Origin of the sequence: Aquitalea pelogenes (assembly GCF_041914625.1) — a bacterium.
In the GTDB taxonomy this organism is placed as follows: domain Bacteria; phylum Pseudomonadota; class Gammaproteobacteria; order Burkholderiales; family Chromobacteriaceae; genus Aquitalea; species Aquitalea pelogenes.
On record NZ_JAYSDA010000008.1, the window covers coordinates 111,796 to 167,773 of the forward strand.

Consider the following 55,978-nt stretch of genomic DNA (forward strand, 5'->3'; position numbering starts at 1 on the left):
CCTCGCCTAGCCGGATCGGCAGATCGAGGCGGGTCAGGGTATCGGCTAGCGGTCCACTTACGAGCACCCGGCCACTGTCCATGACCACAAGGTGGTCGGCTAGTTTGGCTACTTCGTCCGGAGAGTGGCTGACATAGAGCACGGGAATGTCCAGCTCGTCATGCAGACGCTCAAGATAAGGCAGGATCTCCTGCTTGCGTTTCAGGTCCAGTGCCGCCAGCGGCTCATCCATCAGCAGCAGACGCGGGCTTACGGCTAGCGCCCGCGCAATGCTCACTCGTTGACGCTCACCACCAGACAGGTGATCTGCTTTTCGGTTGAGCAGATGGCCAATACCCAGTAGCTCGATGGCTTGGTCCAGGCTTACCTGCTGCTCACCTGAGAGGCGCTTGAGCCCATAACGCAGGTTGCCCATCACTGTCAGATGTGCAAACAGGCTGGCTTCCTGGAACACGTAGCCTATTGGCCGCTTGTAGGTCGGTAGCCAGTGTCCGGCATCCTGCCAGACTTCTCCCCCGACCGTGAGTCGTCCTTGTGATGCTCGCTCCAGACCCGCGATGCAGCGCAACAGCGTCGTTTTACCCGAGCCGGATGGCCCAAATAGTGCTGTGACACCCCGTGTCGGCAAAGTGAGATCGACATCAAGAACGAATTCCGACCAGTCAAGCCGGAAACGTGCCTCTATTGCGGTCATTTCAAGCTCCATTCTTCGGGGCTGGCCGCCAGGCGTATAGAGCTAACAGCACCAGGAAGGAAAAGGTCAGCAGCACCGCTGCAAGGTTGTGCGCCTGGGCGTATTCGAATGCCTCAACATGATCGTAGATTTGTACTGAGGCCACACGGGTAACGCCGGGCAGGTTGCCGCCGATCATCAGCACCACCCCAAACTCGCCCACGGTATGGGCGAAGGTCAGGATCGAGGCCGTCAAAAAACCCGGTACGGCCAACGGCACAACTACGGTAAAGAAGGCATCCAGTGGCGAAGCCCGCAGGGTAGCGGCCACTTCCAGTGGACGGTCGCCGACGGCCTCGAAGGCGGTTTGTAGCGGCTGTACCATGAAGGGCAGCGAGTAAAACACCGAGGCAAAGACCAAGCCCCAGAAAGTGAAAGGCAACGGTCCGATGCCCAATGCTTGGGTCAGCTGGCCGATCAAACCGTGTGGTCCCATTGCTAACAACAGATAGAAGCCAAGCACTGAAGGCGGCAGCACCAAGGGCAATGCCACCACAGCACCGATTGGCCGCTTCAACCAGGTCGTCGTGCGAGCCAGCCACCAAGCAATGGGCGTACCTACCAGCAGCAGGATTAGGGTCACGGTACCCGCCAAGCGCACAGTCAGCCAGATCGCCTGCAGGTCACTATCAGACAGCATTACCTCTCCTCTGGTTAGTGTGTGTGCTGGAAGGTCTTGATGGCAGAAACCAGCAGGACGACACCGAGCAAGCCCATCAGCAGACCTGTTGGCACCAAACCTAGCAGCATGCCCCCCACTGCCGCACCGAGGATCGAACCTGCTACCATCCAACGCATCAACTGACTTTCCTGCCGCAGTACAGAGAAAGCATTAGCACGGCTGTAGCGGGCGAAACCAACGACCATCGTCGGAAAGCTGACCATCAGCGACAGACTGCCGGCGAGCTTGATATCCAGGCCGTAGAGCAACACGATGGTAGGAATCAGCAACTCGCCACCGGCTACGCCCAGCAGGGCGGCCACGATACCAATACCTAAACCGGCCACCAAGCCGGCCACGAAGCGCGACGGTCCTGCCTCGAACAGTGGCGTCGCGCCAGCATGCATACCAGCCCACGCCTCCGACAGCATGACCAGCGAGAGGCCGACCAACAGCACCATGATGATGCGGTTGAGCCAGTGCCGGGGCAAAGTGATGGCATGGCCTGCCGCCCACCACGCGCCAACTAAACTACCCGCCAGCAGGTTCAACACAACATCAAGATGCGCCATGAGAATGCCAGGCGAGATGGTACCGCCGCGAAACAGTAATGCGGCGGTCACCACCACCAGACTCATTGCCTTGTTGAGAATGACAGCTTCAAGCGTACCCAAGCGGAACAAGCCGACCAGAACCGGTAAGCGGAATTCTGCGCCACCCAAGCCGATCAAACCGCCCAGTGTGCCAATCAGTGATCCGGCAATGAAGCCTTGGCCATTACGGGAATTAATACTCATGATAGGGCTACTTGCCAGCGACTTCGCCCGGCAGGACAAAGCCATACTTGGTCATCACGGCACGGGCCGGCTTGCTATCCATGTAGTTAGCAAATCGTTTGGCCAAGGCATTGCCTTCTGCACGTTTGGTGATGATGTAGCCTTGCTCCAATGGCGTATGCAATTTATCTGGAACTAGCCAATATCCCCCTTTGCTTGCCAGCTCAGGGTTGACCGCCAGAGACAAGGCAATGATGCCGACTTGAGCGTTACCAGTTTGTACGAGCTGTGCGGTGTGGGCGATGTTCTCGCCATAAACCAGCTTCGGCTCGACCTTTGCCCAGAGGCCGGCTGCTTGCAGGGCCTCAACTGCCCGCTTGCCATATGGGGCGTGCTTGGGATTGGCGATGGCAATATGGGTGATTTTTGAATCGGCTAGGCTGGCGAGCGTCATCTTGCGGGCATCCATGTCTGCACTCCACAGCACAATACTGCCAACAGCGTAAGCCTTGACCTCCGATGCGGCAAAGCCAGCCTTGGCTAGCTCACGTGGAAACGTAATGTCTGCGGAGAAAAATAAATCATAAGGCGCACCCTGCTGAATCTGGGTCTGGAATTTTCCCGAGGAGCCATAGACCACGTCCACATCATCAGCTGGAGTGGCCTTTTTGAAGGTGGCGACAATCTCGTCCATTGCGAACTTGAGGTCGGCAGCAGCGGCAATCGTGACTTTCTCGGCATGCGCCGATAGGGAGAATAGCAATGTGCAGACTGACAGCAGGTACTTGGCTGATTTCATGGGGCACCAAATCGTTAGGTCAAAAAAGACATAACGAATAGCATAATGAAATTGGGCATGGCCAGCCATAGTCAATCGGACGTAGGCTGATCGACCAAACGCTGCAGAGCAGCTAATTCATCCTTAGCTTCGAGGTTCAGTCGCGTTTCCAATGCATCATAGGCCGTGACAAGTTGCTGTCCAAGCGCTGTCAGCCGCGCACCACCACCGCCTTTTCCGCCTTTTGCGGTTTCTACTACCGGGGTGACAAAGCCTTGGTTCAGCGAGTCGATCAGTAGCCATGCCCGCTTGTACGGCACGCCGAGCGCTCTGGCCGCTGCCGAGATAGAGTGGGTTTCTCCGATTTTGCGTAGCAAGTCGATTTTGCCTGGGCCAACCGAGATACCGTCACCGATGTAAACTCGGGGGCGCACCAGGATGGCGGATGGTTGTTGTGAAAATAAGTGCATAGAGATCAGGACCGCTCAGAGTCATTTGCTGATCATGAATTCAGCTTTTGGGAGCATAAAGAAGAGCTGCACTTATATAAAGCAGTATGCGTGCAGGGTGCGATGTTGCCTGGCACGTCGCACCCGCCGATAACAATGTTTATTTAGCCATCATCATGTTGTTGAGGATGTTTTTTACCCCCGGCACATTCTGAGCAATCTCACCGGCACGCGCCATTTGCTGGTCGTCTGTCATGGTGCCTTCAATCGTGATATCCCCTTTCTGGTTGGTTACCACTAGGTTGAGCTTCGCCAAGTCCGGATCTTGATCCAGTGCGGCTTTGACCTGGTTAGCCAGCGCCATGTCTACAGCCTCCATCGTAGGTTGTTCAGCATAGGCCGGCAAAGCCGACATGGCAGGAGCTAGCAGGGCAGCCAGAACTGCGGCACGAGTGATGATCGACTTCATTCGGATTTTCCTTTCGTAGGGATGAACAACATTTCCCCTCAGCAAGAGAGGTGGCCTTATCGCATCTGCCAGGCTGACCGGCCTGTCATTTCGACATTTTTGGAATTATACTTGACCAATTGCTACGATTCGATGAATATAGAAACATGGAAACGAAAAACGCTGTCACCCTACTCGCTGCTCTGGCGCAGGAAACCCGCTTGTCGATCTACCGCTTGCTGGTGCAACAAGGACCGGAAGGCTTGGCTGTTGGTCAGATCGGAGAGCGCTTAAGCGTAGCCAATGCCACGCTGTCCTTCCACCTGAAGGAATTGAGCCGTGCCGGCTTGCTGAATGCGCGCCAGGAAGGACGATTCATTTACTACTCGGCCAACTACGACCAGATGACTGACTTGTTGGGCTATCTGACCGAGAACTGCTGTCGTGGCGAGCCATGTGAAGCGGGTGCGGCACTGCCCGATTGTGACGGTACTTGTCAGTAAGGTAACGAGGAGTCTTGCCATGAAGCGCTTTCACCTCCACGTAGCTGTCAACAATCTAGAAGACAGCATCCGGTTCTACTCGGCACTGTTCCATGCTGCGCCATCCGTGCAGAAGGACGATTACGCGAAGTGGATGCTGGAAGATCCGCGCATTAACTTCGCCATTTCACAGCGGGGTGCTGAGCCAGGATTGGATCATCTGGGCATCCAGGTGGAGAGCGAAGAAGAATTGGCACAACTGCAAAGCCAACTACAGCAGGCAGATATCAGCATGGTGACCCAGACGCAGACCGGCTGTTGTTACGCCAGGTCGAATAAGCACTGGGTGACCGACCCATCTGGCATTGCTTGGGAAAGCTATCACTCGTTGGCGTCCATTCCAACCTTCCATGGCGAGCCGGAAGCATCCACTGACGCGGCTATCGCATGCTGCGCTCCCAAGTCAGCCCTTGCACAGCCCGCACCGCAAGCCTGCTGCACGCCAGGTGGCAGCTGCTGCTAACGCATCCCGCATTTCCACTCATCGAAGAGAACACCACTATGAGCAATCAACCGGTTAACGTCCTGTTCCTGTGCACGGGCAATTCTTGTCGCTCCATCCTTGGCGAGGCCACTTTCAACCACTTGGCCCCTGCAGGCTGGAAAGCCATGAGCGCCGGCAGTCAGCCGACAGGCCAAGTGCATCCGCGCTCGCTGGCATTGCTGGCACGCGAAGGCATTGCGACCGAAGGCTATGTCAGCAAGTCCTGGGACAATCTGCCGGCCACGCCCGATATCGTCATTACCGTGTGTGCCAGTGCCGCTGGTGAAACCTGCCCGGCCTACCTCGGCCCTGTTCTGCGTACCCACTGGGGAGTGGAAGACCCTGCCCATGTCACTGGTACCGATGCAGAAATCGATGCTGCCTTCATGACGGCCTACCGCATTCTGCGTACCCGCATTGAAGCCTTGTTGGCCTTGCCGCTGGCTGAGCTGCAGCAGGATCGCGCTCGCTTCAAAGCCGAACTGGATCGCATCGGCACCCTGCTGCCGTAAGGATGACAGCCATGAACGAAAACAAAAGCTATCACCAACTGATTGCCGACCATGTCTTCCTCGGTGGCGCAAGCGATGTCGCGGCCATGGTAGAACAGGACGGTGTGCAAGTGATTGTGGATCTGCGCGAAGAGTCCACTGGCTGCGCGACCGCCGCACCAGGTGTGATCTGGACCAAGATTCCCTTAGGCGATGATGCGGCACAGGATCAGGTTGCCCTGTTCAAGAATGCCATCGATGCGGTGGTTGCTGCCTATCGCGCAGGCCAGAAAGTGGGCTTCCATTGTGGTGGCGGTAAAGGCCGTACCGGTACCGTCGCCGTGGGCGTCCTGCTGGAGCTTGGCCTGTGCCAGACCCAGGAAGAAGCCGAGGCGAAAGCCAAGACCATTCGTCCAGTCATCAGCCTGAAGCCGGCACAACGCGCAGCCCTGATGCAGCTCTACCCACAGACACAAGAAAGAACAGCCATGAAAACCATCCAGATTTTTGATCCGGCATTGTGCTGCAGTACCGGTGTATGTGGCGTGGACGTTGACCAGGCGCTGGTGAGCTTCTCCGCTGACGTAGATTGGGCCAAACAGAACGGTGCCCAGATCGAGCGTTTTAACCTCGCGCAGCAGCCGCTGGCCTTTGCCGAGAATGCCACTGTCAAAGCCTTCCTGGAGCGTAGCGGACAAGAAGGGCTGCCGCTGATCCTGGTTGATGGCGAATTGGCGATGGCAGGTCGTTACCCGCGCCGTGCCGAACTGGCACGCTGGGCCGGCATCAGCCAACTTGCAGTCGAAGCGAAACCGGCATCTGGCTGCTGCTCCGGCAGTAGCTGCTGCTAAGCGGGAGAGTGGCGATGCGCTTCCTTGATCAAGCTCCGCGCTTTCTGTTTTTTACCGGCAAGGGCGGAGTCGGAAAAACCTCCATTGCCTGCGCCACAGCAGTGCAGCTGGCTTCCTCTGGCAAACAGGTGTTGCTGGTCAGTACTGATCCGGCTTCCAATGTGGGACAGGTGTTTGGTATCAGCATCGGCAATCACATCACGGCAATCCCTGCCGTGGTGAATTTGTCAGCACTGGAAATTGATCCGCAAGAGGCGGCGCAAGCCTACCGCGATCGCATTGTGGGACCGGTACGTGGCGTATTGCCGGATGCCGTGGTGCGGGGCATTGAAGAGCAGCTGTCAGGGGCCTGTACCACTGAGATTGCCGCCTTTGATGAGTTCACCGCCTTGTTGGTGGACTCCGCTTTGACCGCAGCTTTTGACCACATCATCTTCGATACCGCCCCTACCGGTCACACCATCCGCCTGCTGCAACTGCCGGGAGCCTGGAGTGGCTTTCTGGAAGAAGGTAAAGGCGATGCCTCCTGCCTTGGCCCGCTGGCTGGCCTGGAGAAACAGCGGACGCAGTACAAGGCAGCCGTTGAGGCGCTGGCCGATCCACAGCGTACCCGGCTGGTTCTGGTGGCCCGTGCACAGCGCGCCACGCTGCGCGAAGTGGCAAGAACGCATGAAGAGTTAGCTGCAATCGGCCTGTCACAACAATATCTGGTGATCAATGGTCTGCTCCCCGCGTCAGCCATTGAACAGGATGCGCTGGCCGCTGCAATCGCCACCCGCGAGCAACAAGCACGCGCTGAAATGCCGGCAGTATTGCAAGGTCTACCAACCGACACCATCGCACTGAAGCCATTTAACCTGGTTGGGCTGGATGCATTGCGTGGTTTATTGGTCGATGACCATGCAGCGACTGCGCAAGTGGCGCTTCCGCCGGTCACACTGCTGAATGCGCCAAGTCTGTCCACGCTGGTTGATGAGATTGCTGCAGATGGCCACGGGCTGGTGATGCTGATGGGGAAAGGCGGTGTAGGGAAGACCACGCTAGCCGCTGCCGTCGCCGTCGAGTTGGCACAACGTGGTCTCCCCGTGCATCTGACGACCTCGGACCCGGCCGCCCATCTGGCGGAGACACTGGAGGGTTCACTGCCCCACCTGACTGTCAGCCGTATTGATCCGCATGGCGAAACCGAGCGCTACCGCCAGCAAGTGCTTGCCAGCAAGGGAGCCAAACTGGATGCAGAAGGCCGCGCCCTGCTGGAAGAGGATCTGCGCTCACCCTGCACGGAAGAGATTGCTGTGTTTCAGGCCTTCTCTCGCATCATCCGCGAAGCCGGCAAGAAGTTTGTGGTGATGGATACGGCACCGACAGGCCACACCTTGCTGCTTCTGGATGCTACCGGAGCTTACCATCGTGAAGTCTCCCGCCAGATGGGTAACAAGGGTCTGCATTTCACCACGCCGATGATGCAGTTGCAGGACCCCAAACAGACCAAGGTACTGATTGCCACACTGGCGGAAACCACTCCGGTGCTGGAGGCAGCCAATCTGCAGCAAGATTTGCGCCGTGCCGGCATTGAGCCTTGGGCCTGGGTGATCAACAACAGTGTGGCGGCCAGTCAACCCAGCGCTGCCTTGCTGCGGCAGCGTGCGCTAAACGAGTTGAAGGAAGTGGATGCAGTGGCAACGCATCATGCCAAGCGTTATGCCGTGGTGCCACTGCTGAAGCAGGAGCCTGTCGGTGTGGAGCGACTGTTACAACTGGCCCATCTGGCCAAGCAGGGAGACTGACATGAGCGACAAGATCTATAACGTCCTGTTCATCTGCACTGGCAATTCCGCACGCAGCATCATGGCTGAAGTCATCATGAACCAGCTGGGGCGGGAGCGCTTTCATGCTTATAGTGCCGGCAGTCACCCACGTGGTGAAATTCACCCTATGACACGGGAAATCCTGTCCGAGCAGCGTTACAACCTGGGAGAGCTGCGCAGCAAAAGTTGGGACGAATTTGCCCAGCCGGATGCACCGCTGATGGATTTCATCTTCACCGTTTGCGATAACGCTGCAGGAGAGGCTTGCCCGGCCTGGCCGGGGCAGCCGATCACTGCGCACTGGGGATTTGCCGATCCGGCCACTGTTCAAGGCAATCATGACAAGCAGCACAAAGCATTCATGACTGCCCAAATGCAAATCGCCAATCGCATTCGCTTATTCCTGAGCCTACCCATCGACAAAATCGATCGTATGTCCTTGCAAGCCAAGCTGCGCACGCTTGGTCAACAACAAGAAACTTGATACTAAGGAGTTCAAATTGTCAGCACAGTGCGAAGTAACGGCCAAGAAGGCTGCCGCCCTCCCGATGAGCGTGTTTGAACGCTATCTCACGCTGTGGGTATTTACCTGCATTGTGATCGGGATTGGGCTGGGGCAATTTCTGCCCGGCGTTTTTCAGGCTATCGGCAAGATGGAAGTGGCCCAGGTTAACCTGCCAGTCGGTTTGCTGATTTGGGTGATGATCATCCCCATGCTAGTAAAGGTGGATTTTGCTGCCTTGCACGAGGTACGCCAGCATGTACGCGGTATTGGCGTGACCTTGTTCGTGAATTGGCTGGTCAAACCTTTCTCCATGGCATTCCTCGGCTGGCTATTCATCCGCCACCTGTTCGCCCCGATGCTGCCGGCAGAGCAACTGGACAGCTATATCGCCGGTCTGATTCTGCTGGCTGCTGCGCCGTGTACCGCCATGGTCTTCGTGTGGAGCCGACTGACTAACGGCGACCCCTTGTTTACCCTGTCGCAAGTAGCACTGAACGACAGCATCATGGTAGTGGCCTTCGCGCCGCTGGTTGGCTTCCTGCTAGGGATTTCAGCCATTACCGTGCCTTGGGATACCTTGCTGGTCTCGGTTGGGCTTTACATCGTGATTCCGGTGATTCTGGCCCAACTGTGGCGCAAAGCACTGCTGAGCAAGGGGCAGGCGGCATTCGATGCTGCCATGGCCAAGATCGGCCCTTGGTCGATTTCAGCCCTGCTGGCAACGCTGGTGCTGTTGTTTGCCTTCCAGGGTGAGGCCATTCTGCAGCAGCCGCTGGTGATTGCCTTGCTGGCCGTGCCTATCCTGATCCAGGTGTTTTTTAACTCGGCACTGGCCTACTGGCTGAACCGTGCAGTCGGCGAAAAACACAATGTGGCCTGCCCATCCGCACTGATTGGTGCATCGAACTTCTTCGAGCTGGCCGTGGCTGCTGCCATCAGCCTGTTTGGTTTCCACTCGGGTGCAGCTCTGGCTACGGTAGTGGGGGTACTGATTGAAGTGCCGGTGATGCTGCTGGTGGTCAAGGTTGTGAATCAGAGCAAGGGTTGGTACGAGCGAGCATAAGCAACGCGGGAACTGCTTAAAGCGACGAAATGGCTGCTTTCCATTGGAAGGCGGCCATTTTTATTTCCGAGGGGTGAATCTGCTATGGCCGACGACCAGCCGCTGTTCCAGGCGGAAAGGCAGTTCGTCGGCCAAAGCCGCCCCTCGTTATCCAGAAGAAAGATGGCGGCTTCCTCTTTGAAAGCCGCCATTAATGTATCTAGCAAACGAAGGGCGATTCAACCAACAACTGCGCCTGCTTGCCTAACTGTCGCTCAGGAATTAGCAGTTCATTCGAGAAGATCATCACTTCTTCCCCAACTTTCTTCTGCTGTGCGGTGTACTGCAACGAGTACTCGATCATCCGGAAATCCTTATAGATTTCGCGTATTTGATCAGCATTGTCATACGAAACAATCCAGTTCCGAATTTCAGACCCACGCAACGCTTCCATGATCTCAACATGGTCATCGTGCGAGTAGAAGTTCCGGTACAAGTCCTGCCCTTTCACGTAATACGGAGGGTCAAGATAAACGAGAGCATTCTCATGTATATCAGTAGGCAAACTACGAATCAGGTCTGCCGTATCACGGTTATGCAGCACAATCCGTGACTCATACCCAGCAATATTGTTGATACGTCCCAACAAATCGGCTTTCTGATAGCGCACATCCAACTTCCACTTACCGGCCTGTCCTTTGCCACCAATCACACCGGCCTTCAGGATACCGGACCGATTTGTTCGATTCAGGAAAAACGTCGCAAAACCCAACTCCAGCAAGCTATGGTTCACAGGGTCGGCGATGATCGCTTTTTGCTCATGCCAAGTCGCCATATCCACCGGCGTATCATTGATAAGTGCGCACAAAGCATCGGTCTCGTACAGCACAGAGTGCCAGAAGCCATGCACGGCTGGATCGATATCGTTGATATGAATCTTGCGTACGTACTCCTGCATCAGCAGCTCGATAGCCACACCTGCCCCGCCTGCGTAAGGCTCGACATAGTGGCCATCATGAAGATTATTCTCTTCAATCAAGGCCTTAACGTAATAAGCCAGCTTACCCTTACCACCCGGATAGCGTAGCGGCGTATAAAAGGCCATTCCAATCCCATCATCTACAACGACTCAACAGCGCGGAGAATACCACGCAAGCAGCAAGTCTGGGCAGCTTTCACTTTGCGTGGTAAGCATCCCCTCACTTCTGCATCTCTGGTGACCAAAGTGCTTCAAACAATGGTTGGAAGTTGTCCCACTCCCCGTTAACGATGTCGCGCGTCGGAATCTGATGTTGGTTGTGCACGTACTGATGAATTGTCCCTTTTGCGTTCAATTTATCCTTTGAAACCGCACAAATTGAAGATACCTGAGCACCAGTCAGCCGCTTCTGCTCCTTCAGAAAATCACAACACATGACAACTTTGTCATGCAAACCAGGTGTTCGCGTAGGATCCTTGCTCTTCAGTCCCTGTTTTTCAATCAAGGTTGAGACAGATGAATCCAAGAATACTCGCAGCATCACAGCAATCGAAAACGGTGCATCGTCGTGGCTCATCTTGCTCTTCAGTTCACGGAAGATCTGAGCACATTTCTTATCATTCGCACCAAAATGCAGCTTGACACTAGCCGGAATTAAAACGCTACGATTCAACTTAGGAACAGGAGCTGAGGTAACACCACTACCTGATACAACTTCTGTTTTAACCGGAGAAGCTGGCTCCCGGTTTTTGCCATCAGTTTTATCGCTTTCTTCTTCTGGGGTATTAAGAACCGACTCAGGATTATTCACTACTCCTGGGTTAACTGGTTTTGGATCAGTAAGCAACCATGCCTGACTCTGCAATTCAGGCTCAATCTCTATCCCAAGGTCAGTAAGATAATCAGAACGATTGTCTACCGTGTAAATTCGTTTCACATTGAACTCGGGTTTATTCTTTCCCGGTTCAATTTCAGTCATATTTTCCAGAACCTTTTTAAAATTATTTAAAAAAACTTGATAAGGCAACTTGCTATAAAGTTTCCCATCCACAGCTACCAACCCAAAGCGCCCCCGAGCGCTTTTATCACCAAAAAGACGACCCAAGTTAGTTGCATAAATAAACTTCTTACGCGAAAGAATATCTTCATACTCTTTTTCATGTATCAATATAAAATCATACAACTGATTTTGGTATGAGCTCTTTCCATGCTTTGCCTGATAACGATCAGCCTCAGGAGTTGTCCAACGTTCACGACCAACGCCCTTGTTGTCTCCTGTATGCTTTAAGCTGACCCAATGCTCATAACTTTCATCATCAAAAATTACACAATTAACTCTTGTTACATCATGGATCGCTGCATCTTTTATTTTGATAAAAATCTTTCTAATGCGATCTTTTTCAGCTAGCTCTGGGCGCGCCAACAACTTCAGAGCTGTAGTGCGACGATTCCCCTCCGCCACAACAAAAAAACCAGCCTCTTCTGAGCTTTTATAAACCATCAAATTCTCTGATGGGTCCATGCCCTTGGCTGCGATATCTTTTGCAAGCCTAATTATTTTCTCTTCTTGAAGCTCCAACATAAGATTGATAGCAGCACGCTGCCCAACAACCTCTTCTGGAAAACGTGGGTTTTCCAAATCCAGAAGCAACTTACTGACAGCCAGTGATTTAATTTCAGACATAACCTCTCCAACCAATATCAAATATAGCCGTTAATTTTTTCACTGCCCACACCATAACCTCGCATGAGAACATGTTTTATGGCCGTCTCAAATTCCTTCCTAAATTTCTCCACTTCATCTTTTCTACTTGCCTGCCAAATCCTAAACGGATTACGAGCTACCTTCCCGTGTATCACACCTTGTATATTTTTATCATTATAAAACTTCTTAAAAAGATCTCTAATTGGTTCATCGCCAGGTGATTTTTCTTTGGAGTCTTTCACGATAGCCGCCTGCAAATCAAACCCATCTAGATCATCTAATTCAATTCCCAATCTTGTAATTATTTTGTTTGCACACCTAACAAATACAGACTTTGTAAAGCCAATTTCACTCCCTTTCCAGTAGTCATCACCTGGCGGCAGTCTCACAAGGCAGTCAAATACAAGCTGATCAGGCGGGACCCCGCCTGGCAACTTGACGACATTATTTATATTGCCAACACCAGAAACATCTGCATCAAAAACAATGACACTCCTAGCGTGAAACTCAGGTATTTTCTTCTTTATTAATTCCAAGTAATTTTTACACCCAATCTTCACGCCTTTCATCAGGTTAATTTTCTGACGAACAGTAGGTCTTATCAGGGAACAGAAAAAATCAAAGGCCTCATCATCCTCAAAATAAATATTTGGTTTTGGCAATGAAAACTCATTCGACAAAACCAAAGTTTTAACCATTAGGTCGGCATATATTTCTGGCCAAGAAAAATTCTCTTTAGCCTCAACCTTTCCATAGCTATCAGTCAGATAAATAGTCTTATAATCTCCAGGTGCCTTTCCAGCAAGAGCTAACGTCTCTTCAATCATAAGTGGAGAATGCGTTGTCATAACCACCTGCAAAGACAAGTCTTTAGCTATTTTTGACAAAACCTTAATAAATTCCACTTGCGCACCCGGGAAAAGCCCTGCATCCGCTTCATCTATGAGTAAAATACCACCATGATAGTCATCATACTCATCCTTCAGTTTCTTGAATGAAAACAATGCCTGAAGCATTTGACCAACATTATCCTCGCCAGAGGAAACACATTCATGATTGTAACTTTTACCATGAGCAACCACTGACTTGATACTACCCTTCGTTGCCGTTATTTTTGAACTTTTTACAGTGGTAAGAATTTGATTATTCAACTTCATAAACTCACCTGAAATACTGTCAAAATAAGCAACATCCTCTGCAGAATAATCAGTCCTATCAGCAATCGGCATGAGTCTGTTCAATCCTAAATAAATAACAGGATGAGTGATATTCCTACTGGAATTTGCATCATTAGTGACCGTATTCCCACGAACAACCGGCCTTGGCGCACGTCTATCAGTCGAATTAACAAGAGTTAATTTGACATTTAATTCTTTATTTTCACCACCATCAAAGACGTTAATTTCTACATCCATAGAGCCACTTGGGTCGCTATCTTTAGATATTTTAAAATGCTCTCTCGGATTCGACTTAAACGATTTATTACGTATCGTTTTAAAAGAAGACAAATCTCTATGTGGTGACTTTGTAACATCCTTATCAAAACTAAACGCCTGCGCAATAATACCTAGTATTGTAGATTTCGATGTTCCATTTTTGCCGCAAATAACAGTCAACCGCTTACCAAATTTAATATCAACATTCTGCAGCCCGCGGAAATTGTTGACACAAACAGAATTAAGAACAGTTATATTTTTTAACACAAATTCATCCATCAATTAAGTTGTTTGGCATTAAATGCAAATTCTTAACCACTCGGCGGAAAGCATCTATGAAGCACTCATTCTGTCAATGGAATCATAGTGACTGCTCAATCCCTTGGTTTTCGGAATATCACATTCAACGTCACCGGACATTGTGCTCCCCCCTTGATCAAGAGGGGGCAAGTACCTTGGGCGACGGAGACCCTGCAGCAGACATCCAAAACCTGTATGCCCGAAACGGAGACAAGTTCAATGGCGATATATCCGCGCTGGTTGGGCTGGATACGGCCAGCGGCAAACAGTCGGTACGGATCTTCTCGCTGCGAGGCGCTCACCTTCTCGGCATACTGGCCAAAACCGATCAAGCAAAGGCATTCCGTCACAGAGAACTCAATGTACTAACGCAAAAGGATAATTCCATTGATTATATTGCCCCGTCATCGCAAATGTCTTGCGAGATGCCGAAATTTAACGTCCAGTCGCCACGGCAACATCCAGTCCGAGCCGGTACCGCTGGACGCCGTCGTCGTCCGCCGCGAAGAGCTGGCCGCCATCCTCACCGCCGCGGCGCATCGCCTGGCAGGCTGACCCATCGCGCCAGACGCAAAAAGCCGGACAGTGTGGGCTGTCCGGCTTTGTCTGAATCGCCACGACTCTTGTAGGCAGGCCCTGACCTAGGAAAAATGGCAATGGCCGGTCTGTAAACAGAACCGGCCATATTTCTTTGAAGGACTCACCGACCGCTTTGGCCGACAACCCGCCTCCTTGTGGAGCAACAAGCAGATCAGTCAGTAGAGCGGCCCGCCGTTTGTAGGGGGCACCGTGTTGATGGATGTGCTGGTGCTAATTGATCCAAGCACGTTCATGCTGGTGGGGGTGATTTATGTGCGTTTCGCCAATGAGATCGCTGGGGCAGAGCACTCATGCGCACTGATATCAGATGATGCCTGTGTGCTCAAACACTGGTTTGGTTACCAGTAGCCGGGATTAGCAGTTGAAGCTATGTCTCATCATCTAGCCAAAATGGTGCAATGTTGTGCCGAGAAAGCAAATGGTTAATGGCATACCTGATGGCATACTGACTGAAGTAAAAAACAAAAAAGCCCTTGATTTCTCAAGGGCTTAGCTGTTTGGTCTGGCGGAGAGGGAGGGATTCGAACCCTCGGTACGCTCGCACGTACGCCTGATTTCGAGTCAGGTACATTCGACCACTCTGCCACCTCTCCGACTCAGAGATGCGCAGTGTATTGGTGGAGGTGCTTCCTGTCAATAGCATCTGCATGAAAGCGCTGTTTTCGGGGCCGGAAGTGGGTCTGGCGAGAGTAGTCAGGCCTCTTGGTGGTGGGCTTGCAATGGGCTTGCTACACTCAGCGGCTTATCAGGCAGCTGCCGCATGCAGGCTGTAGCACAGGGGATTGCAGTGAAACTATCAAGCAGGATGGATGGCGTGGCGCCATTTCAGGTGATGGCCATTCTGGAGCGGGCGCGGGCCTTGCAGGCAGAGGGCCGTGATGTGATTCATCTGGAAGTGGGCGAGCCGGATTTTGCCACCCCACACGCCATTGTAGAGGCGGGACGGCAGGCGCTGGCGGATGGTCATACTTTCTATACTGCGGCGCAGGGCCTGCCGCAATTGCGCGAAGCCATCGCCGGTTTTTATCAGCAGCGCTATGGCGTGACGGTGGATGCGCGTCGCATTATCGTGACGCCGGGTGCGTCGGGCGCCTTGCAGATTGCCTTGTCCTTGCTGGTCAATCAGGATGATCAGGTGCTGATGGCCGACCCTACCTATCCCTGCAACCGGCATTTTGTCAGCCTGCTGGGTGGTGAGCCGGTTTGCCTGCCGGTGGGGCCGGATACCCGCTATCAGTTGCTGGCTGATGGTGTGGATGCCGCCTGGGGCGAGCGAACGGTGGCGGCCATGGTGGCCAGCCCGGCCAACCCGACCGGGACATTGCTGAGCGCAGACGAGCTGGCGGCACTGAGTGCCAGCTGCAAGCAGCATGGCGGCAGCCTGATTGTGGACGAAATCTATCATGGCCTGACTTATGGCTGTGATGCGGCAACTGCGCTGGCAGTGGACCCGGATGTATTTGTGATCAACAGCTTTTCCAAGTATTTCCAGATGACGGGCTGGCGGCTGGGCTGGCTGGTGGTGCCGGATGATTATGTTGAACCGGCATTGCGCCTGGCACAGAACCTGTTCCTGTGCCCGCCGGCGATGGCGCAATATGCGGCGCTGGCGGCTTTCCAGCCGCAGGTGATTGCCGAGCTGGAACAGCGCCGTGCCGAGTTTGGTCGGCGTCGGGATTTCCTGTTGCAGGCGCTGCCGCAACTGGGATGGCAGCTGCCGGTGCAGCCTGAAGGCGCGTTTTATCTGTATGCCGATGTCAGCGCGGTAACGGATGACAGCTTTGCCTACTGTGCGCGTTTGCTGGAGGAGGTGAACGTGGCCATCACGCCCGGAGCGGACTTTGGCCAGTTTGGCGCGGCCCGCCATGTGCGCGTGGCTTACACCACTGGCATCGACCGGCTGGCTGAGGCGGTGGCGCGGATTGCCAGCCTGGGCTGATGGGGCCGGTGACGGGTGATCAACAAAAAGGCTGCCGGAAAGGCAGCCTTTTTGCTGGAGTGCGAGCGACAACGTTCAGTGGTGAATGTCCAGCGTCACATCGCCACGTTCTTCCGCTACCGATTGCAGGATTTCCAGCAGTGTGGCGTAGACATCGGCTCCCAGTTTGCTGCGGGATAGCTCGGTGTCGCGCCAGACAATTTCAAACGGGCCGCTGACATCGCCGCTCAGGCTGTCGTACAGGGCATCCAGATTGCGGCCGAAGTGGGCCGGCAAGTGCAGCTGGCGGCTGATTTCATCGTAAAACTGTTCCAGTGACGTGATCTGTTGCAACTGGCAGATGGTTACTGACATGCAGGCACCTCGATAAAGCGCTGGTAGTGATCGACAGAAACAAAGCGCTGGCCGGCACGGGAAAATACCAAGCGATTGGCACCACGCTTGCCACCTTTATAGTTCAAATCCGCTTCCTGCCATTGCCCCTTCGGCAGCTGCTTTTCGTAATTGCCAAACCGGTCTCCACCAATGGATTTGCCTTGCAGGGCGGGCACGCTCCACAGGCTGCGGCCCGGTTGCCAGCCTGCGGCTTGCGCCTGACGCTTGGGAATGAACTGATCCGGCAGGCGGCCGGTTTGTTTCAGTGCCTGCAATACGTTGCCAAGTTCGGCTGTGTCCAGCCGGTTGCCGGTTTGCTGGTTCACCATGCCGGCCACATCGCTGCACCGGGGCAAGGCCCAGGCTGCGGGGGCGAGTAGGGTGGTGAGCAGCAGTGCTTGCAAGACGTGACGTAGCCGCATGTTTTACTCCAGATTCAGGGATTCGACAGCATGGCCGTGACCGATCAGCAATGGCAGCATGCTGGCCATGGGCTGGGTGTCCGGCGCGGTGGTGATGAAACGGTAGCAGCGATCGCCAATACTGTCGCTGCCATGTTGTTGCAGCAGCGAGTCCACGCGCCGGGCAATGGCCTCGGCCGGGTCGTACAGCGCAATCTGCTCGCCGGTCAGCTCGCGGATCAGCGGTGACAGAAAGGGATAGTGCGTGCAACCCAGAGCGATGTGGTCGATGTTTTCCTGTAGCAGCGGCTGCACCACGGCGGCAACCCGGGCGCGGGTGAGAGCGCTGTCGAGCTCTCCCGCTTCCACCTGTTCCACCCAGCCCACACCGGGGCGACGCAGTACTTCCACCTCCCCGGCATGTTTGTCCAGCAGTGCCTGTACCCGTTCGCTGGCCAGCGTGGCCTGGGTGGCTAGCACGGCAATGCGGCCGGTCCGGCTGGCTGCCGCAGCCGGCTTGATGGCCGGTTCCACGCCGACGATGGGAATGGGCAGGTGCTGGCGCAGCGCGGCCACGGCGGCGGTGGTGGCGGTATTGCAGGCCACCACCAGCAAGCTGGCACCCTGGCTGTGCAGGTAGCGGCCGACTTTCAGGCTGCGCTCGATGATTTCGGCCTTGCTGCGTCCGCCATAGGGGCAGTAAGCCTGATCAGCCAGGTAGGTAATGGGCCAGTCAGGCAGGGTAGCCTGAACGGCACGCCAGATGGATAGCCCACCCAGCCCGGAGTCGAACATCGCAATCATGCTGTGCGGCTTAGTTGTTCTGGATGACGATCTTGGGGAACTTGCCGGAGAAGTCCTGGGCCTTTTCGCCCACCTTCACCGCCAGTTTGCGGGCAATGTCCTTGTACAGGGCGGCCACGTTGCCATCCGGGTCGGCAGCGACGGTGGGTTTGCCCTGGTCTACCGCCAGGCGGATACCCATGTCCAGCGGCAGTGAGCCCAACACCTCCACGCCAAAGTCGGCTGCCATGCGCGCAGCACCGCCTTCGCCGAAAATGTGTTCGGCATGACCGCAGTTGCTGCAAACATGGATGGCCATGTTTTCCACCATGCCCAGAATGGGTACACCCACTTTCTGGAACATGGTGACGCCCTTGCGGGCATCCAGCAGGGCAATGTCTTGCGGCGTGGTGACAATCAAGGCACCCGTCACCGGTACTTTTTGCGACAGGGTGAGCTGGATGTCACCGGTACCCGGCGGCATGTCGATGACCAGATAATCCAGATTGTCCCAGCGGGTGTCATTCAGCAGTTGTTGCAAGGCCTGGCTCACCATCGGGCCGCGCCACACCATGGCCTGGTCGGCATCTACCAGATAGCCGATGGACATGGTCTGGATGCCGTAATTGATGATGGGTTGCAGGCTCTTGCCATCCGGCGTTTCCGGGCGTTGGCCTTGCAGGCCCAGCATCAGTGGTTGCGACGGACCGTAGATGTCGGCATCCAGAATCCCTACGCGTGCCCCTTCGGCTTGCAAGGCCAGCGCAAGGTTGACCGCCGTGGTGGATTTGCCCACCCCGCCCTTGCCGGATGCCACGGCAATCACGTTTTTCACGCCAGGCAACAGGGGAACGCCGCGCTGGGCTGCGTGGCTGGTAATCTGGCTTCTCACGCTTACATTCAATGCACGGCCTGCCGCGACGGATTGCAAGGCAGTGCGGAATTCTTCGGCCACCCGTGCAAACTGGCTGGCGGCCGGATAGGCCAGTACCACGTCCAGCGACAGCTGATCAGCGCTGATCTTGATGTTCTTCACTGCCTTGGCGGCAACATAGGTTTTACCGGTATTGCTGTCGGTCAGGCCGGCAACGGCCTCCAGCACTTGGGCGTCGGTCAGGGTCATGGTATCGGCTGCGCTATCTGCGTCCGGCTTGTTGCCGAACAGCTTGGTCAGTTTGGAGAGCATGGGGGCGATGGAAGTGGGTGAATACCCGACAATTTTACTATGTTTTTGGGACAGCGGTGTTGTCCCTTCTGTAAGTGGGCATGTTACTCCCGCGCGCCTGTGCTGGCTATGGGTTTGGCCTTGGGCAAGTTGTGTCTGCAATTATTGCTTCATCTTGAATTAATTTGCCGCAAGCACTTGATCTGTGTAGAATTCCCGGCTTTTTTTCGTGCGCTGGCTGCTGTTTTCTGCCACGCCCGGGTTCGGCCCTGTCAGGCCGTGGCCATGATCTTTGTTGCCAAGAAAGGTTGTTGTCTTGCAGTCCAAACATGTTTCCCTCAGCGCGGCGAATCTGCTGTTTCCGCTGGCGCTGGTTTTGTTCGAATTTGCCGTTTATATCGCCAATGACATGGTGCAACCCGCCATGTTGCAGGTTACCCGCGAGTTTCTGGTGGGCAGCAGCTGGGTGCCCACTTCCATGACGGCTTTTCTGGTTGGCGGTGCCTTGTTGCCCTGGCTGACCGGCCCCCTGTCGGACCGTATCGGTCGTCGCCCGGTACTGTTGTTCGGCGTGGCCTTTTTCATGCTGTCCTGCCTTGCCACTTATCTGGTTCATTCCATCGAAGCTTTCATTGCGCTGCGCGTGGTGCAGGGCATGGGCTTGTGCTTTATCAATGCGGTGGGCTATGCCGCAGTACAAGAGGCATTTGAGGAAACCACGGCAGTCAAGGTAACCGCGCTGATGGCCAATGTGGCGCTGATTGCACCACTGGTCGGCCCGCTGGCTGGTGCCGCGCTGGTGGAAATCGCCCCCTGGCGCAGTTGCTTCCTGGTGATTGCCGCGCTGGCTGGTCTTGCCCTGCTGGGGCTGGTGTGGAAGATGCCGGAAACCGTGGTGCCGGGTCAGAACCGCCAGCCCTTGACGCAGATGGGGGCCGATTACCTGCGCTTGCTGAAACAGTCGCGCTTTGTGCTGTCTGCGCTGTGCATTCCACTGCTGGCCCTGCCGCTGATGGGCTGGATTGCCTTGTCGCCGGTACTGCTGGTGCGTGACCTTGGCATGAGTACTGTGGAATACGGCCTGATGCAGCTGCCGGTATTTGGCGGGCTGATTGCCGGCAACTTTGCGCTGGCCATGGTGGCGGATCGCTGGCCGCTCGGTCGTTCGGTCTTTGTCGGCATGGGCCCGATTGTTGGCGGCCTGCTCTTGATGCTGGCTGGTGTGCTGTTCACCGCCGAGCCGGTGTGGCTGATGGTGGCCGGCATGAGCCTGATGAGTTTTGGCGAAGGACTGAGCTTTGGTGTGTTGTACCGCTTTGCCCTGATGTCATCCCCGGTGGCCAAGGGCACGGTATCGGCCGCCATGAGCATGTTGTCGATGGCTGGCTATGCACTGGGTATCGAGCTGTTCCGTCTGGCTTATATGGCTGGTGGTATGGCCGGCTTTGCCGCTTGCTCGGTACTGACTGCCGTGTTGTTCGTTCTGCTGGCGCGCCGCACCGTGCCGCAGGCCATGGCCGAGCGCGCCGCACCGGCCGATTACCTGCCGCTGGAGCTGCAGGGCCAGAACAGCTGAACCACGATTTTCCCTGCACCAGGCACCCGGTATGATGGCTTTTATCGCCCATCCACCGGGTTTTTGCCGAACAGTGCCGTGACCGGTAAGGCGATACGGCTCTATAATCGACGGCTTGAGATCGCTTACCATCAGGAACACCCACAATGAGCAAACGCAAGATTCTGGTAACCAGTGCACTGCCTTACGCCAACGCGGGGCTGCATCTGGGCCACATGCTGGAACAGATCCAGACCGACGTCTGGGTGCGTTTCCAGAAAATGCGCGGGCACGAATGCTATTACGTGTGCGCGGACGACACCCACGGTGCCCCCATCATGCTGGCCGCCGAAAAGCAGGGCATCACCCCGACCCAGCTGGTGGATGCAGTACGCGAGCTGCATCTGGCTGATTCGCAGGGCTTCCTGATTGGCCACGACAACTACTACAGCACCAACAGTCCGGAAAACAAGGCATTCGCCGAGCAGGTGTACAAGGCCCTGCGTGCGGATGACAAGATTTCCAGCCGTACCATCGAGCAACTGTTCGACCCGGAAAAACAGATGTTCCTGCCGGACCGCTTCGTCAAGGGCGAATGCCCCAAGTGTGCCGCCAAGGACCAGTACGGTGACAACTGCGAAGTGTGCGGTGCCACTTACAACCCGACCGAACTGAAGAACCCGTACTCGGCGGTATCCGGTGCCAAGCCGATACTGAAAACCTCCGAACACTATTTCTTCCGCCTGGGCGAGTGTGCCGACTTCCTCAAGGGCTGGACCAGCGGCAGCAGCACCCGTGTCGATGGCGTGAGCCAGCCGCACCTGCAGCCCGAGTCGCTCAACAAGATGAACGAGTGGATCGAAGGCGGCCTGCAGGACTGGGACATCAGCCGCGATGCACCGTATTTCGGTTTTGAGATTCCGGATGCGCCGGGCAAGTACTTCTATGTGTGGCTGGATGCGCCGATCGGCTACATGGCCAGCTTCAAGAACCTGTGCGACAGCAAGGGCATCGATTTTGACGCCTGGTTCAAACCGGATTCGGACGCCGAGATGTATCACTTCATCGGCAAGGACATCCTGTACTTCCACGCACTGTTCTGGCCGGCCATGCTGCATTACTCCGGTCTGCGTGCGCCCACCGGCGTGTTTGCCCACGGCTTCCTCACTGTGGATGGGCAGAAGATGTCCAAGTCGCGTGGCACCTTCATTCAGGCCAAGAGCTATCTGGACTGCGGCCTGAACCCGGAATGGATGCGCTACTACATGGCCGCCAAACTGAATGGCCGCATCGAAGACATCGACCTCAACCTCAATGACTTCGTGGCCCGCGTGAATTCCGACCTGGTGGGCAAGTATGTCAACATCGCCAGCCGCTCCGCCGGTTTCATCAGCAAGCGCTTTGGCGGCAAGCTGGCCGACAGCGTGGCCGATACCGCCATCCTGCACAAGCTGCAAGCTGCTGCGCCGGAACTGGCTGCCGCCTTTGAGGCACGTGAATACGCCAAGGCACTGCGCGACGTGATGACACTGGCCGATGAGGTGAATGCCTACGTCGACGCCAACAAGCCGTGGGAACTGGCCAAGCAGGAAGGGCAGGACGCACGCCTGCAGGAAGTCTGCACCGTGCTGATCAACGCCTTCCGCCTGCTCACCATCTACCTGAAGCCGGTACTGCCCAAGCTGGCCGAAGGCGTGGAAGCCTTCCTTGGCGTGGCGCCGCTGGCCTGGTCCGATGCCGACAGCCTGCTGTTGGGCAATACCATCAATACTTATCAGCACCTGATGCAGCGCATCGACCCGGCGCTGATCGACAAACTGATCGAAGCAAACAAACAGAATATGCAAGCCACCAGCAATGCCCCGGCTGCCACTGCTTACGAGCCGCTGGCCGATACCATCAAGATCGACGACTTTGCCAAGGTAGACCTGCGCATCGGTAAAGTACTGGCCTGCAACTTTGTTGAAGGTTCGGACAAGCTGCTGCAGTTCACTGTGGACCTGGGCTTTGAACAGCGCAATATCTTCTCCGGCATCCGTTCTGCCTATCAGGAACCGGAAAAGCTGGTGGGCCGCAATGTGGTGGTGGTGGCCAACCTGGCCGAGCGCAAGATGCGCTTTGGCGTGTCGCAAGGCATGATCGTCTGCGCCTCCGGTGCTGACGACAATTCCGGCCTGTTCCTGCTGGACGTGGATCAGGGCGCGGCACCAGGCATGCGTATCGGTTAAGCGGACTGCGTTTCGCACCCATACAGCCCTGCCCTTGATGTGGCAGGGCTTTTTCTTTGTTGTGCCAGAAAAACGTCATGAATGTGTCATTTGGGGCTGTTAGAGTCATTCCCCATAAAGATGTGGAACTATATTGTTGGCTTATTTGTCAATAACGTGTTAAACCTTTAGATCAAACTAAAATTTTGTCGCAATGATAAAAAAAACAAGGAAATATAAAAATGCAAATCTCTCAATTGAAACCGGGTTACACCGTACTTGAGCATAAAGACAGTGGCGATATCGTCCACTACACCGTCGTCAGCATCCGCCAGGTAGGCAAGATGTTTGAAGTGACATTCCAGTCGGTACTTGGCCTCGCCAGTGCCTTCTACCCGGCCAACGGCTTCATCCACGCAGCCGCCTGAGCCCGCACACCGACCCGACGAACCCGGGTCGATATCAAGCAAAGCACCCCGCCGTTGGCGGGGTTTTTGTTTTCCGGTGCGCGTGACTTGGATTCTGCCGTATCATGACTGTCTGCGTGTTTCCCAGCCCTTTTCTCCATGACCCGCCTGTATCAACTGCTTCCCGAACTGCTTGCCAACTTTGTGTTGCCCTGGCTGTGTTATCGCTGGGCACAGCCGCAATGGGGCGAAACTGCCGGGCTGATTGCATCTTCCTTGCCGCCCATTGCCTGGAGCGTGGTCGAGTTGCTGCGCTTTCGCCGTATTGATGCGCTCAGTCTGCTGGTACTGGGCGGCATTGCCTTGTCCTTGCTGGCCATCTTGCTCGGTGGCAGTCCGCGGGTATTGCTGATGCGCGAATCCTTGCTGTCCGGTTTGATTGGCCTGGCATTCCTGCTCTCATTGTTGCTGCCCAAGCCGCTGCTGTTCTATCTGGCGCGTGCAACGGTGGCGCGTGAATCAGCCGAAGGGGAGTGGCGGTTTGATGTGCGCTGGCAGGAAGCAGCCTTTAGGCGCGGCATTCGCCAGCTCACCTTGCTCTGGGGCGGGGGATTGTGTGCTGAAACGCTGTTGCGTGCCTTGCTGATCTGGCAGTTGCCAGTGGAGCGTTTCCTGATTGTGTCGCCCTTTGTCAGCTACGGCATCATGGGCTTGCTGCTGGCCGGTACCTGGCTGGGCCGGCGCCGTTTGCGGGCCAGCAGCCCCCTGTCTGTTTCCTGAGGGCAAAAAAAGAGGCCGCCTGGGGAGGCGGCCTTGAATTTCCGTGATGAACACTTAGGAGAATACGTGCTGCACACCTGAGGGGGTGGCGCAGAACGATTCGAACTGCACTGGCTACCTGTCTGTCGCACGTTCACCGCAAGAACGGTGACGGGATGTGCGGCGGGCTGCCAAGCACTCTTGGGGCAGAAGTGATTGGCGGTAACACAGGTATAACTTTAGGCCAGCAATGTTGAGAAGATGTGTCATGCAAAGCGGCAAATGTTAATAAGTTTTACAAATAAGCTGGCTGTCATATTAAAAAAATTTTAAGAAACTGTTGACAGACGAATGCCTTGCTTGTACTATGCACTCCTCTTCTGAAGAAACACAGCAGAAGACAGCGACAGAACACTGACGCGGGATGGAGCAGTCTGGTAGCTCGTCGGGCTCATAACCCGAAGGTCGTAGGTTCGAATCCTGCTCCCGCAACCAAAAATAGTCCCGGCCTGATGGCCGGCACTAGTCAGGAAACCCCGATAGAACATCGTTTCTACGGGGTTTTTTGTTATTCCCGCTGCCCTGCCGTGCAGGCAGCAGTTGCTCGGGTGGACAGCTTATACTGAAAGCTCATCCATCGCCGTCAGAGAGCCAACATGCGCATTGCTGTTTTCGATACCAAAAACTACGACCGCCAAAGCCTGGATGGTGCCAATCAGCAGTTCAGTCATCAACTGAGCTACTTCGAACCACGACTCAACCGTGACACGCTGGAACTGGTGCACGATGTCGATGCGGTCTGTCCCTTTGTCAATGACCGGCTGGATGCCGAGGTGATTGCCAGTCTGGCGGCGCGTGGCGTGCGCCTGATTACCTTGCGCTGTGCCGGTTTCAATGGCGTGGATCTGGCAGCCTGCCGCCAGTACGGCATTGCCGTGACGCGCGTACCTGCCTATTCGCCCCATGCGGTGGCCGAACATGCATTTGCCTTGTTGCTGGCCGTGGTGCGGCGTATTCACAAATCCTATGTCCGGGTGCGCGAAATGGATTTCTCGCTGGACGGGCTGGTAGGTTTCGATCTGTATCGCAAGACCATCGGCGTGGTAGGTACCGGGCGCATTGGCCAGGCAACCATTTCCATTGCCAAGGGCTTTGGCATGCAGGTGTTGGCGTTTGATGTGTTCCCGCAGGCCGGGCTGGATGAAAAGCTGGGTTTTGAATATGTCACGCTGCCGCAGTTACTGGCGGAATGCGATGTGGTCAGCCTGCATCTGCCACTGACGGCAGAGACGCAGCACATGATCAATGCCAGCTCACTGGCCGGTATGAAGCCTGGTGCAGTATTGATCAATACCAGTCGCGGCGGGCTGATTGAAACAGCGGCGCTGATTTCTGCATTGAAGGATGGCCGGCTGGCTGGCGTGGGCCTTGATGTGTACGAGATGGAAGAGGGCGTGTTTTTTGAAAACCACTCGGAACTCGGCTTGCAGGATGACCAGCTGGCCCGCCTGCTGACCTTCCCCAATGTGCTGGTGACAGCACATCAGGGTTTCCTTACGCGCGAGGCGCTGGACAATATTGCCGAAACCACGCTGGCCAATGCCACGGCATTCGAGCAGGGCCGGCTGCTGGACAACAAGGTGTGAGGCGACCAGCCTCAGCCATGCTGACGGCGGAACACCCAGCGCCGGGTGTCTGACTCGCTGCTGTCAAAACGGTAACCGCCCAGATTGAAGTCCTGCAACGCTTCCGGGATGTCCACCTTGTGCAGTGCCGCCCAGCGCGCCATCAAGCCACGTGCCTGCTTGGCGTAGAAACTGATGATTTTGTACTGGCCGTTCTTGTAGTCCTGGAATACCGGCGTAATCAGCCGGCCATGCAGTTTGGCCGGTTTTACCGATTTGAAGTATTCGTCGGATGCCAGATTCACCAGCACCGGGTTGTCCGACTCGTCCAGTAGTGTGTTCAGCGCATCGGTAATGCGCTCGCCCCAGAATGCATACAGGTTGGTCCCGCGTGGATTGGGCAGTTTGGTTCCCATTTCCAGGCGGTAAGGCTGCATCAGGTCCAGCGGTCGCAACAGGCCGTACAGGCCGGACAGAATGCGCAGGTGATTTTGCAGGTAGTCCAGTTGATCTTCGTTCAGGCTGGCCGCGTCCAGTCCTTCATAGACATCCCCCAGGAAGGCCAGTACTGCCTGTTTGGCGTTGGCCGGAGTGAAGTCGGGGTGCCAGTCGTGATAGCGGCCAACATTCAGCGTGGCCAGGGCGTCGCTGATGTCCATCAGCTTGGCAATGTCTGCCGGGCTTTTCTCGCGCAGCACCTGAATCAGCTGCTGGCTGTCGGCCAGGAAGTCGGGCTGAGTATGGCGCGTGGTGTGGGGCGGTGTGGTGTAGTCCAGCGTCTTGGCCGGGGAAAGTACCATCAACATGGGGCGATGTCCTTGCAGCAGAATGGGGTGAATTGTAACGGAGCCGATGGATTAGCGTGCGGGGCCATGAGCCTGGCCTTGCCGGAAACGCGAATTGAACTGCCTATTTCAGTCGGGATCGTGGCCTGCAAGCAAGAGCGCTGGCCCATATCCTCACCTTGTACCACCTCGATATGGCCGCCATGCTCCCAGCCAATATCTCGCAGATAACCGGCCAGGGCGGCCGTGGCCGCTCCGGTGGCCGGGTCTTCATAGACGCCACCCACGGCGAAGGCATTACGGCTGTGAAAGCGTTGCTGGTCCTCTGCCCACAGCAGCAGGATGGTGGTCAGGCCGGCACGGCGCATCAAGTCGCGGCCAGCTTCCAGCGAGTAGCGCATAGAGGATAGGGTGGAACGCTCTTGTACGGCGAGCAGCAGGTGGTCGGCTCCAGCATGGATCAGGGCAGGAGGCAGCTTTGGGCAGAGCTGGTCGGCACTTAGTCCGAACAAGTCGAGTGCTTCTTGCAGTAAGGCTGACGGTGCCGCAGTACTGCGTGTCGGTGGCGATTGCAGGGCGGCACTAAGCTGTCCCGCTTGGTATTGGCCACTGACGCTGATGTTGGCCTGATTCAGTTGGAGGGGGAAATCCCCATTGCCATATTGCATCGCCAGAGCCGCTCCCAATGCAATGGTGGCATGGCCGCAAAATGGAACCTCTGCTTCTGGTGAGAAATAGCGCACTCGCCAGCCCTGGTCCTGTGGCATGGCAAATACGGTTTCGGAGAAGCCTAACCGGGCGGCAATGGTTTGCATTTCGCTGTCACTGGGCAGGCTGGGCTGGATGACTACACCGGCAGGATTGCCGCCGCTGTCGCCATCGGAAAATGCAGCAATCTTCAGAATATTCATTACAAGCTCCTACCGGGTAAAATGACATGTCGAATTCTAGGAGATGCGGGCATGCGGGTGGTTGTTCAACGGGTGAGTGAAGCGAAGGTAGCAGTGGCAGAGGAAACCTGCGGGCAGATTGCTGCCGGTTTGCTGTTGCTGGTGGGTGTGGAGGAGGTGGATACACAGCAGGATATCGACTGGCTGGTACGCAAGATCAGCCAGCTACGCATTTTCAGCGATGCTGACGGGGTGATGAACCTTTCCCTGCTGGACTGTGGTGCAGAGGCGCTGGCGGTCAGCCAGTTCACCTTGTTTGCCTCCACCCGCAAGGGCAATCGTCCGTCCTACAGCCGTGCTGCGAGGGGGGATATCTCACGTCCGCTGTTCGAACAGTTTGTGTCCAGCCTTGCGCAGGTTCTGGGTAAAGCAGTCCCGACAGGGGTGTTCGGTGCCGACATGCAGGTGAGTCTGGTGAATGACGGCCCGGTCACCATCTTGCTGGACAGCCGGAATCCGGAATGAGTGCCTGAGTGCAGTACTGGCTGAACGGAAATAAAAAAACCCGCCAAGGCGGGTTTTTTCATGGATGGTCTGCAAGGGATTACAGGCCCTGGGTCTCGATACGGACGCGTTGTCCCGGCTGCAGGCGGGTGAGCTGGTTGGCATCGTTCCAGCGCTGGATGTCGGCATGGTTCACGCCAAAGCGACGGGCAATGCTGTACACGGTGTCACCACGTTGCACCACATATTCAGCCGGAACCGCACCGGTGGCCGGTGTTGTACCACTGCTGATCTTGACCAGTGCCTCATCTTGCGCGGAGGGGGCGGGTACGGCTTCAGCCAGCATGGTGTTGCTGGCCAGCGGATTCGGTTTCACCCGGATGACCTGGCCCAGCTTGACGGTGTTGTCACTGAGGTTGTTATAGGCCTTGAGGTCGGCCACGCTCACGTTATAGCGACGCGAGATGTTGAACAGGGTATCGCCACCCACCACGGTGTGCTGGCTGGCTGCCGGGTTGACGCTGGCGAGCCGGGCTTCCAGCGGCTTGGGCGGCGGCGTATTGCCAGAAGGCAGGCTGGGGGCTTCGGCCTTGGCCAGTACCAGCGGCTTGCTGGCAGGTTTTACTGCCGGGGCCTCAGCCACATCAGTCACATTGGCCGATGCCGTGGCGACGGTATTGACTGCCGGAGTGGCGCTTGTAGTGGCAGCGCCTGCAATTGAGGTGCTCGGCGTCACGCTCTTGTCAGCTGTTGCCACAGTAATGGCCGGGCTCGTGGTTTCTGCTGCCGGACGAATGCTGGCTACCAGCGGCTGCGGTTTTGTTATTGCCGGGGTACTCAGGGCAACTGTAACAGGCTTGGCTTGCACGGCCACAGTCGTCACCGGCTGCGGTTTGGCGCTGGCAATCAGGCTGTCGCTGGCGGCAATGCTGTTGTCTGTGCCATCAAGCGGGGTGGCGCCATCGCTCTTGCCGCGCAGTGCAACCAGCAGCGGGCGGCCTGCGGTGAGATTGCGTGAACCGAGTTTGTTGACGTTTTGCAGTTCACCCGGGCTCATGCCATAGCGTTCGGCCACGCTGGCCACGTTTTCATCCGCCGTCGGGGTATAAACCTGCCAGCTGAGCAAGGGTTTGTCCCAGTGCGACAGGTTGTAATCGAACTTGTCGGCCTTGGCCAGCGGAATCAGCATCTGGCGACCGGGTTTGTGTGCATATACCGGCAGATTGAACGCCGGGTTCAGTTCCTTGAATTCGGCGACCGACATGCCTGCCATCTTGGCCGCTACTTCGATATCCATGTGGCGTCCGGTGGATACCGCAATGAAGTAGGGCTTGTTGGGGAATTTGTCCAGGCGGATGCCGTACTTATCAGGCTGGCTGAGAATGTTGCGCACCGCAATCAGCTTGGGAGCGTAATTGCGGGTTTCATTCGGCATCTTGATGTTTTCGTAGGTGGGCTCAAGGCCTGCGGCCTGGGCGCGGGCAATGGCGCGTGCCAGATTGCCTTCACCCCAGTTGTAGGCGGCCAGTGCCAGGTTCCAGTCGCCAAACTGTGCATACAGGTTTTGCAGATAGTCCAGCGCGGCGCGGGTAGCTTCCATGATGTCGCGACGGCCGTCATACCACCAGGTTTGTTCCAGGCCGTAATGGCGACCGGTTGCGGGCATGAACTGCCACAGGCCAGCCGCGCCCACCGGAGAGTTGGCGGTGGGGACAAAAGCACTTTCCACCACGGGCAGGAAAGCAATTTCGGTGGGCATGCCACGACGTTCCACTTCATTCATGATGTGGAACAGGTATTTGTGGCCGCGATCGAGAATGCGTTTGAAGTATTCGGGCTTGCTGCTGTACAGGCGTTCCTGCTTGCGGACGATGTCGGCGTTGACTTCCGGCAGCTGGAAACCTTCGCGTGCGCGCTCCCAGACATTGTCGCCGTTACGCAGCAGGCTGGAGTTCAGCAACATCATGTCCAGGCCGGCTGCCTGTGCTTCATCGACACCTACCGACTGACGGAATGCGCCTGAATCGGCATGCGCCAGCGAGGGGAGGGAAAATGCAAATGACAGCGAAAGTGCCAATGGGGTGATTCTTTTCATTGGGCCAGCCCGGAATTCTGATCTCGGCCGATGCTAAACACCACCCATGGGTGTGTCAATCGAAAAAGGCAAATCATTTCATGAGCTTTGCGCAAAATGGTCATGGAAAAGCAATCAATTCCGGCAAGCAGCCTTTTAACAAGAATGATCTACCCGGAATGAATTTCAACTGAAGGTGTTTTTCCATTCACGCAACACCGTAAACACTTCCAGTCGGGTTTCCAATGCTTTTCCGGCATGACGGCTGGCTTGCTGTCTTACCGCCGCCACCTGGCTGCGCATGAAGGGGTTGGTGGTTTTTTCCAGACCCAGTTCGGTGGGCAGGGTGGGCAGCCCCATGGCAATCTGTTTTTGATCCAGCAATTGTCGCAGCTGGATTTCGTCATTGTCCGGCTCTACGGCCAGGGCAAACTTGAGGTTGGACAAGGTGTATTCATGTGCCGGATAAAAACGGGTGGTGTCCGGCAGGGCGGCCAGCTTGTCCAGTGAGGCCAGCATCTGTGCCGGGCTGCCTTCGAACAGGCGGCCACAACCGGCACCAAACAGGGTGTCGCCACAAAACAGCTGCCCATGACCGTAATAGGCCAGGTGGTCCAGTGTATGGCCAGGCAGGGCCAGTACATCAAAGGCATATTCATGCCAGTGCACGCTGGCGCCTTCCATGACCGGCTGATTGACGCCGGCGATGCTGGCCGGGCCATATACCTGCGCCTGTGGCCAGCGTTGCAACAGTTCGGTCAGTCCGCCGCAATGATCGGCGTGATGATGGGTGATCAGGACAGCCTGCAAGGCCAGTCCGCGCTGCTCCAGATGGGCAATCAGCGGAGCGGCTTCACCGGGGTCCACTGCAAGAGCACCGGTGCCCTGTTGCAAAACCCAGATATAATTGTCGGCAAATGCCCGAACGGGGGTAACGGTAAACATGGTCGGATCGGACTCCTTCAATGATGCAAGCGTTTTCCACGTGGCTGACCACGACCGAACTGGGCCTTTACCTGCTGCAGTGTGAGCAGGCGTTTTTCGATCGGGCGGTCGCCGATATTTTCGGTTTTCATGCTGTGCAGATAGGTCTGCCCCAGGTGGACTTCCTGAGTGCCAACCGCATTCCCTGGCAATGCCGGGCAGCAGAGGGCGGGGAGGCGGCGCAAATCATCTGCCACCCTGAACAACTACCGTTTGAAACCCGCAGCCTGGACTTGCTGGTGATGCCGCATTTGCTGGATTTTACCACCGAGCCGCATCAGGTTCTGCGTGAGGTGGAACGGGTGCTGGTGCCTGAGGGCAGATTGCTGATGACCGGCTTCAATCCGGTTTCATTATGGGGAGTACGCCGGCTGATTCAGGGACGGGCGGCCATTCCGTGGCGTGGCAATTTTTTCCCGCTGATCCGTATCCGCGACTGGCTGAAGCTGCTTGACCTGGAGCCGGTGGCGGGCTGTTTCATGGCCTACGCCCCCCCCTTGTCTCAGCAGGGCTGGCTGGAGCGCTTTGGCTTCATGGAGCGCGCGGGCGACAAATGGTGGCCGCTGGCAGCTGGTGTTTACGGCATCGAAGCAGTCAAGCGCCAGCGGGGCATGCGTCTGATCACCCCGGCGTGGAAGGCCGCCAAACCGGCCAAGGGCCTGGTGGTGGCCGGCGGCAACGAACGTCACCCCTCACACCGCGAGATGCCGCCAACGGTAAGTCAGTTGCGCGATCCGCAAGAATAAACCTGCTTCGTTGCCATCAACGAAGCCAACAGAACCGAGAACATGACAAGCGAAGATTGTGTCGAAATTTACACCGATGGTGCCTGCAAGGGTAATCCTGGCCCGGGCGGATGGGGAGCCTTGTTGCGCTTCAAGGGCAAGGAGAAGGAGCTGTTTGGCGGCGAGCATGGCACCACCAACAACCGCATGGAGCTGCTGGCCGTCATCCGTGGCCTTGCCGCACTGAACCGGCCCTGTCATGTAGTGGTCTACACCGACTCGCAATATGTGCAAAAGGGCATTTCCGAGTGGATTCACGGCTGGAAGGCGCGTGGCTGGAAGACCGCCGCCAAGGAGCCGGTCAAGAACGCCGACCTGTGGCAAATGCTGGATGCCGAGCGCAATCGCCATCTGCATGTCGACTGGCGCTGGGTGAAAGGCCATGCCGGCCACGAATTCAACGAACGGGCCGACCAGCTGGCCAACCGGGGCGTTGAGTCCCTGTAAACGCATTGTCCTCTTATTGAATATGGCCGGATCCACGTGTCCGGCCTGAAAGCAGCAGCATGAGACAGATAATTCTCGATACCGAAACCACCGGCCTCGACCCGGATCAAGGCCACCGCATCATTGAGTTTGCCGGTCTGGAAATGATCAACCGCAAGCTCACCGGCCAGCATCTGCACCTGTACATTCATCCCGAGCGCGATATCGACCCGGATGCCGAGCGGGTGCATGGCATCTCGCTGGCCTCGCTGGAAGGCAAACCGCGCTTTGCCCAGGTGGCCGAGCAACTGGCCGACTTCATGCGCGGTGCCGAGCTGATCATCCACAACGCGCCGTTTGATGTGAAGTTCCTCAATGCCGAATTCGACCGCCTTGGTCTGCCGCGCATCAACAAGCTGGCCGCCCAGGTGACCGACACCCTGGCCATGGCGCGCGACCAGTTCCCCGGCAAGCGTAACAGCCTGGATGCACTGTGCGACCGCTTTGACATCGACCGTTCCAACCGTACCCTGCACGGCGCACTGATCGACTGTGAACTGCTGTCCGAGGTGTACCTGTGGATGACCCGTGGCCAGGAAAGCCTGGTGATGGACATCGACGTGGATGCCGGCAACAGCCAGGGTGGTGATATCCAGTTCGAACGCAAACCCTTGCTGGTAAAGCGGGCCAGTGAGGAAGAGCTGGCCGCGCACGCCAGTTATCTGGGCGAGCTGGACAAGGCGGTAAAAGGCAGCTGTCTGTGGCGCACACTGGAAGCACCGCCCGCCGGAGATGCCACATGAGCCGCTATCTTGCACTGGTTCCGGCCGCCGGTTCCGGCAGCCGCTTTGGCGGTCCCAGCCCCAAGCAGTATTTGCAGCTGAACAATCGCCCGCTGATGTGGCACACCTTGCAGGTATTGAGCCAGGTGGCAGCCATCAGCGAAGTGGCGGTGGTGATTTCTCCGGCAGATGAATGGTTTGATGATTTTGACTGGGATCTGCCCAAACTGCGGGTATACCGCGTTGGCGGCGCCAGCCGGGCCGAAAGCGTGCGCAATGGCCTGCAAGCCATGTCGGCAGATGCGCAAGACTGGGTGCTGGTGCACGATGCCGCCCGCTGTTGCCTGTCGGTGACGGCGGTGGAACGGCTGATTGCCACCCTGGCCGACGACCCGGTGGGCGGCATTCTGGCGCTCCCGGTGGCCGATACCGTCAAACGGGCAGATGCCGAAGAACGCATCAGCGCCACGGTGCCGCGTCAGGGCCTGTGGCTGGCGCAAACGCCACAGATGTTCCGTGCCGGCTTGCTCGGTAGTGCCTTGCAGGCTGCTGAAGCCGCTGATGTCACTGACGAAGCCTCGGCCATCGAGCACTACGGCCACAAGCCCCGCCTGGTGGATGGGGATGCCCAGAACTTCAAGGTGACTTACCCGCGCGACCTGGCATTGGCCCGGGCGATTCTGGCTTCACGAAAGGACTGAACCCCATGTTCCGAGTCGGACAAGGTTACGATGTACACCAACTGGTGGAAGGCCGCCCGCTGATTCTGGGTGGCGTCACCATTCCGCATACACACGGCCTGCTGGGCCATTCCGATGCCGACGCGCTGTTGCACGCCATCACCGATGCGCTGCTGGGCGCTGCCGCCCTCGGCGATATCGGCCGCCACTTCCCGGATACCGACGAGCGGTTCAAAGGGGCTGACAGCCGCGTGCTGCTGCGCGAAGCAGTGGCACGCGTGCGTGCTGCGGGCTGGCAGGTGGTGAATGTGGATGCCACCCTGATTGCCCAGCGTCCCAAGCTCGCGCCCCATATCGACGCCATGTGCGCGACGATTGCCGCCGACCTGGGCATTGCCGTGAACGCGGTCAATGTGAAGGGCAAGACCAACGAAAAACTGGGCTATCTGGGCCGTGCCGAGGCGATCGAAGCCCAGGCCATCTGCCTGCTGATGCCGCAGCAATGAGCCTGCTCGCACCGACAGATGGCTGTCGTTGTGGGATAATCGGCGCCGGACATGCAATCGAACTCACCTGATGGAGCAAATACTATGCTGACCCAAGACCAACTCAAGCTGGCCGTTGCCCGTAAAGCGCTGGAATTCGTGCCGGAAGACTGCATTATCGGCGTGGGCACCGGTAGTACCGTCAATCTGTTCATCCAGGAACTGGCTACCATCAAGGGCCGACTCAAAGGCGCTGTTTCCAGTTCTGAGGCATCCACCGCCCGTCTGAAGGCCCTGCACATTCCGGTGTTCGAACTCAACGATGTGGAAAAGCTCGAGGTGTATATCGACGGTGCCGATGAAATCAACCATCACCTGCACATGATCAAGGGTGGCGGCGCCGCCCTGACCCGTGAAAAGATCGTGGCCAGCGTCGCCGAACAGTTTGTCTGCATTGCAGATGAAACCAAGTATGTCACCAAGCTGGGTACCTTCCCGCTGCCGATCGAAGTCATCCCGATGGCGCGCAGCTCGGTTGCCCGTCAGCTGGTGGCGCTGGGTGGCCACCCGGAACTGCGCCAGGGCGTGGTGACCGATAACGGCAACCTGATCCTGGATGTGCATGGCCTCACCATCAACACCCCGGTGGAGCTGGAAGAAACCATCAATCACATTGCCGGCGTGGTGACTTGCGGCCTGTTTGCCCGTCGCCGTGCCGACGTGCTGGTGCTGGGCCGTCAGGATGGCGTGGAAGTCATCCGCTAAGCTTTTATCCCTGTCAACGGGCCTGGTTGCACGGGCCCGTTCCGATTAAATGTCATCAGCCTGTCATCTGGCTGGCTTACTATTACCCTTTACCCGAATTCCGGATTCGTTCAAGAGGCAGACATGGCAGAACACATCTCCAAGCAGTTCGACATGGAACTGGAAACCATCCGTACCCGCGTGCTGCAAATGGGTGGCCTGGTGGAACAGCAGATTCTCTCTGCCATCGATGCGCTCATGTCCGGAGATATCGCCAAGTTCGACAAGGTGATTACCGAAGATGCACTGGTCAACTCCATGGAAGTCACCATTGATGACGACTGCCAGCACATCATTGCCCGTCGCCAGCCGGCGGCCAGTGACCTGCGCATCATCATCACCGTGATCAAGACCATCACCGACCTGGAACGCATCGGCGACGAAGCCCAGAAAATTGCCCGCATGGGCAAGACCATCTATCAGTCCGAGCGCTACCAGATGCCGCGCTTTCGCGAAATCCGCAAGATGGCGGAAGTGGCCTTGGGCATGCTGCGCCGCGCGCTGGATGCCTTTGCCCGGCTGGATGCCACGGCTGCGCTGGAGCTGGCCGAAGAAGACATGCGGCTGGATGACGACTTTGCTGCCGAACTGCGCCAGCTGATTACTTTCATGATGGAAGACCCGCGCACCATCAGCATGTCCATTGATACCCTGTTCATTTCCAAGGCCATTGAACGTATTGGCGATCATGCCAAGAACATCTCCGAATACGTGGTTTATCTGGTGAAGGGCAAGGACATCCGCCATACCTCGCTGGAAACCATCAAGCGGGAAACACTGGGCGGCTGATCAAGCGCAATGACGTAACGGTATAAATGGCGGTAACATCCTCGGTGTTACTGCCATTTTTTATTGAATAATCGATGACGGAGTCAGGTGCCATCCTTGCCATTGGCCCGGACTTCGCAGCAAACCCTCATGCAAAAGGCTTGCCTTTGACCTCCACCCTGCCTACTCCGGATGTGCTGGCGACTGTTGACCTGGGGTCCAACACCTTCCGCCTGCAAGTCTCCCGTGTCGTTGAAGATCAGCTTTATCCGCTGGATGCGATGAAAGAAACCGTTCGTCTGGGTGCCGGCCTGACTGCGGACAAATACCTGGACGAAGTCACGCAAGAGAAAGCGCTGGCCTGCATGGCACGCTTTGGTGAACGTCTGCGGGGTTTCAATCCCCGCCAGGTGCGCATTGTGGGCACCAATACACTGCGCGTGGCGAAGAACTCAGCCGAATTCATCCAGCGTGCCGAAGCATTGCTGGGCTTTCCGATTGAAATCATTGCCGGGCGGGAAGAAGCGCGGCTGGTGTATATCGGTGCTGCACATTCGCTGCCTGCCACCAAGGAGAAGCGCCTGGTGGTGGATATTGGCGGCGGCTCCACCGAATTTGTCATCGGCAGCCAGTTCAAGGCCCATGTGACCGAAAGCCTGCCGCTGGGTTGTGTCAGTTACAGCCTGCGCTATTTTGCCGATGGCAAGCTCAGCCGCAGCAACTTTGCCGATGCCACGCTGGCAGCGCGTAACGAGATCCAGCGAATCACTGCCGAATATCGTCCCGAGGAATGGCAGCTGGCCGTCGGCACTTCCGGCACCGCCCGCTCCTTGCGCGATATCCTGGAAATCAATGATTGGTCTGCGTCCGACATCACGCTGGATGGCATGCTCAAGCTGCGTGCCGAGCTGATCCGGCGGGAAAACCTGAAAAATGTCAGCCTCAACGGCCTGAAGGCAGACCGGCTGCCGGTATTGCCTGGTGGCCTTGCCATCATGATTGCCATTTTCGAAGAACTTGGCGTCAACAAGATGATCGTGGCGGAAGGCGCGCTGCGCGACGGGGTGTTGTACGACCTGCTGGGGCGCCAGCGCGAAAAGGACATGCGCGAGAGCACGGTGCAGCTGTTCAAGCGGCGCTATCACGTGGATGTGGCGCAAAGCGAGCGCGTGCAGGCACTGGCCGAGCGCCTGTACCGCATGGTGGCCGGCGAGGACCTGGACCAGGACATGCTCAAGCGGCTGATCTGGGCGGCGCGGCTGCATGAAATCGGCCTCACCATCGCTCATACGGCCTATCACAAGCACTCGGCCTATATTCTGCAAAACGCCGACATGCCGGGTTTCTCCAAGCGTGAGCAGGCCATGCTGGCCACCATCGTGCTGGGGCATCGTGGCGATATGGGCAAGATGCTGCAAGTGGTTAACGATCCGGCCTTGTGGCAAGCGGTGGTAGCCCTGCGTCTGGCTGTCCTGTTCTATCGCAGCCGCAATACCATTGTTTTACCTGCCGAGCTGGACCTGAAACCGGATGCCAAAGGGTTTGTTCTGACCGTCAGCCAGAACTGGCTGAAAGACAATCCACTGACCACCAGTGCCTTCCGTCAGGAAGTGTCGCAGTGGAAAAATGTCGGTTTTGAACTCGACATCAGTCAACGCTGAACCATGCGCCATGCTCAGGTAAAACAACGGGTGCCCACCTTGGGGGAAGCACCCGGCACGCTGCTGCCGGTGGGCGAGCAGAAAGTGGCCAGCAGCAGCATCACCTTGCTGGAATACGGCCCGCAGCAACTGCACGAAACCCGCTTCGAGACCGTGGCCGACGGTCTGTCCTATCAGCCCAGCCAGCCCGTGCTGTGGCTGAATGTGTACGGCCTGCACGACCCGGCCGTCATGCAGGCCATCGGCGATCGCTTCGGACTGCACCCGCTGGTGCAGGAAGACATTCTCAATAATCGTCAGCGTCCCAAGCTGGAGGACTACGGCGATTATCTGTTCATCGCCACCCGTGTTTTTGATTTCCCGCCACATGGTGGTCGCCTGGGCTACAACCAGATGTATCTGGTGATTGGCAAAGACTTTGTCCTGTCGTTTCAGGAAAAGCCCACCGGGGTGTTCGAGCCGGTGCGCGAACGCTTGCGTGGCGGGCGCGCGGCCTTGCGCAACAAGGGGGCGGACTACCTGGCTTACGGCCTGATTGACGCCATCATCGATGACTATTTCGGCGTGCTCAGCCAGTTTACCGAGCATGTCGAGCGCACCGACCAGATGCTGCTGCACGGGCGCGAACAAGGCGTGCTGCACAAGGTGCAGCGCCTGAAGCACGATTGCCTCAAGCTGCGCCGTTCCATCCTGCCCTTGCGCGAAATCCTGCTGAACCTGATGCGCGGGGAGCACCAGTTGATCCAGCCGGATACCCAGGTGTATCTGCGCGATGCCTACGACCACACCATGCATGTGGTGGAGTCGCTGGAAATGTCGCGCGAAATGGTGGCGGACATGCTGGACTTGTACCTTTCCACCCAGTCGCACCGGCTGAACCTGCAAATGCGGGTGCTGACCGTATTCAGCATGATCTTCATGCCGCTCACCCTGATTGCCGGTATTTACGGCATGAACTTTGAAAACATGCCGGAGTTGCACTGGCACTATGGCTATTTTGGAGTGTTGGGTTTGATGGCGGCGATTGCCATCGGGCTGATCTGGCTGTTTTCACGGCGCAACTGGATCTGAATCCGGACTTCCCGACACACACCGCAGCGGCCCAGGCCCTGCGGTTTTTTATTACTTCACTTGCAGAAACGCATGGTGCAAATATACCCCTTGGGGGTATATACTGCTGGCAAGGAGTCCATCATGAGCGAGATTACCGTTACCCTGCCCATCGCCGGCATGCATTGCGCCGCCTGCGCGGCACGGCTGGAAAAAGTACTGGGCAAGCTGGAAGGCGTCAGTGCCAGCGTCAACTTTGCCAGCGAGCAGGCACAAGTGCGTTATCAGGGTGGGCAAGACCAGCTGCAGCAAATACAGGCGGCCATCAGCAAGGCCGGTTTCTCGGTGCCGCAACAGCAATTGCAGCTGGATATCCACGGCATGACTTGTGCTGCCTGCGCGGTACGGCTGGAAAAAGTGCTGAACAAGCTGCCCGGCATGACGGCACAGGTCAATTTCGCCACCAGTACCGCCAGCATGCAGTTTCCCACCGGCATGCTGGCCCTGGCCGATGCACAGGAGGCGGTACGCAAGGCCGGTTTCACCGCCACGCCACAGGCAGATGCCGCAGACAGTACCAGCCCGGAACAGACAGCCGCTCAGGATGGCAAGGAGCTGGCCTGGTTTGCCGCATCCTTGCTGCTCACCCTGCCATTCCTGTTCGACATGCTGGCCATGATGTTCGGCTGGCATGGCTTGATGCTGTCACGCGGCTGGCAACTGGCGCTGGCCACTCCGGTGCAGTTCATTGTCGGCTGGCGCTTTTATCGTGGTGCCTGGCATGCCTTGCGCAGTGGCGGTGCCAATATGGATGTGCTGGTGGCGCTGGGTACCAGCATGGCCTGGCTGCTCTCCACCGTGGTGACCCTGTCTGGGGCATCACAACAGCATGTGTATTTTGAAGCCAGCGCCGCTGTCATCACCCTGGTATTGCTAGGCAAGCTGCTGGAAGCCCGTGCGCGTGGCAAGACTTCGGCCGCCATCGCCAGCCTGGTGCGGCTGGCACCGCGTCAGGCGCGTATCGAGCGGGATGGCCAGCTACAGGACATCGCGGTTGAACAGTTGCAAGTGGGCGACGTGGTGGTGGTACGCCACGGCGAAAGCCTGCCGGTGGATGGCGTGGTGCTGGAAGGCGAGGCCACCGTGGATGAAAGCATGCTGACCGGTGAGAGCATGCCTGTCAGCAAGGGCCGTGGTGACAAGGTGTTTGCCGCCACGCGCAACCAGCAAGGCATGCTCAAGGTACGCGCCAGCAGTGTGGGCCGTCATACCCAGCTGGCGGAAATCATCCGCCTGGTGGGGCTGGCACAGGGGTCGAAAGCACCCATCCAGCGACTGGCAGACCAGATCGCCGGCATCTTCGTGCCGGTGGTGGTGGGCATTGCCCTGCTCACCTTGCTGGGCAATGGCTGGTGGCTGGGCGACTGGAGCCAGGCCATGATCCGCGCGGTGGCCGTACTGGTGATTGCCTGCCCCTGCGCGCTGGGGCTGGCGACCCCGACGGCCATCATGATGGGGGTGGGCAAGGGCGCCGCCCGCGGCGTGTTGTTTCGAAATGCAACGGCCCTGGAAACCGCAGGCCGCATCGATACCTTGCTGGTGGACAAGACTGGCACCCTGACCCGCGGCAAGCCCGAACTCACCACCATCTGGGCTGCTGATGGTGATGAAAACCGCGTCTTGCAACTGGCGGCCAGTGTGGAGAGCGGGTCGGAACATCCACTCGCGCACGCCATCCTGCAACAGGCTGCACAGCGTGGCCTGGCCTTGCTGCCCTTGGCGGCTTTTCAGGTCGAGGTTGGCCAGGGAGTGATGGCCAGCATCGAAGGACATGGCCACCTGCGGGTAGGGCGGCCGGACTGGGCCTGCAATACTGCCTTGCCTGCGGGCTGGCCGCTGGCCGGTCAAAGCATGATTGCCGTGGCAAACGATGACGGCTTGCTGGGCTTGCTGGCCATTGCCGATACCCTGCGCCCGGAAGCCGGACCAGCGGTGAAAGCCTTGCAGCAAAAAGGGGTGCAGGTCATCATGCTGACCGGCGACAACCCGTCAACGGCAGCGGCCATTGCTGCGCAGGCTGGTATTGCCGATTACCGCGCGGGTTTGCGGCCGCAAGACAAGGCCACGGTGGTGCGCGAGCTGCAGCAGCAGGGCCGCAAGGTGGCCATGCTGGGCGATGGTGTCAACGATGCCCCGGCGCTGGCGGCGGCTGATGTCAGTTTTGCCATGGGTGCGGGTTCGGATGTGGCCATCGAAACTGCCGACATCACTCTGATGCAGGGCGATGTCACCCAGGTGGCAGCTGCCATCCGCTTGTCGCGCAGCACGCTGGCAAAAATCCGGCAAAACCTGTTTTTTGCCTTTTTCTACAATGTTATGGGCATTCCGCTGGCGGCGCTGGGTTTGTTGAACCCGGTAGTGGCCGGCGCAGCCATGGCCCTGAGTTCGGTGTCGGTGGTCAGCAATTCGCTATTGCTGCGCCGCTGGAAATAAACGGAAAGGAAGCAGCATGAGTGAATTGAAACTGAAAATCGAAGGCATGACCTGCGGCGGCTGCGCCAACAGCATCAGCAAGGTGCTGTCTACCATGGCCGGAGTCAGCAGCGCGGAAGTCAGCCTGCAGGACAAGCAGGCCAGCATTGTTTACGACGCCGCGACGGTGTCGCCGGAAGAATTGGCCGCCGCGGTGGAAGATGCCGGTTTTGATGTGGTGGCCGCCGAGTAAGGGAATAAATACCCCAAGTCCGTAGAAACACTTATACTCCTGTCATTACAGATGCCGGTCCCGGGGCCGGCATCATTCATAGACACAGCAACGGCGCAAAGCCGTGACATGAAACGATGATGGGTATCTGGATCCGTAAGCTGACGGTCTTCTGCCTGCTGGCGCTGGCTGGTCATGCAGCACAAGGTGCGCCTCTGTCAGTGCTGGCAGAGGAAAACTTGCCGTTTTCCTATCGGCAAGGGGGCACGATACAGGGCTACTGCACGGCAGTGGTACGCAATGCGCTGGAGGCTGCGCATCTGCCCTACCAGATGGATATCCAGCCCTGGGCTCGCATCTATACCACCACACTGGCCAAGCCCGGCACGCTGATGTATCCGGTGGCCAGAACGGCAGAGCGGGAAGACAAGTTCCATTGGATCGGCCCGCTGGTTGCCAACCGCATTGCCCTGTTCCGCAAGAAAGGGCGTCGCGATGTGGTGGTGCACAGTCTGGATGATGCCCGGCGTTACCGTATCGGTGTGGTGAACATGGATTTCCGCGAGGAATACCTGCGGCGCAAGGGCTTTGGGGAAGCTGGCAGCCAGCCCTTGGTGGTGGTGAACTCCAGTGAGCTGCTGCTACCCATGCTGCAAGCCGGCCGCATCGACCTGATTCCACTTGGCCTGGCCAAATGCGCGCCGCACGGGCTGGATTGCAATGCCATGGAGCCGGTTTATGTGCTGAGCGAGCTGGAGTCCGCGCTCTACATGGTATTCAGCCGCGATACCAGCGACGCGCTGGTGCAGCAGGTGCGCGAGGGCTTTGAACAAGCCCGGCGCAATGGCAGCGTGGCGCGCACCATGGCACCACTGAACCGCATTTATGGCCGTGGCGAATGACACGGCATGGCGCTACAGTTCGATGCTGATGCTCTGATCCAGCGGATGCAGGTGCAATAGCGAAGGCAGCTCCTTGCGCACCTGTTCCAGCAGCTGCGCACGCTGCGCATGGTCGGTATGGGTCAGCCAGACATGGACATTGGGCGGCAGGATTTCCAGCATCGGAACCAGCAGGGCCGGGGACATATGGCCTGCCGCCAGGGCATTGGCGGATTTCTCGTTCAGAAAACTCAGTTCGCAAATCACGTCGGTCAGCGACGGTACATGGCTGATCCAGTGCCAGAAGGCGAGACAAGGCCCGGAGTCTCCGGTGAAGGCCAGCGCACGCCATGGGCCTTCCAGCAGCCAGCCCAGTGCCGGTACGCTGTGCTCGGCAGGCAGGGCGGTGGCAATGCCGTCGGGCAAGGTGACGGCATCGCCCACTTCCAGCGGGTGCAGTCGCAGCCAGGGCACATTGCCCGGTGCCGCCCGGGTGTAGTCCGGCCAGTCTGTGCTGTTGAACATCTGCTGCTTCAGCGCGCTGATGGTTTCCTGCTGGGTATAGACATCCACTCCGCGGCCACCGTGGGTGATATGTGCGTCGGCCAGCAAGGGCAGACCGCAGCAATGATCCAGATGACTGTGCGTTAGCAGCACGGTATCAATCTGCAACATGGCGGCGGTATCCAGCTCGCTGATGCCGCTGCCGCAATCGAGCAGGCAGTTATCGTCCACCTTGAAACAGGTGGTACGCGCTGCCTGATCGTTGCCGGATGATGAACCCAGAACCTTGACGTGCATGTGCATCCCCTTGCGTGAAGCGCTGCATGAAGCCCTTAGCAGTGTAGCTGATGCCATGACATTGCGCCGCTGTCATGCTCCGGGTTGCGCTTGCCGTGCTATCCGCTACCTGCATTGTCGGGGGCGGATGTTGATGCAGGATTGTAGGTGGATCACTGTCGGGCGGGTGCAGGCTGAGGGTAAATCCTTGCAAATCAGCGGCTATTGCCCGCCAGTCGTCGCCCACTCCATTCCAGGCCGGAACACAGCAGCAGATAGGCAATGGCTACAATGCCGAATACCTGCAAGGGGTAAACCTGCTCGCGATTGTTGATCTGGGTGGCGACAAAAGTGAACTCCGCCACACCCACCACATAAGCCAGCGAGCTGTCCTTGAGCAGGGTGATCCACTGGTTGATGAAGGACGGCAGCATGTGGCGCAGGGCCGGAGGCAGGATGACGTAGCGCAGCGTTTGCCAGCGCGTCATGCCCAGGGCCGCGCCAGCCATCCACTGGCCCTTGCCGATAGCTGCGATGCCTGCCTGAACCGACTGGCTCAGATAAGCTGCGTTGATCAGCGCCAGCGCGGCAATCACCGTCAGCACACCGGGGATGTCGATGCCGAACAGAATGGGCAGCAGGAAGTAACACCAGAAAATCAGCATCAGCACCGGGATGGCACGCAGCACCTGCACCAGCAGGGTCAGGCTGCGCTTGAGGCGCGGACTGCCCATGGTGAGGGCAATGCCGCCGGCCAGCCCGCCCAGGGTGGCCAGCACGCCAGCGGCCAGGCTGATGCCGACGGTAAGCAGCAGCCCGCCCGGCTGCCCCTGTGCCAGATTGCCCCACAGCAGATAGTCCAGATTGTCTTGCAACAGGGTCAGCATCATGCGTCAGGTGCTCCGTTGGCTTGGCGGCTGCCTGCCAGCTGGGTGCCGATCACCAGCAGCAGGTATAGCAGGGTGGCGACGGCAAAGCCCTGAAAGGCCAGCAGGGTTTCGCTTTCCACCTGGCGCGAGGTATAGGACAGTTCGGCCACGCCAATGGCCATGGTCAGCGAAGTATTCTTGATCACGGCCGTGTACTGCCCCAGCAGCGGCTGGCGGATGACCCGCAAGGCTTGCGGCAGCACGATGAAACGGAAAATCTGCCATTCATTCATGCCCAGCGCCCGTGCCGCCAGCTTTTGCCCGCGTGCCACGGTATTCAGCCCGGCGGCCAGTTCGGCACTGATGAAGCTGGCCGAATACAACGTTAGTGCCAGCCAGGCGGCCAGCCATTCAAAGGACGGCCAGCCCAGGCTGAAGCCCAGCGGCAATGTCCATTGATGCGGGGTGTTCAGCCATTGCATGGCAGCATCCGGCAGCAAGCCACCGGCACCGAAATACCATAGCAACACCTGTACCAGCAGCGGCGTATTGCGATGCAGGCTGCAAAACAGTCGGGCCGGCCAGTGCAGCGCCCGCAGCGGGCTATCCTGTGCTGCGCACAGCAAGATGCCCAGCAAGGTGGCCGCCAGGCTGACACACAGTGCCAGTGCGGCAGTCATGGCTGCGCCATGCAGCAGCCAGCCCAGATAATGCGGCGCCAGCCAGCCCTGTCCCAGCCAGGAAGGCGGTGTCATCGGCTTCTTCTTTCAACAAGTGGAGTTTGACAATGCAGAAAACCGGCCTGTGCGGATGAGGCGCAGGCCGGTTGAGGTAGCCATCAAGAATCAGACGGCGTCGCCGATCTTGAAATCACGCGGCAGCGGGGCCTTGGTGCTGGGGCCGAACCAGCGGTCGTAAATCTTGCGGGCCTGGCCGGATTTCTCCAGTTCCAGCAGCGTTTCGTTTACCACCTTGGTCAGGCGCGCCTCGCCCTTGGGCAGGCCGATGGCCTGGTATTCGCGGGTGAGGGTGAACGGAGCCAGCTCGTACTTGGCCTTGTCCGGGGCATTGGCCAGCAGGGCGGCCAGCTTGGAGCCATCTTGCGAAATGGCCTGCACATTGCCATTGCGCAGTGCAGTGAAGGCCAGCGGGGTGTCATCGTAGGCCACCACGGTGGTCTTGCTGTATTTCTCACGCAGGTAGATTTCCTGGGTGGTGCCCTTGTCCACGCCCACACGCAGGCCTGCCAGCTGTTCCGGCTTGCTCAGGCTGCCTTTGCGGGCAATGAACTGCTGACCGGAAGCAAAGTAGGGCAGGCTGAAGTCCACCTGCTTCTTGCGTTCTTCGGTCACGGTGAAGTTGGCGGCAACCAGGTCGGCCTTGCCAGCCACCAACAGCGGAATGCGGTTGGCCGGATTGGTGGGCACCAGTTCCAGTTTTACTTTCAGTTTGCTGGCAATGGCCTGGGCCACTTCAACATCCAGCCCGCTGATCTGGTGGGTTTTGGCATCCAGAAAACCAAACGGCGGGTTGCTGTCGAAGGCGGCCACGCGCAGTACGCCAGCTTTCTTGATATCGTCCAGACGGTCGGCCAGGGCATGGCCGGCAGTGCCCAGCAGGGTGAGCGCCAGTAGCAGGGAAGGGGTTTTCATGGCTAAGCCTCTTGTGGAGTGAGATGACAATGACAGTCAGTACCGGTAGGTGCTGCTGTGAATGGCCTCCATGCTAGGCTGGACTGTTAAGAAGGTAAAACGATTAAAAACGAATTTTTTATCATAATTTGGAATAATTAGAGTGGGGCAGGTAGCGGCCAGTTGTTCACGCCATATGCTGTCGCCAGGCCCGGCTTAGCTGCTCCACCAGCCAGGACAACAGCAGCATGGCAATGATCAGGCTGGCTGCCTTGTGCTGTTGGAACAGCGACAAGGCCAGATAAAGCTGCTGCCCCAGTCCGCCGGCACCGACGATGCCCAGCACCGTGGCGATGCGGATATTGTTTTCCCAGCGGTACAGGGTATAGGCCACCCATTGGCTGAATACTGTCGGTAGCAGGCCGTAGGCAAAGGCCAGTACTTGGCTGACACCCGACTGGCGCAGGGCGAGTTCTGGCGTGTGATCCGCATTTTCCAGCGTCTCGGCAAACAGCCGCCCCAGCACGCCAGCGGTGTGCAAGGCCAGTGCCAGCACCCCGGCGGCTGGGCCCAGCCCGACAGCCAGTACGGCTATCGACGCCCACAGCAAATCCGGCACCCCGCGCAGCAGGTTAAGCAACAGGCGGCTGGCCAGTTTGAGCAGACTGCCAAAGCGCCCGGCGGCCGGCATCGCCAGCACCGCTGCGACGACAAAAGCCAGCACCGTGCCCAGTGCCGACATGGCCAGTGTTTCCAGCGTGCCGTGTACCAGCTCGGCCAGCATGTCGCTATCCGGCGGGAAAAAGTCATGGATGAAACGCGGGATGGCGGAAAGATCGAAGCCACTGTCGCGCCAGCCCGGCAGCAGCCACAGCACGCTGGCCACTACGGCCAGCACGCCGCCGCCCAGCAGGTAAAGCCCACCACGCGCACGTTCCAGCGCATGACGTGAGCACAGGCTGATGCCTTCGCTCAGGCCCACCAGCAGCAGGAACACCAGTAACAGGGTGCTGACCTCGCCGCCATTGAGCATTTTCAGGCTGGTGTCCAGCAACTGGCCCACCCCGCCGGCACCGACAAAACCCATTACCGCCGAGGCGCGTATCGCGCATTCCCAGCGGTAGACGCTATAGCTCACCAGCTCGGGCAGGGCTTGCGGCCACAAGCCGTACAGCAGGCATTGCCAGCGGCTTGCGCCTTGCAAGTGCAGGGCAGTGGCCAGCTCGCGCGGCTGGGATTCCAGAATCTCGGCATACACCTTGCCCAGCATGCCGCCGTAGGCCAGGCCGATGGCCAGCACCGCCGGCAGGCTGCCCAAGCCCGCAGCCCGGACAAACAGCAGTGCCCAGACGATTTCCGGAATACCGCGCAGGATGACCATGACACCGCGCACTGCGGATTTGAACAGCAGCATGCTGGCAGAAGCTGTTTCAGCCGCCAGCACATGGCGCTCCAGTGCCCGTGTGGTGACAAACGCCAGCGGTGCGCCCAGCAGCATTGCCAAGGCAATACCGGCCGTGGCACTGGCCAGCGTGGTGATGGTTTCGCGTGCCACATCCAGCAGAAAACTGCCCTGGGTGGATAGCGGAAAGAAACCGGCAACAAAACCGGCCATGGTGTGCCAGCTATCCGGGTTGGCCAGCGTGGCCGGATTGAACTGGGTCAGGCTGAAGCTGGGTGCCAGCAAGGCCAGGCACAGCAGCAGGGTGAACAGCCGCGGCCAGCGTGCCGGGTCGCGCGGGTGGGGTTTCAGCATCGTAGTCCGGGGGGGAGGGTTTCTGCCGGGCTGTCAGCCACCTGTTCACGCATTCTTTCTCCGGCATACAGAGCGCTGACCACGCCGGGATGTACCTGCTCGCGTGGTAGGTCGAACATGATCTGGCCATCACGCACACCGATGATGCGCGGGAAATAGGCCAGTGCCAGCTCTACCGAATGCAGGCTCACCAGCAGGCTTGCCCCACTGGCGGAGGCGGAGCTTTGCAGCAGGCGGATGGTGTCTTCGGCCAGCCTGGGGTCCAGTGCCGAAACCGGTTCGTCAGCCAGCAGCAGCCGGGGTTGTTGATACAACACGCGGGCAATGCCGACCCGCTGGCGCTGGCCGCCGGAAAGCTGGTCGCAGCGTTGCCACAGTTTGTCGGCCAGATCGACCTGTTGCAGGCAATCCTGAATGGCGGCGCCATCATCAGGCCACAACAGGCGGCGCAGCCCGGTCAGTGCGCCGGATTGCCCCAGCCGTCCGGCTGCCACCGCGTGGATCACCCTTTGCCGGGCGGGGAGCGGCGGCGACTGGTAAACCATGCCGATGCGGCTGCGCAAACGGCGCAGCCAGCGTGCCGACAAATGCCAGGGGTTGTCGCCCAGCACTGTCATGCTGCCGCTGCTTGGGCGGTAGCGGGTGGCTGCCAGCAGCAACAGCGAGGTTTTGCCCGCCCCGGAAGGGCCGATCAAGGCCGCCTGTTCGCCGCTGGCCAGCTCCAGCCGGATGTCACGCAGAATGTTGCTGCCAGCCAGTTCCAGGCTGGCGTTGTCAAACAGCAGGCTCACTTGAGCAGGCCTGCCGCTTCAGCTGCGGACTCGATGCCCTTGTAGTTATCCGCCTTGGTGGGAATGAAACGGCTGGCGCGTTGCAAGTCCAGAATGGCCTTGTCCTGCGGATTTTTCGGGTCCAGCTTGAGGAAGGCGGCGCTGATGCGTTCTTGCAGTTTCTTGTCCAGATTGCCGCGCACTGTCCAGTTGTAGTCGTAGAAGGCCGGGCTGGTGGCCAGCAGTTTCACCTTGCTGCTGTCCACTTTGCCGCTTTCCACCAGCTTGTCCCATACCGAGGCATTGAGCGCACCGGCGTCCACCTTGCCGGAAGCCACCCAGGCCACGGTGGCGTCATGCGCGCCGGAATAAGCCACATTCTTGAAGAAGGTTTCCGGTTTGATGCCTTCCTTTTGCAGGAAGTAGCGCGGCATCAGGTGGCCGGAGGTGGAAGAGGCCGAGCCGAAGGCAAAGCTCTTGCCTTTCAGGTCTTTCAGCGACTTGGCGCCCACGGCGGCATTGACGATGAATTTGGAGGTAAACCTGCTGTCCTCCTCACGCTGTACCAGCGGCACCACCTTGCCATGCAGGCTGGCCTGCACAAAGGTAAAGCCGCCCAGCCAGGCCATGTCGATCTTGTCGCTATTGAGCGCGGTCACCACGGCGGCATAGTCGGTCACCGGCACAAACTGCACCTTCATTCCCAGCTGCTTTTCCAGATACTGGCCTAGCGGGGCAAACTTGCGCTGCAACTCGGTCGGGGCTTCATCCGGAATGGCGGAGACTTTCAGTACCGCCTCTTCGGCCGAGGCCAGTGCAGAGATGGCCAGCAAGGCGGTGGCCAGCGAGAGCTTGAGGGTTTTCATGCCTGGTATTCCTTATCTGTGCGGGCAAAAGGCCGCAGGACAAATAAAAGCCAGTCGATGATTGGCTTCATGACTGGCTTTATTGATAAACCGCAGTGGCAGGCAAAAGGCTGCCAGAGCCAAGTATAGCCTAGCGCTGCTGGCGTTTGCCGAACAAGACCAGCAACACCACGCCAATGACAATCATCGGCAGGCTCAGCCACTGACCCATGCTGATGATGTAGGAGTGGCCGAAGATGCCGGCATCCGGATTGCGGAAAAACTCGCTGATGAAGCGCGCCAGACCATAACCGATCAGGAATACCGCCGACACCTGCCCGCGCGCGCGCGGCTTGCTGCTGTAAATCCACAGCACGGCAAACAGGGCGATGCCTTCCAGCAAAAATTCATACAGCTGGGAAGGGTGACGCGGCAGTGCCCCGTACTGCATCAGCATGTTCAGCAGGTCGGACGAAGTCTGACCTTCGACCAGATCATTGGCCCGCGCCTGGGGGAACAGCATGGCCCATGGCAGATCGGGACTGGCTACCCGGCCCCACAGCTCGCCATTGATGAAGTTGCCGATACGCCCGGCGGCCAGACCAAGCGGCACCAGCGGGGCGATGAAGTCGGTCAGCTCCCAGAAGCTACGCTGCTGCTTGCGGGCAAACAAGGCCATGCCTACCAGCACACCCAGGAAACCGCCATGGAAGGACATGCCACCCTTCCATACCATGAAGATTTCCGCCGGATGGCTGAAGTAGTAGCCGGGCTCGTAAAACAGCACTTCCCCCAGGCGTCCGCCAATCACCACGCCAAGCACGCCATACATCAGCAAGTCGTCCAGCAGCTTGGAAGTAAGGAAAGCATGGCCCTGGCGGATACGGACATTGCCCAGAAGCAGGAACAGGCCAAAGCCCAGCAGGTACATCAGGCCATACCAGTGAATGGCCAGCGGGCCCAGGTGAATGGCAACGGGGTCGAACTGCGGATGAACGATCATTTGTCAGGTGGGTGCGTTTGCGGTAAAAGAATATGGACGAAATTATACGGAATGCGTTCCGCCGCGTCCTGTCATTACCATGACAGATTGCGGCCAGCCCGATCCCGCGGCACCCCGGAGAGGGCAGACCTGCCTGCAACACAGGCGCGGTCAGTGGCAATGCGCTCTGCAAGCATCTGATCATCAAGGAAACAAGACATGCCCCAATACCGTTCCAAAACCTCCACCGCCGGTCGCAACATGGCGGGTGCCCGTGCCCTGTGGCGTGCTACCGGCATGAAAGACGAGGATTTTGGCAAGCCCATCATCGCCATTGCCAACAGCTTTACCCAGTTCGTGCCCGGCCATGTCCACCTGCACAATATGGGGCAGCTGGTTGCACGTGAAATCGAACGCGCCGGCGGTGTGGCCAAGGAATTCAACACCATCGCCATCGACGACGGCATCGCCATGGGCCACGGCGGCATGCTGTACAGCCTGCCCAGCCGCGACCTGATTGCCGACAGCGTGGAATACATGGTGAATGCCCACTGTGCCGACGCACTGGTGTGCATCTCCAACTGCGACAAGATTACTCCCGGCATGCTGATGGCCGCGATGCGCCTGAACATTCCGGTGATTTTTGTTTCCGGTGGCCCGATGGAAGCGGGCAAGGTGCAATGGGGCAACGACATCCGCAAGCTCGACCTGGTGGACGCCATGGTGGAAGCCGCCAACAGCGCCATTTCCAATGAAGACGTGGAGCGCGTTGAGCGTTCGGCCTGTCCGACTTGCGGCTCTTGCTCCGGCATGTTCACCGCCAATTCGATGAACTGTCTGACCGAGGCACTGGGCCTGTCGCTGCCGGGCAACGGCAGTCTGGTGGCTACCCATGCCGACCGCAAGGAACTGTTCCTGCGTGCCGGTCGCCTGATCGTTGACATTACCAAGCGTTATTACGAACAGGACGACGCCAGCGTGCTGCCGCGTGCCATCGGCACCAAGCAGGCTTTTGAAAACGCCATGAGCCTGGACGTGGCCATGGGCGGCTCCACCAATACCGTGCTGCACCTGCTGGCTGCTGCCAGCGAAGCTGGTGTCGACTTCAAGATGGCCGACATCGACCGCATCTCGCGTTCGGTTCCCTGCCTGTCCAAGGTGGCCCCGGCCACGCAGAAATATCATATGGAAGACGTGCACCGCGCTGGTGGCGTGGTGGCCATCCTGTCCGAACTGGACCGTGCCGGCCTGATCCACCGCGATGTGCCGACCATCCACAGCAAGACGCTGGCCGAGGGTCTGGAAGCCTGGGACATCATGCGCCATGGTGAAGACAGCGAAGCCCGCCGATTCTACCGCGCTGCACCGGGCGGCGTGCCCACCACCATCGCTTTCTCGCAATCCATGCGCTATCCGAATGTGGATGACGACCGTGCCGGTGGCTGCATCCGCGACAAGGCCAATGCCTACTCGCAGGATGGTGGCCTGGCCGTGCTGTACGGCAATATCGCCGAGCGTGGCTGCATCGTGAAAACCGCTGGTGTGGATGATTCCATCCTCAAGTTCACCGGCCGCGCCCGTATCTTTGAAAGTCAGGACGACGCTGTTGCTGCCATCCTGGACGACAAGATTGTGGCTGGCGACGTGGTGGTCATCCGCTACGAAGGCCCCAAGGGCGGCCCCGGCATGCAGGAAATGCTTTACCCCACCAGCTATCTCAAGTCCAAGGGCTTGGGCAAGGCTTGCGCGCTGCTGACCGATGGCCGTTTCTCCGGTGGTACTTCCGGCCTGTCCATCGGCCACGTATCGCCAGAAGCAGCCGAAGGCGGTGCAATTGGTCTGGTGGAAGAGGGTGACACCATCGAGATCGACATCCCCAACCGCGGTATTCGTCTGGCCATCAGCGACGAGGCACTGGCTGCCCGACGCGCCGCCATGGAAGCACGCGGCCGTGACGCCTGGAAACCGGTGGATCGCCAGCGCCCGGTCAGCGCCGCCCTGCGTGCCTACGCGGCCATGACCACCAGCGCCGATACCGGTGCGGTGCGTGATGTGACCCAGGTGGAAAAATAAGCGGGCTGCCCGCTGAATCGGTAACAACGGCAGCTGCGGCTGCCGTTTTTTTTGCTTGTCCCTGCCTGCGTAATCAAGGGCAACCCTGACTGATTGAACCGTAGAAAGTGAGTCACTGATGACCTGTACGACCAAACTGCACCTGACCGTCGACGCCCAGTATTGCAGTCCCTATGCCATGTCGGTGTATGTGGCGTTGCAGGAGAAGCAGTTGCCCTTCACCCTGTCGACACTGGATCTGAACAGCGGGGCCAATCATGCACCGGCTTATGCGCTCAGTTCGCTGACTGCACGTGTGCCTGCCTTGCAGCATGGCGATTTCGTGCTGAGCGAGTCCTCGGCCATTACCGAATATCTGGAAGAGTTGTTTCCCGACCCTGCGCTCTATCCCCAGTCAGCACAGGACCGGGCGCGGGCGCGGCAAATCCAGGCCTGGCTGCGCAGCGATCTGCTGCCTCTGCGTGAGGAGCGTGACACGCTGGTGGTGTTCTACCGGCCAATCGCACGCCCCTTGTCGGACGCTGCGCAGCGCGCGGCGCACAAATTGCTACGCGTGGCCGAGCAGATCCTGCCGCCGGGTTCGGACTGCCTGTTTGGAGAGTGGAGCATTGTCGATGTCGATCTGGCACTGATGCTCAACCGTTTGCGCCTGAATGGCGACCCCATGCCGCAGCGACTGGCGGATTACGCTGCCTTGCAATGGCAACGGCCATCCGTGCAGGCCTGGCTGGGTCTGTCACGGCCTGCCTTGTCATGAGTGGTGAAGACCAAGTAAAACTGTCGGGTATTTGCCACAACCCTGTTTGATCCAGGATAAGATTTTTCTTGGGCGGTGAACTTAAAATTCGGCGCCAAGTCACATCATTTCCGGTCACGCAAGCGCACCGGATTCCCTGATTGGTAGCGTGTTCTGGCGCTACGTCTTCTTGCTCTTCCTGCAAGACCGAACATTTCCGCATGTTCGGTTTTTCTTTTTTGTCACAATTTGAACTTGTATACAATATATAAGTGTTAATTGCGCTGCAATTAATCACATTCGAACATTTCCCATTGGCATGAATCGGGCTGTCCAGCGATAGCGTGCTGACGGCGTTCCGGAGGGCTGTTGTGGGGGATGTTGCAGCTTGGGCTGTTCTTGTGGCAGGGCGGATTTCTTATGCTGTTTCGTAAAAAATCTTTAATAACATTATGTTACAGCATTGCTTGAAGGGGGTTTGGTGCGAGTAGGCAAAAAAATGCGCGGTGCCGTGAGGCCCGCGCCAAGTCTACAAAGGAGAAATAGAGGAGAAACTATCAAGAAGCAATTGCTGCATCTCAACGAGTACGGATTATCCAGATGCCGTGTGCGAGTGTCAACATCTGAATTTTCGGAAAACGAAAAAACATCCATTTTTGTCGCAAATTAGCACATTCTTATGTTTTAAATTGAAAGTCAAGCGCTTGCTTGGTGAGCCGTCAGCGGCTGACTGTGCGACAATATCGCCTTTCCCGATTTCAGCAGGATGACAAGATGTCGCAGCCGCTTCTCACTCTCCCGGACCCGCGCCAATACCACCCGCAGGTATCGCTGACCAATATGCTGATCCACAACGCGTTGTCGGTGCAGAACGCAACGACAGAAGCGGATCGTGAGATGTGGTTTGTTGCCATCCGCGATGCCATGGCGCAAATGCTGCAACGTGGCGAATTGCTCTCCATTTCGGTCGCTTTGGCGATGGTGCCGTCACAGGACACTTATAAGATTGTCTGGGATGCATTGCGGGCCGCAGTCGAGCAGCCGGACGGGCGCTGTGCACATGTGTTTGCCTTGCCGCTGGTGCTGGTGGCCGGTAGCAAGAACCAGGCAACGCTGCCTGCCGCCATTGCGGATGAAGACGGTTTGAACGCGTTGCTGCGCCAACACGGTGTCATCAGCTCGGATGGCGATGTCCGCGTGTTTGGTCAATTGCTGCATCCGGACACGGTAGTGGCGATGGATGCGGCCAGGCTGTACCGCCTGACCCGTGACCTGACCAGTGCGGCTGATGGTGTTGGCGAAGCACTGAACGGTGCCGCCATTACCCTGAAAGAAGAGGGCGTGTTCCTGCGCTACCTGCTGGGTGTCGCCATCCAGCCGGAAGGCGATGCGGTCCCGGTAAAGCTGGGTGGTGCCGTCGGTGCCTGGGGCATGCCGCTGATGAAATTCCTGGGCGAACAATTGCACACCGATGGAGTGACGCTGTTCCCGATTGCCCGTCCGCCCTTGCCGGTGATGCAGGCCCTGGTGGCTGGCAATTTCGCCCGCTTCGAGGTGGCCTTGCAGGTGTTTGCCAGCAGTCAGATCCGCCGCCTGCGCGAGCTGTCGAAAGACCCGGTGGCCATTCTGTCCTCCCATGACAACGGTGAGTTGCACATCACCCTGTCGGCAGAAGGCGACGAGCGTAACTGGGAGGCTTTTGTCTGGCCGCTGGCTGCCATGGACAATGTGGCACTGATTGAATCGAATTTCCGCGAACTGATGGCTGAATGCCGGGTTCGCGATGTGCATGTGCTGGCCGAGGTTTACCCGGAAAACCGTGACGGAATACCGCTGTTCTTTACCGCTGACGACCTGCCGCAGCTGAGCGGGCAATAAAGGACAACCATGGCGTAGCGCGTTTGCGGATACTGCCAAAATAGCTTTATGTGAAAATTTTCCACCGGGCGATTCGTGTAGAATGGCCTCATCGTTAACCCTTTGATGGAAGAGTCAAAGATGTTTGCAGCTGACCAGACGATTGCCAAGTTCGACCCGGAACTGGCCGCCGCTATCAAGGCCGAGTGCCAACGCCAGGAAGATCATATTGAACTGATCGCTTCCGAAAACTATACCAGCCCCGCAGTGATGGAAGCCCAGGGCTCCCAGCTGACCAACAAGTACGCTGAAGGCTACCCGGCCAAGCGTTTCTACGGTGGCTGTGAACACGTGGACGTGATCGAGCAACTGGCGATCGACCGCGTGAAGCAACTGTTCGGTGCCGAATATGCCAACGTGCAGCCGCACTCCGGCAGCCAGGCCAACCAGGCCGTGTACTTCTCCATCCTGAAGCCGGGCGACACCGTAATGGGCATGAACCTGGGCCACGGTGGTCACCTGACTCACGGTTCCCCGGCCAACCTGTCCGGCAAGATGTTCAACATCGTGGCCTACGGTCTGAACGAAAAGGAAGAAATCGACTACGACGACATGGAACGCGTAGCGATGGAAACCAAGCCCAAGCTGATCATCGGTGGTGCATCCGCTTACGCGCTGCGCTTCGACTTCGAACGCATGGGCCAGATCGCCAAGAAGTGCGGTGCTTACTTCATGGTCGACATGGCGCACTACGCCGGTCTGATCGCCGCTGGTGTATATCCGAACCCGGTGCCGCATGCCGACTTCGTGACTTCCACCACCCACAAGACCCTGCGTGGTCCGCGTGGCGGCATCATCCTGGCCAAGGCCGAGTTCGAAAAGAGCATCAACAGCAATGTGTTCCCGACCCTGCAGGGCGGCCCGCTGATGCACGTGATTGCCGGTAAGGCCATCGCTTTCAAGGAAGCGCTGCAGCCGGAATTCAAGGTATATCAGGAACAAGTGCTGAAAAACGCCGACGCCATGGCCCGTACCCTGGCCGAGCGTGGCCTGCGCATCATCTCTGGCCGTACCGAAAGCCACGTCTTCCTGGTGGACCTGCGTCCCAAGGGCCTGACCGGCAAGGCTGCCGATGCGCTGCTGGGCCGTGGTCACATCACCGTCAACAAGAACGCTATTCCGAATGACCCGGAAAGCCCGTTCGTGACTTCCGGCATCCGTATCGGTTCCCCGGCCATCACCACCCGCGGTTTCAAGGAAGCCGAAGCCGTGATGGTAGCCAATCTGGTGGCCGACGTACTGGACAACCCGAACGACGATGCAGCCATTGCACGTGTGGCCGAACAGGCTACCGCGCTGTGCCATCGCTTCCCGGTTTACGCCAAGTAAGCGCCAGCATGCATCAACAAGGCAGCCCACGAGCTGCCTTTTTTCTTGTCTGCAGCAAATAGGCGCTGCTTTACGATTGCAGGCATTAACCTGTGTGGCCTTTGCTGATACCATCAGACCATATCAAACACACTGGATTGACACGTCATGAAATGTCCTTTCTGTGGCAATGCCGATACGCAGGTCATCGACTCCCGCGTCAGTGAAGACGGAGCCAGCATCC

At 57.8% G+C, this 55,978-nt stretch carries 56 protein-coding genes and 2 tRNA genes (2 of these 58 running past the window's edge); 32 read left to right on the top strand and 26 right to left on the bottom strand.

Going from position 1 to position 55,978, the window contains the following annotated elements:
- From modC to ACE3SE_RS08865, 6 genes are all read right to left on the bottom strand, one after another.
- Positions 1-694, bottom strand: partial view of a molybdenum ABC transporter ATP-binding protein gene (gene modC / locus ACE3SE_RS08840; RefSeq protein WP_374554711.1) — the 5' portion only. It extends 380 nt beyond the left edge of the window; the window shows 694 of its 1,074 coding nt (coding positions 1-694); the start codon lies at positions 692-694; its stop codon lies beyond the left edge, outside the window.
- 1 nt (position 695) lies between these two features.
- Positions 696-1,373, bottom strand: coding sequence for a molybdate ABC transporter permease subunit (modB, locus tag ACE3SE_RS08845; RefSeq protein WP_374554713.1), 678 nt, complete (start codon positions 1,371-1,373; stop codon positions 696-698).
- 14 nt (positions 1,374-1,387) lie between these two features.
- The gene (locus ACE3SE_RS08850) at positions 1,388-2,191 is read right to left on the bottom strand and encodes a TSUP family transporter (protein ID WP_374554715.1); all 804 of its coding nucleotides are present in this window, start codon (positions 2,189-2,191) and stop codon (positions 1,388-1,390) included.
- Between the two features lie 7 nt (positions 2,192-2,198).
- The gene (gene modA, locus ACE3SE_RS08855; protein ID WP_374554717.1) at positions 2,199-2,969 is read right to left on the bottom strand and encodes a molybdate ABC transporter substrate-binding protein; all 771 of its coding nucleotides are present in this window, start codon (positions 2,967-2,969) and stop codon (positions 2,199-2,201) included.
- Between the two features lie 71 nt (positions 2,970-3,040).
- Positions 3,041-3,325 carry a winged helix-turn-helix domain-containing protein gene (locus tag ACE3SE_RS08860; protein WP_374554719.1) on the bottom strand — a complete coding sequence of 95 codons (285 nt, stop codon included), beginning with the start codon at positions 3,323-3,325 and terminating at the stop codon, positions 3,041-3,043.
- Between the two features lie 232 nt (positions 3,326-3,557).
- Positions 3,558-3,866 (bottom strand): BON domain-containing protein, encoded by a 309-nt coding sequence (locus ACE3SE_RS08865; RefSeq protein WP_374554721.1) that lies wholly within the window; start codon positions 3,864-3,866, stop codon positions 3,558-3,560.
- Positions 3,867-4,012: 146 nt separating this feature from the next.
- Here ACE3SE_RS08865 and ACE3SE_RS08870 point away from each other — a divergent pair, with 146 nt between their 5' ends.
- From ACE3SE_RS08870 to arsB, 7 genes are read left to right on the top strand one after another with little or no spacing between them, the layout of a single operon-like run.
- Complete coding sequence (locus ACE3SE_RS08870) at positions 4,013-4,348, top strand: ArsR/SmtB family transcription factor (protein ID WP_374554723.1); 336 nt, start codon at positions 4,013-4,015, stop codon at positions 4,346-4,348.
- A 19-nt stretch (positions 4,349-4,367) separates the two neighbouring features.
- The gene (locus tag ACE3SE_RS08875; RefSeq protein WP_374554725.1) at positions 4,368-4,850 is read left to right on the top strand and encodes an ArsI/CadI family heavy metal resistance metalloenzyme; all 483 of its coding nucleotides are present in this window, start codon (positions 4,368-4,370) and stop codon (positions 4,848-4,850) included.
- Between the two features lie 38 nt (positions 4,851-4,888).
- Positions 4,889-5,383: an arsenate reductase ArsC gene (locus ACE3SE_RS08880; RefSeq protein WP_374554727.1), complete on the top strand. Its 495-nt coding sequence runs from the start codon at positions 4,889-4,891 to the stop codon at positions 5,381-5,383.
- Positions 5,384-5,394: 11 nt separating this feature from the next.
- Positions 5,395-6,213: an arsenite efflux transporter metallochaperone ArsD gene (arsD, locus tag ACE3SE_RS21255; protein ID WP_445290649.1), complete on the top strand. Its 819-nt coding sequence runs from the start codon at positions 5,395-5,397 to the stop codon at positions 6,211-6,213.
- A gap of 14 nt (positions 6,214-6,227) precedes the next feature.
- The gene (gene arsA, locus ACE3SE_RS08895) at positions 6,228-8,000 is read left to right on the top strand and encodes an arsenical pump-driving ATPase (protein ID WP_374554729.1); all 1,773 of its coding nucleotides are present in this window, start codon (positions 6,228-6,230) and stop codon (positions 7,998-8,000) included.
- A 1-nt stretch (position 8,001) separates the two neighbouring features.
- Positions 8,002-8,505: an arsenate reductase ArsC gene (locus ACE3SE_RS08900; protein ID WP_374554731.1), complete on the top strand. Its 504-nt coding sequence runs from the start codon at positions 8,002-8,004 to the stop codon at positions 8,503-8,505.
- Between the two features lie 16 nt (positions 8,506-8,521).
- Entirely contained in the window at positions 8,522-9,589 is a 1,068-nt protein-coding gene (gene arsB, locus ACE3SE_RS08905) for an ACR3 family arsenite efflux transporter (RefSeq protein ID WP_445290650.1), read from the top strand.
- A 199-nt stretch (positions 9,590-9,788) separates the two neighbouring features.
- On the opposite strand, the gene ACE3SE_RS08910 is transcribed toward arsB, so the two are convergent.
- The 4 genes from ACE3SE_RS08910 to ACE3SE_RS08925 all read right to left on the bottom strand — a co-directional run bounded on the left by ACE3SE_RS08910 (position 9,789) and on the right by ACE3SE_RS08925 (position 15,181).
- A complete protein-coding gene (locus ACE3SE_RS08910; RefSeq protein ID WP_374554733.1) occupies positions 9,789-10,673 on the bottom strand; it encodes a DNA adenine methylase in 885 nt (294 codons plus the stop codon).
- 94 nt (positions 10,674-10,767) lie between these two features.
- On the bottom strand, positions 10,768-12,231 hold the full coding sequence (locus tag ACE3SE_RS08915) for a hypothetical protein (protein WP_374554734.1): 1,464 nt from the start codon (positions 12,229-12,231) through the stop codon (positions 10,768-10,770).
- Between the two features lie 17 nt (positions 12,232-12,248).
- Complete coding sequence (locus ACE3SE_RS08920; protein ID WP_374554736.1) at positions 12,249-13,967, bottom strand: AAA family ATPase; 1,719 nt, start codon at positions 13,965-13,967, stop codon at positions 12,249-12,251.
- A 1,124-nt stretch (positions 13,968-15,091) separates the two neighbouring features.
- Positions 15,092-15,181, bottom strand: a tRNA-Ser gene (locus ACE3SE_RS08925).
- 167 nt (positions 15,182-15,348) lie between these two features.
- Here ACE3SE_RS08925 and ACE3SE_RS08930 point away from each other — a divergent pair.
- On the top strand, positions 15,349-16,527 hold the full coding sequence (locus ACE3SE_RS08930) for a pyridoxal phosphate-dependent aminotransferase (RefSeq protein ID WP_374554738.1): 1,179 nt from the start codon (positions 15,349-15,351) through the stop codon (positions 16,525-16,527).
- Positions 16,528-16,602: 75 nt separating this feature from the next.
- Here ACE3SE_RS08930 and ACE3SE_RS08935 read toward each other — a convergent pair whose 3' ends face one another.
- From ACE3SE_RS08935 to apbC, 4 genes are read right to left on the bottom strand one after another with little or no spacing between them, the layout of a single operon-like run.
- Complete coding sequence (locus tag ACE3SE_RS08935; RefSeq protein WP_374554740.1) at positions 16,603-16,881, bottom strand: barstar family protein; 279 nt, start codon at positions 16,879-16,881, stop codon at positions 16,603-16,605.
- A complete protein-coding gene (locus ACE3SE_RS08940; protein ID WP_045845653.1) occupies positions 16,872-17,324 on the bottom strand; it encodes a ribonuclease domain-containing protein in 453 nt (150 codons plus the stop codon). Before ACE3SE_RS08940 ends, ACE3SE_RS08935 begins: the two co-directional genes overlap by 10 nt.
- A 3-nt stretch (positions 17,325-17,327) precedes the next feature.
- Entirely contained in the window at positions 17,328-18,107 is a 780-nt protein-coding gene (gene murI / locus ACE3SE_RS08945) for a glutamate racemase (protein ID WP_082695889.1), read from the bottom strand.
- Between the two features lie 10 nt (positions 18,108-18,117).
- Positions 18,118-19,209, bottom strand: a complete 1,092-nt coding sequence (apbC, locus tag ACE3SE_RS08950) for an iron-sulfur cluster carrier protein ApbC (protein WP_374554793.1) — start codon at positions 19,207-19,209, stop codon at positions 18,118-18,120.
- Positions 19,210-19,567: 358 nt separating this feature from the next.
- Here apbC and ACE3SE_RS08955 point away from each other — a divergent pair, with 358 nt between their 5' ends.
- The 6 genes from ACE3SE_RS08955 to ACE3SE_RS08980 all read left to right on the top strand — a co-directional run bounded on the left by ACE3SE_RS08955 (position 19,568) and on the right by ACE3SE_RS08980 (position 25,825).
- The gene (locus tag ACE3SE_RS08955; RefSeq protein ID WP_082695888.1) at positions 19,568-20,827 is read left to right on the top strand and encodes an MFS transporter; all 1,260 of its coding nucleotides are present in this window, start codon (positions 19,568-19,570) and stop codon (positions 20,825-20,827) included.
- A gap of 146 nt (positions 20,828-20,973) precedes the next feature.
- Positions 20,974-23,034, top strand: coding sequence for a methionine--tRNA ligase (gene metG / locus ACE3SE_RS08960; RefSeq protein WP_374554743.1), 2,061 nt, complete (start codon positions 20,974-20,976; stop codon positions 23,032-23,034).
- A gap of 221 nt (positions 23,035-23,255) precedes the next feature.
- A complete protein-coding gene (locus ACE3SE_RS08965) occupies positions 23,256-23,441 on the top strand; it encodes a hypothetical protein (RefSeq protein WP_045845657.1) in 186 nt (61 codons plus the stop codon).
- A gap of 138 nt (positions 23,442-23,579) precedes the next feature.
- Complete coding sequence (locus ACE3SE_RS08970; protein ID WP_374554745.1) at positions 23,580-24,200, top strand: VC0807 family protein; 621 nt, start codon at positions 23,580-23,582, stop codon at positions 24,198-24,200.
- A gap of 397 nt (positions 24,201-24,597) precedes the next feature.
- Positions 24,598-24,674 (top strand) — tRNA-Met (locus tag ACE3SE_RS08975).
- Positions 24,675-24,835: 161 nt separating this feature from the next.
- Positions 24,836-25,825, top strand: coding sequence for a 2-hydroxyacid dehydrogenase (locus ACE3SE_RS08980; protein ID WP_374554747.1), 990 nt, complete (start codon positions 24,836-24,838; stop codon positions 25,823-25,825).
- 11 nt (positions 25,826-25,836) lie between these two features.
- On the opposite strand, the gene yaaA is transcribed toward ACE3SE_RS08980, so the two are convergent.
- Both yaaA and ACE3SE_RS08990 read right to left on the bottom strand, forming a co-directional pair.
- On the bottom strand, positions 25,837-26,610 hold the full coding sequence (gene yaaA / locus ACE3SE_RS08985; protein WP_374554749.1) for a peroxide stress protein YaaA: 774 nt from the start codon (positions 26,608-26,610) through the stop codon (positions 25,837-25,839).
- Complete coding sequence (locus tag ACE3SE_RS08990; protein WP_374554751.1) at positions 26,604-27,500, bottom strand: PhzF family phenazine biosynthesis protein; 897 nt, start codon at positions 27,498-27,500, stop codon at positions 26,604-26,606. Before ACE3SE_RS08990 ends, yaaA begins: the two co-directional genes overlap by 7 nt.
- A 51-nt stretch (positions 27,501-27,551) precedes the next feature.
- Here ACE3SE_RS08990 and dtd point away from each other — a divergent pair, with 51 nt between their 5' ends.
- Positions 27,552-28,004, top strand: a complete 453-nt coding sequence (dtd, locus tag ACE3SE_RS08995; protein WP_374554753.1) for a D-aminoacyl-tRNA deacylase — start codon at positions 27,552-27,554, stop codon at positions 28,002-28,004.
- A gap of 79 nt (positions 28,005-28,083) precedes the next feature.
- Here dtd and ACE3SE_RS09000 read toward each other — a convergent pair whose 3' ends face one another.
- Positions 28,084-30,078 carry a lytic transglycosylase gene (locus ACE3SE_RS09000; protein WP_374554755.1) on the bottom strand — a complete coding sequence of 665 codons (1,995 nt, stop codon included), beginning with the start codon at positions 30,076-30,078 and terminating at the stop codon, positions 28,084-28,086.
- 165 nt (positions 30,079-30,243) lie between these two features.
- Positions 30,244-31,002 carry a hydroxyacylglutathione hydrolase gene (gloB, locus tag ACE3SE_RS09005; protein ID WP_131355367.1) on the bottom strand — a complete coding sequence of 253 codons (759 nt, stop codon included), beginning with the start codon at positions 31,000-31,002 and terminating at the stop codon, positions 30,244-30,246.
- A 20-nt stretch (positions 31,003-31,022) separates the two neighbouring features.
- On the opposite strand from gloB, the gene ACE3SE_RS09010 reads away from it, so the two are divergent.
- The 12 genes from ACE3SE_RS09010 (at position 31,023) to ACE3SE_RS09065 (ending at position 42,088) form a co-directional block, all read left to right on the top strand.
- Positions 31,023-31,787: a class I SAM-dependent methyltransferase gene (locus tag ACE3SE_RS09010; RefSeq protein ID WP_045845664.1), complete on the top strand. Its 765-nt coding sequence runs from the start codon at positions 31,023-31,025 to the stop codon at positions 31,785-31,787.
- Between the two features lie 42 nt (positions 31,788-31,829).
- The gene (gene rnhA / locus ACE3SE_RS09015) at positions 31,830-32,273 is read left to right on the top strand and encodes a ribonuclease HI (RefSeq protein ID WP_045845665.1); all 444 of its coding nucleotides are present in this window, start codon (positions 31,830-31,832) and stop codon (positions 32,271-32,273) included.
- 59 nt (positions 32,274-32,332) lie between these two features.
- Positions 32,333-33,055 carry a DNA polymerase III subunit epsilon gene (gene dnaQ, locus ACE3SE_RS09020; protein WP_045845666.1) on the top strand — a complete coding sequence of 241 codons (723 nt, stop codon included), beginning with the start codon at positions 32,333-32,335 and terminating at the stop codon, positions 33,053-33,055.
- Positions 33,052-33,735: a 2-C-methyl-D-erythritol 4-phosphate cytidylyltransferase gene (gene ispD / locus ACE3SE_RS09025; RefSeq protein ID WP_131355363.1), complete on the top strand. Its 684-nt coding sequence runs from the start codon at positions 33,052-33,054 to the stop codon at positions 33,733-33,735. Before dnaQ ends, ispD begins: the two co-directional genes overlap by 4 nt.
- A gap of 5 nt (positions 33,736-33,740) precedes the next feature.
- The gene (ispF, locus tag ACE3SE_RS09030; protein WP_374554758.1) at positions 33,741-34,220 is read left to right on the top strand and encodes a 2-C-methyl-D-erythritol 2,4-cyclodiphosphate synthase; all 480 of its coding nucleotides are present in this window, start codon (positions 33,741-33,743) and stop codon (positions 34,218-34,220) included.
- A gap of 84 nt (positions 34,221-34,304) precedes the next feature.
- The gene (gene rpiA, locus ACE3SE_RS09035; RefSeq protein ID WP_045845669.1) at positions 34,305-34,964 is read left to right on the top strand and encodes a ribose-5-phosphate isomerase RpiA; all 660 of its coding nucleotides are present in this window, start codon (positions 34,305-34,307) and stop codon (positions 34,962-34,964) included.
- A 123-nt stretch (positions 34,965-35,087) separates the two neighbouring features.
- Entirely contained in the window at positions 35,088-35,792 is a 705-nt protein-coding gene (phoU, locus tag ACE3SE_RS09040; RefSeq protein WP_062786160.1) for a phosphate signaling complex protein PhoU, read from the top strand.
- 140 nt (positions 35,793-35,932) lie between these two features.
- Positions 35,933-37,432 carry an exopolyphosphatase gene (gene ppx, locus ACE3SE_RS09045; RefSeq protein WP_233160530.1) on the top strand — a complete coding sequence of 500 codons (1,500 nt, stop codon included), beginning with the start codon at positions 35,933-35,935 and terminating at the stop codon, positions 37,430-37,432.
- Between the two features lie 3 nt (positions 37,433-37,435).
- A complete protein-coding gene (corA, locus tag ACE3SE_RS09050; protein WP_062786157.1) occupies positions 37,436-38,503 on the top strand; it encodes a magnesium/cobalt transporter CorA in 1,068 nt (355 codons plus the stop codon).
- A gap of 123 nt (positions 38,504-38,626) precedes the next feature.
- Entirely contained in the window at positions 38,627-40,975 is a 2,349-nt protein-coding gene (locus ACE3SE_RS09055; RefSeq protein WP_374554761.1) for a heavy metal translocating P-type ATPase, read from the top strand.
- Between the two features lie 16 nt (positions 40,976-40,991).
- Positions 40,992-41,207 carry a heavy-metal-associated domain-containing protein gene (locus ACE3SE_RS09060; protein ID WP_045845673.1) on the top strand — a complete coding sequence of 72 codons (216 nt, stop codon included), beginning with the start codon at positions 40,992-40,994 and terminating at the stop codon, positions 41,205-41,207.
- Positions 41,208-41,323: 116 nt separating this feature from the next.
- Positions 41,324-42,088, top strand: coding sequence for a substrate-binding periplasmic protein (locus tag ACE3SE_RS09065; RefSeq protein ID WP_374554763.1), 765 nt, complete (start codon positions 41,324-41,326; stop codon positions 42,086-42,088).
- 12 nt (positions 42,089-42,100) lie between these two features.
- Here ACE3SE_RS09065 and ACE3SE_RS09070 read toward each other — a convergent pair whose 3' ends face one another.
- From ACE3SE_RS09070 to lgt, 8 genes are all read right to left on the bottom strand, one after another.
- Positions 42,101-42,868 (bottom strand): 3',5'-cyclic-nucleotide phosphodiesterase, encoded by a 768-nt coding sequence (locus ACE3SE_RS09070; protein ID WP_374554765.1) that lies wholly within the window; start codon positions 42,866-42,868, stop codon positions 42,101-42,103.
- A 194-nt stretch (positions 42,869-43,062) separates the two neighbouring features.
- Positions 43,063-43,737 (bottom strand): amino acid ABC transporter permease, encoded by a 675-nt coding sequence (locus ACE3SE_RS09075; RefSeq protein ID WP_131355343.1) that lies wholly within the window; start codon positions 43,735-43,737, stop codon positions 43,063-43,065.
- A complete protein-coding gene (locus ACE3SE_RS09080; protein ID WP_374554768.1) occupies positions 43,734-44,471 on the bottom strand; it encodes an amino acid ABC transporter permease in 738 nt (245 codons plus the stop codon). The genes ACE3SE_RS09075 and ACE3SE_RS09080 overlap by 4 nt, the downstream gene beginning before the upstream one ends.
- Before the next feature lie 90 nt (positions 44,472-44,561).
- Positions 44,562-45,368, bottom strand: coding sequence for an ABC transporter substrate-binding protein (locus tag ACE3SE_RS09085; protein WP_131355340.1), 807 nt, complete (start codon positions 45,366-45,368; stop codon positions 44,562-44,564).
- 166 nt (positions 45,369-45,534) lie between these two features.
- Positions 45,535-47,103 carry a phosphonate ABC transporter, permease protein PhnE gene (gene phnE, locus ACE3SE_RS09090; protein WP_374554770.1) on the bottom strand — a complete coding sequence of 523 codons (1,569 nt, stop codon included), beginning with the start codon at positions 47,101-47,103 and terminating at the stop codon, positions 45,535-45,537.
- Positions 47,097-47,894: a phosphonate ABC transporter ATP-binding protein gene (locus ACE3SE_RS09095; RefSeq protein ID WP_374554772.1), complete on the bottom strand. Its 798-nt coding sequence runs from the start codon at positions 47,892-47,894 to the stop codon at positions 47,097-47,099. The genes phnE and ACE3SE_RS09095 overlap by 7 nt, the downstream gene beginning before the upstream one ends.
- Positions 47,891-48,739 (bottom strand): putative selenate ABC transporter substrate-binding protein, encoded by an 849-nt coding sequence (locus tag ACE3SE_RS09100; protein WP_062786139.1) that lies wholly within the window; start codon positions 48,737-48,739, stop codon positions 47,891-47,893. The genes ACE3SE_RS09095 and ACE3SE_RS09100 overlap by 4 nt, the downstream gene beginning before the upstream one ends.
- Before the next feature lie 130 nt (positions 48,740-48,869).
- The gene (gene lgt, locus ACE3SE_RS09105; RefSeq protein ID WP_131355334.1) at positions 48,870-49,721 is read right to left on the bottom strand and encodes a prolipoprotein diacylglyceryl transferase; all 852 of its coding nucleotides are present in this window, start codon (positions 49,719-49,721) and stop codon (positions 48,870-48,872) included.
- A gap of 198 nt (positions 49,722-49,919) precedes the next feature.
- Here lgt and ilvD point away from each other — a divergent pair, with 198 nt between their 5' ends.
- The 5 genes from ilvD to nrdR all read left to right on the top strand — a co-directional run.
- Entirely contained in the window at positions 49,920-51,773 is a 1,854-nt protein-coding gene (ilvD, locus tag ACE3SE_RS09110; RefSeq protein WP_062786133.1) for a dihydroxy-acid dehydratase, read from the top strand.
- A 118-nt stretch (positions 51,774-51,891) separates the two neighbouring features.
- Complete coding sequence (yfcF, locus tag ACE3SE_RS09115) at positions 51,892-52,530, top strand: glutathione transferase (RefSeq protein WP_374554775.1); 639 nt, start codon at positions 51,892-51,894, stop codon at positions 52,528-52,530.
- 753 nt (positions 52,531-53,283) lie between these two features.
- Positions 53,284-54,387, top strand: coding sequence for a hypothetical protein (locus ACE3SE_RS09120; protein WP_131355327.1), 1,104 nt, complete (start codon positions 53,284-53,286; stop codon positions 54,385-54,387).
- Positions 54,388-54,507: 120 nt separating this feature from the next.
- Positions 54,508-55,755 (top strand): serine hydroxymethyltransferase, encoded by a 1,248-nt coding sequence (gene glyA, locus ACE3SE_RS09125; protein ID WP_178970845.1) that lies wholly within the window; start codon positions 54,508-54,510, stop codon positions 55,753-55,755.
- A gap of 147 nt (positions 55,756-55,902) precedes the next feature.
- Positions 55,903-55,978, top strand: the 5' end (the start) of a protein-coding gene (nrdR, locus tag ACE3SE_RS09130; RefSeq protein WP_045845686.1) for a transcriptional regulator NrdR. Its footprint extends 383 nt past the window's final position; 76 of the gene's 459 nt are visible here — the first part of the coding sequence; the start codon lies at positions 55,903-55,905; the stop codon falls past the right edge of the window.

What these genes read in the sequence shown, in the direction of transcription:
- modA (WP_374554717.1), bottom strand. Translation starts at nt 2,969, where the DNA reads ATGAAATCAGCCAAGTACCTGCTGTCAGTCTGCACATTGCTATTCTCC.
- metG (WP_374554743.1), top strand. Translation starts at nt 20,974, where the DNA reads ATGAGCAAACGCAAGATTCTGGTAACCAGTGCACTGCCTTACGCCAAC.
- ACE3SE_RS09065 (WP_374554763.1), top strand. Translation starts at nt 41,324, where the DNA reads ATGATGGGTATCTGGATCCGTAAGCTGACGGTCTTCTGCCTGCTGGCG.
- ACE3SE_RS08920 (WP_374554736.1), bottom strand. Translation starts at nt 13,967, where the DNA reads ATGGATGAATTTGTGTTAAAAAATATAACTGTTCTTAATTCTGTTTGT.
- ACE3SE_RS08875 (WP_374554725.1), top strand. Translation starts at nt 4,368, where the DNA reads ATGAAGCGCTTTCACCTCCACGTAGCTGTCAACAATCTAGAAGACAGC.
- ilvD (WP_062786133.1), top strand. Translation starts at nt 49,920, where the DNA reads ATGCCCCAATACCGTTCCAAAACCTCCACCGCCGGTCGCAACATGGCG.
- apbC (WP_374554793.1), bottom strand. Translation starts at nt 19,209, where the DNA reads ATGACCCTGACCGACGCCCAAGTGCTGGAGGCCGTTGCCGGCCTGACC.
- ACE3SE_RS09080 (WP_374554768.1), bottom strand. Translation starts at nt 44,471, where the DNA reads ATGACACCGCCTTCCTGGCTGGGACAGGGCTGGCTGGCGCCGCATTAT.
- ACE3SE_RS08970 (WP_374554745.1), top strand. Translation starts at nt 23,580, where the DNA reads ATGACCCGCCTGTATCAACTGCTTCCCGAACTGCTTGCCAACTTTGTG.
- ACE3SE_RS09120 (WP_131355327.1), top strand. Translation starts at nt 53,284, where the DNA reads ATGTCGCAGCCGCTTCTCACTCTCCCGGACCCGCGCCAATACCACCCG.
- ispF (WP_374554758.1), top strand. Translation starts at nt 33,741, where the DNA reads ATGTTCCGAGTCGGACAAGGTTACGATGTACACCAACTGGTGGAAGGC.
- ACE3SE_RS08915 (WP_374554734.1), bottom strand. Translation starts at nt 12,231, where the DNA reads ATGTCTGAAATTAAATCACTGGCTGTCAGTAAGTTGCTTCTGGATTTG.
- ACE3SE_RS08990 (WP_374554751.1), bottom strand. Translation starts at nt 27,500, where the DNA reads ATGAATATTCTGAAGATTGCTGCATTTTCCGATGGCGACAGCGGCGGC.
- ACE3SE_RS09100 (WP_062786139.1), bottom strand. Translation starts at nt 48,739, where the DNA reads ATGAAAACCCTCAAGCTCTCGCTGGCCACCGCCTTGCTGGCCATCTCT.
- ACE3SE_RS08965 (WP_045845657.1), top strand. Translation starts at nt 23,256, where the DNA reads ATGCAAATCTCTCAATTGAAACCGGGTTACACCGTACTTGAGCATAAA.
- ACE3SE_RS08980 (WP_374554747.1), top strand. Translation starts at nt 24,836, where the DNA reads ATGCGCATTGCTGTTTTCGATACCAAAAACTACGACCGCCAAAGCCTG.
- arsA (WP_374554729.1), top strand. Translation starts at nt 6,228, where the DNA reads ATGCGCTTCCTTGATCAAGCTCCGCGCTTTCTGTTTTTTACCGGCAAG.
- rpiA (WP_045845669.1), top strand. Translation starts at nt 34,305, where the DNA reads ATGCTGACCCAAGACCAACTCAAGCTGGCCGTTGCCCGTAAAGCGCTG.
- ACE3SE_RS08880 (WP_374554727.1), top strand. Translation starts at nt 4,889, where the DNA reads ATGAGCAATCAACCGGTTAACGTCCTGTTCCTGTGCACGGGCAATTCT.
- ACE3SE_RS08865 (WP_374554721.1), bottom strand. Translation starts at nt 3,866, where the DNA reads ATGAAGTCGATCATCACTCGTGCCGCAGTTCTGGCTGCCCTGCTAGCT.
- ACE3SE_RS09070 (WP_374554765.1), bottom strand. Translation starts at nt 42,868, where the DNA reads ATGCACGTCAAGGTTCTGGGTTCATCATCCGGCAACGATCAGGCAGCG.
- ACE3SE_RS09055 (WP_374554761.1), top strand. Translation starts at nt 38,627, where the DNA reads ATGAGCGAGATTACCGTTACCCTGCCCATCGCCGGCATGCATTGCGCC.
- ACE3SE_RS09060 (WP_045845673.1), top strand. Translation starts at nt 40,992, where the DNA reads ATGAGTGAATTGAAACTGAAAATCGAAGGCATGACCTGCGGCGGCTGC.
- ACE3SE_RS08900 (WP_374554731.1), top strand. Translation starts at nt 8,002, where the DNA reads ATGAGCGACAAGATCTATAACGTCCTGTTCATCTGCACTGGCAATTCC.
- yaaA (WP_374554749.1), bottom strand. Translation starts at nt 26,610, where the DNA reads ATGTTGATGGTACTTTCCCCGGCCAAGACGCTGGACTACACCACACCG.
- yfcF (WP_374554775.1), top strand. Translation starts at nt 51,892, where the DNA reads ATGACCTGTACGACCAAACTGCACCTGACCGTCGACGCCCAGTATTGC.
- ACE3SE_RS09000 (WP_374554755.1), bottom strand. Translation starts at nt 30,078, where the DNA reads ATGAAAAGAATCACCCCATTGGCACTTTCGCTGTCATTTGCATTTTCC.
- ACE3SE_RS08940 (WP_045845653.1), bottom strand. Translation starts at nt 17,324, where the DNA reads ATGCGGCTACGTCACGTCTTGCAAGCACTGCTGCTCACCACCCTACTC.
- ACE3SE_RS09085 (WP_131355340.1), bottom strand. Translation starts at nt 45,368, where the DNA reads ATGAAAACCCCTTCCCTGCTACTGGCGCTCACCCTGCTGGGCACTGCC.
- ACE3SE_RS09010 (WP_045845664.1), top strand. Translation starts at nt 31,023, where the DNA reads ATGATGCAAGCGTTTTCCACGTGGCTGACCACGACCGAACTGGGCCTT.
- phoU (WP_062786160.1), top strand. Translation starts at nt 35,088, where the DNA reads ATGGCAGAACACATCTCCAAGCAGTTCGACATGGAACTGGAAACCATC.
- ACE3SE_RS08935 (WP_374554740.1), bottom strand. Translation starts at nt 16,881, where the DNA reads ATGTCAGTAACCATCTGCCAGTTGCAACAGATCACGTCACTGGAACAG.
- phnE (WP_374554770.1), bottom strand. Translation starts at nt 47,103, where the DNA reads ATGCTGAAACCCCACCCGCGCGACCCGGCACGCTGGCCGCGGCTGTTC.
- ACE3SE_RS08850 (WP_374554715.1), bottom strand. Translation starts at nt 2,191, where the DNA reads ATGAGTATTAATTCCCGTAATGGCCAAGGCTTCATTGCCGGATCACTG.
- modB (WP_374554713.1), bottom strand. Translation starts at nt 1,373, where the DNA reads ATGCTGTCTGATAGTGACCTGCAGGCGATCTGGCTGACTGTGCGCTTG.
- dnaQ (WP_045845666.1), top strand. Translation starts at nt 32,333, where the DNA reads ATGAGACAGATAATTCTCGATACCGAAACCACCGGCCTCGACCCGGAT.
- lgt (WP_131355334.1), bottom strand. Translation starts at nt 49,721, where the DNA reads ATGATCGTTCATCCGCAGTTCGACCCCGTTGCCATTCACCTGGGCCCG.
- ACE3SE_RS08910 (WP_374554733.1), bottom strand. Translation starts at nt 10,673, where the DNA reads ATGGCCTTTTATACGCCGCTACGCTATCCGGGTGGTAAGGGTAAGCTG.
- gloB (WP_131355367.1), bottom strand. Translation starts at nt 31,002, where the DNA reads ATGTTTACCGTTACCCCCGTTCGGGCATTTGCCGACAATTATATCTGG.
- ACE3SE_RS09075 (WP_131355343.1), bottom strand. Translation starts at nt 43,737, where the DNA reads ATGATGCTGACCCTGTTGCAAGACAATCTGGACTATCTGCTGTGGGGC.
- rnhA (WP_045845665.1), top strand. Translation starts at nt 31,830, where the DNA reads ATGACAAGCGAAGATTGTGTCGAAATTTACACCGATGGTGCCTGCAAG.
- corA (WP_062786157.1), top strand. Translation starts at nt 37,436, where the DNA reads ATGCGCCATGCTCAGGTAAAACAACGGGTGCCCACCTTGGGGGAAGCA.
- ACE3SE_RS08870 (WP_374554723.1), top strand. Translation starts at nt 4,013, where the DNA reads ATGGAAACGAAAAACGCTGTCACCCTACTCGCTGCTCTGGCGCAGGAA.
- arsD (WP_445290649.1), top strand. Translation starts at nt 5,395, where the DNA reads ATGAACGAAAACAAAAGCTATCACCAACTGATTGCCGACCATGTCTTC.
- murI (WP_082695889.1), bottom strand. Translation starts at nt 18,107, where the DNA reads ATGATTGCGATGTTCGACTCCGGGCTGGGTGGGCTATCCATCTGGCGT.
- dtd (WP_374554753.1), top strand. Translation starts at nt 27,552, where the DNA reads ATGCGGGTGGTTGTTCAACGGGTGAGTGAAGCGAAGGTAGCAGTGGCA.
- glyA (WP_178970845.1), top strand. Translation starts at nt 54,508, where the DNA reads ATGTTTGCAGCTGACCAGACGATTGCCAAGTTCGACCCGGAACTGGCC.
- ispD (WP_131355363.1), top strand. Translation starts at nt 33,052, where the DNA reads ATGAGCCGCTATCTTGCACTGGTTCCGGCCGCCGGTTCCGGCAGCCGC.
- ACE3SE_RS08930 (WP_374554738.1), top strand. Translation starts at nt 15,349, where the DNA reads ATGCAGGCTGTAGCACAGGGGATTGCAGTGAAACTATCAAGCAGGATG.